Here is a 57,671-nt window from a genome sequence, read left to right on the forward strand (position 1 = left end):
ACTGAAAGACGCCGGTCTGCGTATTCTGGTGTATACCGTGAATTCGCCCCGGCGCGCGCTGGAGCTGCTCGCCTGGGGCGTGGACTGCATCTGTACCGATGCGATTGACGAGATCGGGCCGGATTTTCGCGCTTAAGGCGCGACGCTACCCTGCGTATTCAGCGTGGTGCCGTTCTGGCGCAGCATATCGCCATTCTGGCGCGGCTCAATCATATGCGTCTGCTGGGTGCTGTTCAGCGTCGCGCCGTTGCTGTTGAGCATGTGCTGCGAACTTCCGCTGCTGCGGTTAAGCATGCCGCCATTGGTGTTCGGCAGCACCTGTTCTCTCTGCGGGTTCAGCATTCCCGGCTGGTTCTGCTGAATACGCTCAACGTTATTGTTCATCTGGGTCTGCAACTGCTGCTGTTGCAGGCGGCTCTGCGTCTGGATCTGCTGATTCAGCATCCCCTTCTGCTGAAGCTGCTGGCTTTGCATCTGCGTCTGCAAACGCTGCTGGCTGGGGTTCACATACCCCGGCTGGTTTGGGTTATTGATGACGTTGATCGGTTGGGCAAGCGCCGCCAGCGGAAGCGCTGCGGCAATCAATAAGTAGCGTTTCATGGTGTTTCCCTCCCCTGTGGAAGATCTTTTCAGTTTACCTCCTCTGCGACAGCACGATGATCTTTTAAGAGTTGTGAACCAGACTTATTGCGGGGAGCGTCCCGGATAATAAGCGGAGAACAATAATGATGATGCAGTGGAAAACCGTACGCCAGAGCGTGATAGCGGCGCTGGCGGTCACCTTTTGTTTAACGGCGGGGGCTGCGCCGTCGCCTGTCGCGGCACCAGCGCCTGCGCCGGTCTCTTATGGCGTGGAAGAAGATGTCTTCCATCCGGTGCGTGCCGAACACGGCATGGTCGCCTCGGTGGACGCGGCAGCGACGCAGGTGGGCGTCGATGTGCTAAAGCAGGGCGGTAACGCGGTGGATGCGGCGGTCGCGGTGGGCTTCGCGCTGGCGGTGACGCATCCGCAGGCCGGTAACCTCGGCGGCGGCGGCTTTATGATGCTGCGCACCAAAGACGGCAAAGTGACGGCGATCGATTTCCGCGAAATGGCGCCGGAAAAAGCCACGCGCGATATGTTCCTCGACGCACAGGGCAACGCCGACAGCAAAAAATCGCTCACGTCGCATCTCGCTTCCGGCACGCCGGGCAGCGTGGCGGGTTTCGCGCTGGCGCTGCAAAAATATGGCACGATGCCGCTCGATAAAGTCATTCAGCCCGCCATTGCGCTTGCACGCGACGGCTTTACGGTCAACGACGCGCTCGCCATTGATTTAAAAACTTACGGCGTGGAGACGCTCCCGAACCACCCGGCCAGCAAGGCAATTTTCTGGAAACAGGACGGCAATCCGTACCAGAAGGGCGACAAGCTGGTGCAGGCGAATCTTGCCAGGAGCCTGGAGCTTATCGCTAAAGATGGCCCGGACGCCTTCTATAAAGGCCCGATTGCCGACCAGATAGCCGATGAGATGGCCAAAAACGGCGGGCTTATCACCAAAGCCGATCTGGCGAATTACAAAGCGGTGGAGCGCACGCCTGTGAGCGGCGACTACCGCGGTTATCAGGTCTATTCGATGCCGCCGCCGTCGTCGGGCGGGATCCACATCGTGCAGATCCTCAATATTCTTGAGAATTTCGACCTGCATAAATATGGCTTCGGCAGCGCCGACGCGATGCAGATTATGGCCGAGGCGGAGAAATACGCCTACGCCGACCGCTCGGAGTATCTGGGCGACCCGGATTTCGTGAAGGTGCCGTGGCAGGCGCTGACCAGCAAGGCCTACGCGAAATCGCTGGCGCAGCAGATCGATATCAATAAAGCGCGCCCGTCGAAAGAGATTAAACCGGGCAACCTCGCGCCTTACGAGAGTAACCAGACCACGCATTTTTCGGTCGTCGATAAAGACGGCAATGCGGTGGCGGTGACCTATACGCTTAACACCACGTTCGGCAGCGGCATTGTGGCGGGCGATACCGGGATTCTGATGAATAACCAGATGGACGATTTCTCCGCCAAACCGGGAACGCCGAACGTCTATGGCCTGGTAGGCGGCGACGCCAACGCGGTGGGGCCAAAGAAACGCCCGCTGTCGTCGATGTCGCCGACGATTGTCGTCAAAGACGGCAAGACATGGCTGGTGACCGGCAGCCCGGGCGGTAGCCGTATTATCACCACCGTGTTGCAGATGGTGGTGAACACGATTGATTACGGCATGAACGTGGCGGAAGCCACCAACGCGCCGCGATTCCATCACCAGTGGCTGCCCGATGAGCTGCGGGTGGAGAAGGGCTTTAGCCCGGATACGCTGAAACTGCTGCGTGAGAAAGGGCAGAACGTGGCGGTGAAAGAGGCGATGGGCAGCACCCAGAGCATTATGATTGGCCCGGACGGGGCGCTTTACGGCGCGTCCGACCCGCGCAGCGTCGATGATTTAACGGCGGGGTATTAATGTAGCGCCCGCCGCGTCATGATCAAAAAGGGTCGCGCAAGGTAAATGGTGGGCGCGCTACGCTTACCCACCCTACGAATTGAAACATCCAATTGTTTGTCGTTTGTAGGGCGGGTAAGCCACGCGCACCCGCCGTGTCGCGCAATGTAAATGGTGACCATCCTACGGATTTACCCACCCCATAACGGCGCTGGAACGGTTAACCGGCCTTCATCCGCGCCATAAAATACGCGTCCACATACTCGCCGTTGCGCAGGCCGTAACGCTTACCGGTGCCTTCCGTCTCAAACCCGAATTTACGGTACACCGCCAGCGCAGGCGCATTATCGACAAACACCGTCAGCTCGATTCGCTCGATGCGCAGCCAGTTATCGCACAGGTTAACCATTTCACGCATCAGCGCCGACGCCACGCCGCGGTTGCGACAGCCAGGGTGAACGCTCATCCCGAAGGTCGCCACATGGCTGCGGCGCGGGTTTTGCTCCACCGTTAAGGCCAGATGCCCGACGACCTCGCCATCCATGCACGCCACCAGCTGACGACGCCCCGGCTGCGGCGCGCCAAGCCGTTCACGCCACATCGCGAGCGACGGATGCGGAATTTGCAGCGTGTTGTAAATGACTTCCGACATCATGTGGATCTGCTGCAACGCCTGCGCATCTTCTGCTTCCGCGTGTCTTACGACGATTTCATTCATGACGTGCTCCCTGTGGTCGACGGTTGAAAGGCGAGAACGCGTGGCTTACCCGCCCTATGAAATAATCTTCAACATCAAGGGTTTTTTCCTGCGGGTCAATTCCTAAATTTTTTTCAAAAAAGGCTGGACACATGCGAATGATAATGATTATTATTGTCATGCGTTCAGGGGGAACCCCAACGGATCATCCTGAAAGCACGACATTGCTCACATTGCTTCCAGTATTTCTTAGCCAGCCGGGTGCTGGCTTTTTTTTTGCCTGGTAATCTATGGTTAATGCCATCTGTTACTCGCAAAAAGGACCGGCAATGACGATTAATTGCGCTTTTATTGGTTTTGGCAAAAGCACCACCCGCTACCATCTTCCCTACGTTTTACACCGCAAAGAGACGTTTCACGTCGCGCATATCTTCCGCCGTCACCCTAAACCGGAGCTGGAAAGCCACCCGCGTTATCAGCACATTCACTTTACGAGCGATCTGGATGACATCCTGAACGACGCCTCGGTCAAACTGGTGGTGATTTGCACCCATGCTGACAGCCACTTTGACTATGCGAAACGCGCGCTGGAAGCCGGGAAAAACGTGCTGGTGGAAAAGCCATTCACGACAAGCGTCGCGGACGCGCGTCTGCTGCTGGATCTGGCGAAAAGCAAAGGGCTTGTGGTCACGCCGTATCAGAACCGCCGCTTTGACGCCTGTTTTCTGACCACGCGTAAAGTGATTGAGAGCGGCAAGCTTGGCGAGATTGTCGAAATCGAAAGCCATTTCGACTACTACCGTCCCGAGGCGGAAACCAAACCGGGCCTGCCGGAAGACGGTATGTTCTTCGGGCTCGGCGTACATACGATGGATCAGATTATCTCGCTGTTCGGCCGCCCCGATCACGTCAGCTATGACATCCGCAGCCTGCGCAACAAAGCGAACCCGGACGATACCTTCGAGGCGCAGCTGTTTTATGGCGATCTGAAAGCCATCGTAAAAACCAGCCACTATGTCAAAATCGACTACCCGAAATTTATCGTCCACGGCAAAAAAGGCTCGTTTATCAAATATGGCATCGACCAGCAGGAGACCAGCCTGAAAGCCGGGATTATGCCGGGCGAACCGGGCTTTGCCGCGGATGAGAGCATCGGGCATCTGGAGTATGTCAACGCGCAGGGTGAAACGGTGCGCGAAGAGATTAAACCGGAGGTGGGCGACTATGGCCGCGTCTATGACGCGCTCTACGATACCCTCGTTAACGGCGCGCCAAATTACGTCAGAGAATCTGATGTGCTCACGAACCTTGAGATCCTCGAGCGCGGTTTCGAGCAGGCGTCTCCCGCTACCGTAACCCTTGCAAAATAAGGTTTACCGGCTCCTCTGTTCTTGTTCATAAAATTTGAACAGAGGAGTCAATTTTCACCCTCTATGATCGCGGACGTAACAGGTCCACACTTACCCCATCAAATCGCTAAGGGGGTATACGATGATCTATTTACGCAAAGCACAAGACCGCGGCCACGCCAACCACGGCTGGCTGGATTCCTGGCACACCTTCTCGTTCGCTAACTATTACGACCCGAATTTCATGGGCTTTTCCGCCCTGCGGGTGATTAACGACGACGTGATCGACGCAGGCCAGGGGTTCGGTACTCACCCGCATAAAGACATGGAAATCCTGACCTACGTGCTGGAAGGCGCGGTGGAGCATCAGGACAGCATGGGCAACAAAGAGCAGGTGCCTGCCGGTGAGTTCCAGATAATGAGCGCCGGTACCGGCGTGCGCCACTCGGAGTACAACCCGAGCGCCACCGAGCGTCTGCGCCTGTACCAGATCTGGATTATTCCATCTGAAAACGGCATTGAGCCGCGCTATGAGCAGCGCCGCTTCGACGCCGCCCAGGGCCGCCAGCTGGTACTGTCGCCGGATGCCCGCGACGGCTCGCTGAAAGTGCATCAGGATATGGAACTGTCGCGCTGGGCATTGCTGAATGGCGAAGACGGTGAGTATGCGCCTGCCGCTGGCCGCCGCGTCTGGATCCAGGTTGTGAAGGGCGATGTGACCATCAACGGCACCCGCGCGACCACCAGCGACGGCCTGGCCATCTGGGATGAAGCGACGCTTGCTATCCACGCCGACAGCGACAGCGAAATCCTGCTGTTCGATCTGCCGCCGGTCTGATAAATCCTTAACCTCTCTCGCAACCTTCCTCTAAACAGGGGAAGGTTGTTGCGCGTCCGTGATAAACTGGTTATTACCCATGACCTTATCCCCCCTTCAGGACGATGAAAAAGAGAAGACCGGTACTTCAGGATGTGGCCGATCGCGTCGGCGTGACCAAAATGACCATCAGCCGCTACCTGCGCAACCCCGAGCAAGTCTCGCTGGCGCTGCGCAGTAAAATCGCGGCGGCGCTGGATGAGCTTGGCTACATTCCCAACCGCGCGCCGGATATTCTCTCTAACGCGACCAGCCGCGCCATTGGCGTGCTGCTGCCTTCTCTGACCAACCAGGTGTTCGCCGAAGTCTTACGCGGTATCGAAAGCGTTATTGACGCGCACGGCTACCAGACCATGCTCGCCCACTACGGCTACAAGCCGGAGCTGGAAGAGGAGCGCCTGGAGTCGATGCTCTCCTGGAATATCGACGGCCTGATTTTAACCGAGCGCAACCACACGCCGCGCACTCTCAAGATGATTGAAGTGGCGGGCATTCCGGTGGTGGAGCTGATGGACAGCGTCTCGCCGTGTCTGGATATCGCCGTGGGGTTTGATAACTTCGACGCCGCCCGCCAGATGACGGCGGCCATCATCGCGCGCGGCCACCGCCACGTGGCGTATCTCGGCGCGCGCCTCGACGAGCGCACCATCATGAAACAGAAGGGCTACGAGCAGGCGATGCTTGACGCGGGCCTGACGCCTTATAGCGTGATGGTGGAGCACTCTTCGTCTTTCTCGACCGGCAGCGAACTGCTGCGCCAGGCACGCCGGGAGTATCCGCAGCTCGACAGCATCTTTTGCACCAATGACGATCTGGCGATCGGCGCCGCGTTCGAGTGCCAGCGCCTGGGCCTGCGCATTCCTGAAGATATGGCGATTGCCGGTTTTCACGGCCATGATATCGGCCAGGTGATGGAGCCGCAGCTCGCCAGCGTGCTTACGCCGCGCGAACGCATGGGACGCATCGGCGCGGAGCGATTGCTGGCGCGCATTCGCGGCGAAACGGTCACTCCCCAAATGCTCGATCTCGGTTTTACGCTCTCGCCAGGCGGTTCGATTTAATCCCACAAATTTGAACTGGCTCACACTTATTCATGCTGAGCGCCTGTGGAAATTGCTAATTTTCAGTGTGAGCCAGACAATGTTACCGTTAACAGTTACCCGTAACATTATCCGTAATGCCTTTGCCAGGGGAGTACTGCAATGAGCACGACCAATCATGATCACCATATTTATATCCTGATGGGCGTTTCCGGCAGCGGGAAATCCGTTGTCGCCAGCGAAGTCGCGCATCGTCTGAAAGCCGCGTTTCTCGATGGCGACTTTCTGCATCCGCGCCGCAACATTATGAAAATGGCGGCGGGCGATCCGCTTAACGATGACGACCGCACGCCGTGGTTGCAGGCGCTCAACGACGCCGCTTTCGCCATGCAGCGCACCAATAAAGTGTCGCTCATCGTCTGCTCCGCGCTGAAAAAACGCTATCGCGACATTCTGCGTAGCGGCAATCCGAACCTCTCTTTCATCTGGCTGAAAGGTGATTTCGAAGTGATCGAAAGCCGCCTGCGCGCGCGCAAAGGGCACTTCTTCAAGCCGCAAATGCTGGTCACCCAGTTCGAGGCGCTGGAAGCCCCGCAGGAAGACGAAAAAGATGTGCTGATTGTGGATATCAACCCGTCGCTCGACGACGTTATCGACAGCACGATCGCGCTTATCAACAAAGGCGAGTAAGTCGTGAATACATTAACCCTCGTTTTAACGGCAGTAGGGTCCGTTCTGCTTCTGCTGTTCCTGGTGATGAAGGCGCGCATGCACGCCTTTGTCGCGCTGATGGTGGTTTCCATCGGGGCCGGGCTTTTTTCCGGCATGCCGCTCGATAAAATCGCGTCCACGATGGAAAAAGGCATGGGCGGCACGCTCGGCTTTCTGGCCGTGGTGGTGGCGCTGGGTGCTATGTTTGGCAAAATTCTGCATGAAACCGGCGCGGTCGATCAGATTGCGGTCAAAATGCTGAAATCCTTCGGCCACAGCCGCGCGCATTACGCCATTGGTCTGGCGGGCCTGATTTGCGCGCTGCCGCTGTTTTTCGAAGTGGCAATTGTGCTCTTGATTAGCGTCGCGTTCTCTATGGCGCGCCACACCGGCACCAACCTTGTGAAGCTTGTGATCCCGCTGTTTGCAGGCGTCGCAGCCGCCGCGGCGTTTCTGTTGCCGGGGCCTGCGCCGATGCTGCTCGCCTCGCAGATGCACGCCGATTTTGGCTGGATGATTTTAATCGGCCTGTGCGCGGCTATCCCCGGCATGCTGGTGGCGGGGCCGCTTTTCGGTAATTTCATCAGCCGTTATGTCGAGCTGCACATCCCTGACGACATCAGCGAGCCGCACCTCGGCGAAGGCAAACTGCCGTCCTTCGGCTTCAGCCTTTCGCTGATTCTGCTGCCGCTGGTGCTGGTGGGCCTGAAAACCATCGCTGCGCGTTTTACCGAGCCAGGCTCGACGCTCTATGAATGGCTGCAGTTTATCGGCCATCCGTTTACCGCGATTCTGGTCGCCTGTCTGGTGGCGATTTATGGCCTGGCGCGTCGTCAGGGCATGGAAAAAGAGAAAGTCATGGCGATCTGCGGCCAGGCGCTGCAACCGGCGGGCATTATTCTGCTGGTGATTGGCGCAGGCGGCGTGTTCAAACAGGTGCTGGTGGATTCCGGCGTTGGCCCGGCGCTTGGCGGCGCGCTGACCGGCATGGGCCTGCCGATTGCGCTGACCTGCTTTGTGCTGGCCGCCGCGGTGCGCATTATTCAGGGCTCCGCGACCGTCGCCTGTCTGACGGCGGTAGGCCTGGTGATGCCGGTTATCGAACAACTACACTTCTCCGGCGCGCAGCTTGCCGCGCTGTCGATCTGCATCGCAGGCGGCTCGATTGTGGTAAGCCACGTCAACGACGCCGGCTTCTGGCTGTTCGGTAAGTTCACCGGCGCCACCGAAGCGCAAACGCTAAAAACCTGGACGATGATGGAAACGCTGCTCGGCACCACCGGCGCGATTGTCGGAATGATTGCGTTTACGCTGCTTTCTTAATTTACTGCTGATGCAAAAAACCGCCGGATCGACCCGGCGGTTTTTTTATTGCAGATATCTCTGCCTGCCATGCGTGAATATCTTTATCGCAAAACGTAAATCACAATAGCTAAAGCGGCACAAAAGACAGACAGCGTTTTCCACGTTTTGCTTTTTTCAAAAATGAAGGCAATGACCTGCGTTAACAGTGCAAAAACGAACGCCAGAAAGGACACCACGCCGCGGTCACCAGAACCGTTATCAACCGGGAGCATGTCAGGTGAGAGCGATGGATCCATTTCGCTCATCCATGAGTATTTGTCCACGGTGACGATCAATAACGTGGCGATGCCTGATATATAAAGTACGAGCAATAAAATCCTGTAAAAATATTTCATACTAATCCCATATCAGCCAGTGAAAACGCTGCCAGTTTTTTAGAATAAAATCGCCGTATCTTGTGTTTCTTTTTATCTCATCCAGTGTAGGCACGACGCCTCTATTATACCGTGTACCTACAATTCTTATACCTTCCTTTTTTAAGGTTTGCGTAAATTTATCATAATCAGCTAACTGCCGAAGGTGCCTGGCAACCAGGTTGATATTATAGGCATCTTTTTCAAGGCAGTTTGACAACTGGCGCCACTGTGTCGTGCTCATGGTTGAAGAGTCTATAGCCATTGTTTTCGCCGCAGTACGCAGTTGTATGCTTACGAATCCAAATGAAGTTTTCTCCGGTGGGCTGGTGGTGGTTAGATATCTGTCAAAAATGTCAGGCCCACTCCAGTCAAAGGTTCTTACTTCGAAGGCCACTCTATCTATAAAATTAGGATCTCCGCCTACTTCAATCCAACATACGCCAGCCAGGAACTCCGCAGGCAAATGATACTGCGTTGCAGACATTCTTATAATTATTTTATTATGAATAACCCATGAGTCTTTAAATTTCTGTATGTATCTTATGCCACCACCAAATTTTGCTGGTAATAACTTCCATTTAAAAATGTCTGTCACTCCCCATGAAGGTGATTTGGACATTGAGGCACATGCAGCAAGGTTTCTTTCATCCATTTAATAATCCCTTTAAATGAATATAGTTTTACCGATGCCTATTGCAGTTGCTATAAACCGGCACGTGAAAAATAACAAACAACATGCTTTTAAAAAGAGGCGTAGCTCAGGTTTTGGGTGCTATTAATAGAGGGTTAGTCGAGATTAATACTCGGTAGATGGTCGTCTGGCGTAAGCTGTTAAACGTCAAAAAGGGCTTCCCGTCGGAAGCCCTTATTTCTTATCCCTTCATCCACGCCCGGATGCCGTCGAGGAACATCTGGGTGGCGAGCATCACCAGCACCAGCCCCATCAGGCGCTCCAGCGCGTTGACGCCTTTCTCGCCGAGCAGCCGTAAGAAGAGCGAAGACTGCAACAGGATGACAAACGTGCCGCCCCAGGCGAGCAGCAGCGCGATGACTAAATGCCCCATCTGGTTCGGGTACTGGTGCGACAGCAGCATCAGCGTGGCGAGCAGCGTCGGGCCTGCGACCAGCGGGATCGCCAGCGGCACGATAAACGGCTCTTCACCGGCAGGAAGACCTGTGCTGTTGCCTTCGTGGCTCGGGAATATCATCTTGATGGCGATAAGGAACAGAATAATGCCGCCGGAGATAGAGACGGTTTCGGCGCGCAGATTCAGGAACGCCAGAATCTTCTCGCCCGCGAACAGGAAGATAAGCATCAGCAGCAGCGCGATAAACAGCTCGCGCACCATAATCGCCCGACGGCGTTTCGGCTCGGTATGCTTGAGCACCGACATAAAAATCGGCAGGTTGCCCAGCGGATCCATAATCAGGATCAGCAGGACGGCGGCGGAGAGAATGTCATTCATAAAAGCGTCCTGATAACGGTAAACGTGACGCCTGATTAGCTCTGTTTCTGATGTTCAGGCGATCATTGATTAATTTCACTTGCCACTTTAGCTGCATTTTGTATGGTGAAAGTATCTCCGGGGTTCTCCCGGCACGCACACAAAGCACATCTCGCAGGAACACGGGTTATGAAAAATGTTGGTTTTATCGGCTGGCGCGGTATGGTCGGCTCTGTACTCATGCAACGCATGGTGGAAGAGCGCGATTTTGACGCCATTCGTCCTGTCTTTTTCTCTACTTCCCAGCTTGGCCAGCCCGCGCCCACCTTTGGCGCGCAGGGCGGCGGCACGCTTCAGGATGCTTACAATCTGGAAGCGCTGAAGGCGCTGGACATTATCGTGACCTGCCAGGGCGGCGATTATACCAACGAAATCTATCCAAAGCTCCGTGAAAGCGGCTGGCAGGGCTACTGGATTGACGCAGCCTCTTCGCTGCGCATGAAAGATGACGCCATTATTATCCTCGACCCGGTGAACCAGCATGTGATCACCGACGGGCTGAATAAAGGCGTGAAAACCTTTGTCGGCGGCAACTGCACCGTCAGCCTGATGCTGATGTCGCTGGGCGGCCTGTTTGCGGAAAATCTGGTGGAGTGGGCGTCGGTCGCCACATACCAGGCGGCGTCCGGCGGCGGCGCGCGCCATATGCGCGAACTGCTGACCCAGATGGGCCTGCTGCAACAGCATGTGGCGGCGGAACTCGCCGACCCGGCTTCCGCCATTCTGGATATCGAGCGCAAAGTCACGGCGCTTACCCGCAGCGGCGAGCTGCCGGTAGATAACTTCGGCGTACCGCTGGCGGGCGGGCTTATCCCGTGGATAGACAAACAGCTCGATAACGGCCAGAGCCGTGAAGAGTGGAAAGGCCAGGCGGAGACCAACAAAATCCTCGGCACGTCATCAACCATTCCTGTCGACGGCCTATGCGTGCGTATCGGCGCGCTGCGCTGCCACAGCCAGGCGTTTACGCTGAAGCTGAAAAAAGATGTCTCGATTGCCACCATTGAATCCCTGCTGGCGGGCCATAACGACTGGGTGAAAGTGGTGCCAAACGACCGCGACATCACCGTGCGTGAATTAACGCCAGCGGCGGTCACCGGCACGCTCAGCACGCCGGTCGGACGCCTGCGCAAGCTCAACATGGGGCCGGAGTATCTCTCGGCGTTTACCGTCGGCGACCAGCTTCTCTGGGGCGCTGCCGAGCCGCTGCGGCGTATGCTGCGTCAGCTGGCATAAACAACATTAAAAAAGAGCGCTTCGGCGCTCTTTTTTTACGTCCGTCACTAAAGAAAAGACGAATGTTTCATATTTTCTGAGGGGGAACAGAATCCCCTGGCTATGCTTAGCATAAGACGAGTCTTACTCGTCATACTTCCAGGTGGAACGGCACAGCCGCAGGAATGCTTCAGGCTCTGCCCGTTCAGGTCATTAAGAGTGTCGCTACCGGACGCGAAGGCGTAAGGCTGGAATGGGGCGACACCAAATAAACAGGATGATAACCATGTCTGATCGTGTCTCAAGAGACGTGATTAATGCGCTGATTGCGGGCCATTTTTCGGATCCTTTCTCCGTTCTGGGCATGCACACCACCGACGCCGGGATCGAAGTCCGTGCGCTGCTTCCCGACGCCACTGAAGTCTGGGTCATCGAACCCAAGACCGGGCGTAAAGTGGGTAAGCTTGAGTGTCTGGATTCTCGCGGTTTTTTCAGCGGCGTGATGCCGCGTCGTAAAAATCCTTTTCGCTATCAACTGGCCGTGGTCTGGCACGGACAGCAAAATCTGATTGATGACCCTTATCGCTTCGGGCCGCTGCTTCAGGAGCTGGATGTCTGGCTGCTTTCCGAGGGCACCCACTTGCGGCCTTATGAAACGCTCGGCGCGCACCCGGATACGATGGACGGCGTCACCGGCACGCGCTTTTCCGTCTGGGCGCCGAACGCGCAGCGCGTCTCCGTGGTCGGGCAGTTCAACTACTGGGACGGCCGCCGCCACCCGATGCGTCTGCGTAAAGAGAGCGGCATCTGGGAACTCTTTATCCCCGGCGCGCACAACGGCCAGCTCTACAAATATGAAATGATCGACGCGAACGGCCACCTGCGCATGAAATCCGACCCGTACGCGTTCGAGGCGCAGATGCGCCCGGATACCGCGTCGCTTATCTGCGGGCTGCCGGAAAAAGTCGAGCCGAACACGGCGCGTCAGGACGCTAACCGTTTCGATGCGCCCATCTCGATTTACGAAGTGCATCTCGGTTCATGGCGTCGCCATACGGATAACAACTTCTGGCTGAGCTACCGCGAGCTGGCTGACCAGCTGATCCCGTATGTAAAGTGGATGGGTTTTACACATATCGAACTGCTGCCGGTTAAAGAACACCCGTTCGACGGCAGCTGGGGCTATCAGCCGACCGGGCTGTACGCGCCGACGCGTCGTTTCGGCACGCGCGAGGAGTTTCGCTATTTCATCAACGCCGCGCACGCCGCGGGCCTGAACGTTATTCTCGACTGGGTGCCAGGCCACTTCCCGTCCGATGATTTTGCGCTGGCGAATTTTGACGGCACGGCGCTCTATGAGCACAGCGACCCGCGCGAAGGCTATCACCAGGACTGGAACACGCTTATCTACAATTACGGCCGCCGCGAAGTGAGCAACTTCCTGGTGGGCAACGCGCTCTACTGGACGGAGCGTTTTGGCATCGACGCGCTGCGCGTGGACGCCGTCGCCTCAATGATTTACCGCGACTACAGCCGTAAAGAAGGCGAGTGGATCCCGAACCAGTACGGCGGGCGCGAAAATCTGGAGGCGATGGAGTTTCTGCGCAATACCAACCGTATTATCGGCGAGCAGGTCAACGGCGCGGTGACGATGGCGGAAGAGTCTACCGATTTCCCTGGCGTCTCACGGCCGCCGGAATCGGGCGGGCTTGGCTTCTGGTACAAGTGGAACCTGGGCTGGATGCACGACACGCTCGACTATATGAAGCTCGACCCGGTCTACCGCCAGTACCATCACCACAAAATGACCTTCGGGATGATTTACAACTACACCGAAAACTTCGTTCTGCCGCTGTCGCATGACGAAGTGGTGCATGGCAAAAAATCGATTCTCGACCGTATGCCTGGCGACGCCTGGCAGAAATTCGCCAACCTGCGCGCCTACTACGCGTGGATGTGGGGCTTCCCGGGTAAAAAACTGCTGTTCATGGGCAACGAGTTTGCACAGGGGCGCGAGTGGAACCACGACGCCAGCCTCGACTGGCATCTGCTGGAAGGCGACGACAACTGGCACCACGGCGTGCAAAGACTGGTGCGGGATCTCAATTTCACGTATCGCCACCATAAAGCGCTGCATGAACTTGATTTCGATCCTTATGGCTTCGAATGGTTAGTGGTAGAGGATAACCAGAACTCGGTATTTATCTTCGTGCGCCGCGATTCGCAGGGCAATGAAATCATCGTCGCCAGCAATTTCACGCCGGTGGTGCGCCATAACTACCGCTTTGGCATTAACCAGCCGGGCGAATGGCGCGAAATCCTGAATACGGATTCGCAGCACTATCATGGCAGCAACGCCGGGAACGGCGGCAAGGTGCGCAGCGAGGCGATTGCCAGCCACGGGCGCGACAACTCGCTCTCCCTGACGCTGCCGCCGCTTGCCACTATCTGGCTGGTCAGAGAGGCAGATGATGCAGCTTAACGCAGGCCATTCCGCTCCGCCTGGCGCCTGGTTTGACGGCGCGGGCGTGAATTTCACGCTGTTTTCCGCGCATGCGGAAAAGGTGGAGCTGTGCCTGTTTGATGAAAGCGGCAACGAAACGCGTTACGCGCTGCCCGCCCGTAGCGGCGACGTCTGGCACGGTTATCTGCCGGGCGCGCGGCCTGGCCTGCGCTATGGCTACCGCGTGCATGGCCCGTGGAACCCGGCGCAGGGTCACCGCTTTAACCCGGCGAAACTGCTGCTCGATCCATGCGCTCGCGGCGTGGAGGGCGATGTTATCGACGATCCGCGCCTGTACGGCGGCATCGACACGCCGGACCCGCGCGACAACCGCGACGCGATGCCGAAGTCAGTCGTGATGGACGACCGCTACGACTGGGAAGATGACGCGCCGCCTGGCACCGCCTGGGGCGAGACGGTGATTTACGAGGCGCACGTGCGCGGCTTAACGCGCCTGCATCCGGACATCCCGCCTGAACTGCGCGGCACCTACGCGGCGCTCGGCCACCCGGTAATGATCGCTTATTTTCAGCGGCTCGGCATTACGGCGCTGGAGTTACAACCTGTTGCGAAATTCTGTAGCGAGCCGCGTCTGCAACGTCTCGGCCTCGCTAACTACTGGGGCTACAACCCGCTGGCGCTATGGGCCGTCGAGACGCGTTACGCTTCGCAGTCCGCGCCGCAGGCGGCGCTCAATGAGTTTCGCGACGCCGTCAAAGCGCTGCATAAAGCGGGCATCGAGGTCATTCTCGATGTCGTGCTTAACCACAGCGCCGAACTGGATCTCGAAGGACCGACCTTCTCCCTGCGCGGAATTGATAACCGTAGCTATTATTGGTTACAGGACCACGGCGATTATCACAACTGGACCGGCTGCGGTAACACGCTGAACCTGAGCCATCCGGCGGTGGTGGATTATGCCCTTGGCTGCCTGAAGTTCTGGGTGGAACAGTGCCACGTTGACGGTTTCCGGTTCGATCTGGCGACAGTCATGGGCCGCACGCCGGAATTTCGCCAGGACGCGCCGCTTTTTGAGGCGATGCGCCGCGACCCAACGCTGTCCGCGGTGAAGCTTATCGTTGAGCCGTGGGATATCGGCCCCGGCGGCTATCAGGTGGGCAACTATCCGCCGCTGTTCGCCGAGTGGAACGACCGCTTTCGCGACGATATGCGCCGCTTCTGGCTGCGAAGCGAACTGGAAGTGGGCGAAGTTGCCACGCGCGTCGCCGCGTCTGCGGATGTTTACCGCAAAAATGACCGCGAACCCTGGGCGAGCGTCAATCTGGTGACGGCGCATGACGGTTTTACGCTGCGCGACTGCGTGTCGTTTAACGGCAAGCATAACGAAGCGAACGGCGAAGATAACCGCGACGGCGCGTGGGAAAACCACAGCAATAATCACGGTTATGAGGGCCTGGGCGGCGGGCAGAGCGTTCAGGACGCGCGGCGTGCGAGTACGCATGCGCTGCTGGCGTCGCTGCTGCTGTCGCAGGGCACGCCGATGTTGCTGGCGGGTGATGAACAGGGTCACAGCCAGCATGGCAATAACAACGCGTATTGCCAGGATAACGAACTGACCTGGTTTGACTGGTCGCAGGCGGACGAAGGGCTTATCGCGTATACCGCGGCGCTGATTCGCCTGCGCAGGCAGATCCCGGCGCTCACCGCTTCACGGTGGTGGGAAGAGAACGACGGCAACGTCCGCTGGCTGAACGCCGCAGGCGCGCCGATGCGACCCGAGGAGTGGCACAGCGGCGCACGCCAGCTGCAAATCCTCTTGTCCGATCGCTGGCTTGTTACCCTTAACGGCCGCGATGAAGTAAGCGAGATCGTATTACCTGAAGGGGAATGGCGCGCCGTTCCTCCATTTGCCGGAGAGGATAATCCGGTTGTCATGGCTGTATGGCATGGGCCTGCGCACGGTGTGTGCGTCTTCCGGAAGTCATAAACAGGAGTTCGTCATGGTCAGGCTTGAAAAGAAAGATCCGTTGATGCTGGCAAGGCAGTTGCCGTTGAAATCCGTGGCGCTGATTCTGGCTGGGGGCCGCGGCACGCGGTTGAAAGACTTGACCGCGACCCGCGCCAAGCCCGCCGTCCATTTCGGCGGCAAGTTCCGCATTATCGACTTCGCGCTGTCGAACTGCATTAACTCGGGCATTCGTCGCATCGGGGTTATCACGCAGTATCAGTCGCACACGCTGGTGCAGCACATCCAGCGCGGCTGGTCGTTCTTCAGCGAAGAGATGAATGAGTTTGTCGACCTTCTGCCCGCGCAACAGCGCGTACACGGCGAAACCTGGTATCGCGGCACCGCAGACGCCGTGACCCAGAACCTCGACATCATTCGTCGCTACAAAGCGGAGTATGTGGTCATCCTCGCGGGCGATCATATCTACAAGCAGGACTACTCGCGCATGCTTATCGACCATGTCGAAAAAGGCGCGCGCTGTACCGTGGCCTGCCTGCCGGTGCCGGTGGCTGAAGCTCGTGCATTTGGGGTAATGGCTGTGGATGAAAACAGCAAAGTCATCGACTTCGTGGAAAAACCGGCCAACCCGCCCTCAATGCCAGGCGATGAGACTAAAGCGCTCGCCAGCATGGGCATCTATATTTTTGATGCCGACTATCTTTATGAGTTGCTGGAAGAGGATGACAAAAACGAGTCCTCCAGCCACGACTTCGGGAAAGACATTATCCCGAAAGTAACGTACAGCGGCGAGGCGTACGCGCATCCGTTCCCGCTTTCATGCGTGCAGTCCGACCCGAACGCCGAGCCGTACTGGCGCGACGTGGGGACGCTTGAGGCGTACTGGAAGGCGAATCTCGATCTCGCCTCGGTGACGCCGGAGCTGGATATGTATGACCAGGACTGGCCGATTCGTACGCACATGGAGTCGTTGCCACCTGCCAAGTTCGTGCAGGACCGCTCCGGCAGTCATGGCATGACGCTGAACTCGCTGGTCTCCGGCGGCTGCATTATTTCCGGATCGGTGGTGGTGCAGTCGGTGCTGTTTCCGCGCGTGCGCGTGAACTCGTTTTGCAATATTGATTCTGCGGTGCTGCTGCCTGATGTCTGGGTTGGCCGCTCCTGCCGCCTGCGTCGCTGCATCATCGACCGGGCCTGTGTTATCCCTGAAGGAATGGTGATTGGCGAAAACGCCGAAGAGGATGCTCGCCGTTTCTACCGCTCCGAAGAGGGAATTGTTTTGGTGACCCGCGACATGCTGGCGCGTTTGTCAGCCTGAGTCGCACAAGGATTACGTGCGCACGGACGAGAATTTCCGCGCGCGATGGTTTCGCGTTCGGCGCGCCTGTTGCGCTGTGACTTTCAACGGGAGAGATAATGCAGGTCTTACATGTATGTTCTGAACTTTTTCCGCTACTGAAAACGGGTGGTCTGGCGGATGTCCTTGGCGCGTTGCCTGCTGCGCAGATTGCCGATGGGGTGGATACGCGCGTGCTACTGCCAGGCTTCCCCGATCTCCGTCGCGGAGTCGCGGATGCCAAAGTGATCACGCGCCGCGACACCTTCGCCGGGCGTATCTCTTTGTTATACGGACACTTCAACGGCGTTGGTATCTATCTTATCGACGCGCCGCATCTCTATGACCGTCCGGGCAGCCCTTATCACGACACTAACCTTTACGCCTACGCCGACAACGTTATCCGCTTCGCCCTGCTGGGCTGGGTAGGCAGCGAAATGGCGGCCGGGCTGGACCCGTTCTGGCGGCCTGACATTGTTCACGCGCATGACTGGCATGCGGGCCTGACGCCTGCGTATCTGGCGGCGCGCGGGCGTCCGGCGAAATCCGTGTTTACCGTGCATAACCTCGCTTACAAAGGCATGTTTTATGCGCATCACATGGATGAAATCGGATTGCCATGGTCGATGTTTAATATGAATGGGCTGGAGTTCAACGGCGAGATTTCGTTCCTCAAGGCGGGCCTCTACTATGCCGATCATATTACGGCGGTCAGCCCGACCTACGCGCGCGAAATCACCGAGCCGCAGTTTGCCTATGGTCTGGAAGGGCTGCTGAAACAGCGCCACAGCGAAGGGCGGCTGTCGGGGATTCTGAACGGCGTCGATGAGAACATCTGGAACCCGGCGCACGATCTGCTGCTGGCCTCGCGCTATACCCGCGATACGCTGGAAGAGAAAGCGGAGAACAAGCGGCAGTTGCAGATTGCGATGGGCCTGAAGGTGAATGACAAAGTGCCGCTGTTCGCGGTGGTCAGCCGCCTCACCAGCCAGAAAGGGCTGGATCTGGTGCTGGAGGCGCTGCCGGGCCTGCTGGAGCAGGGCGGTCAACTGGCGCTGCTGGGCGCAGGCGATCCGGTGCTTCAGGAAGGGTTCCTCGCCGCCGCGGCGGAACACCCAGGCCAGGTCGGCGTGCAGATTGGCTATCACGAGGCGTTCTCGCACCGCATTATGGGCGGCGCGGATGTGATTTTAGTGCCGAGCCGCTTTGAGCCGTGTGGGTTAACGCAGCTCTACGGGCTGAAATATGGCACGCTGCCGCTGGTGCGCCGCACCGGTGGGCTTGCGGATACCGTTTCCGACAGCTCGCTGGAGAACCTGGCGGACGGCATCGCCAGCGGTTTTGTCTTTGAAGACAGCAACGCCTGGTCGCTGCTGCGGGCTATCCGGCGCGCTTTCGTATTGTGGTCCCGTCCGTCCCTCTGGCGTTTTGTGCAGCGTCAGGCGATGGGGATGGACTTTAGCTGGCAGGTCGCGGCGAAATCCTACCGCGAACTCTATCAACGCTTGTTGTAAAGGAACACGTCGATGAATGAACCCCTTAGCTATGCGTCGCCAACCCTGAGCGTGGAGGCGTTAAAACACTCTATCGCTTACAAGCTGATGTTCACCATCGGTAAAGATCCGGCCATCGCTAACAAACATGAGTGGCTGAACGCCACGCTGTTTGCGGTGCGCGATCGCATGGTGGAGCGCTGGCTGCGCTCCACTCGCGCCCAACTCTCGCAAGAAGTGCGACAGGTGTATTACCTGTCGATGGAGTTTCTGATTGGCCGCACGCTCTCAAACGCTCTGTTGTCGCTTGGCATCTATGAAGATGTGCGGGACGCGCTGGAGGGGATGGGCCTGAGCCTGGAAGAACTCATCGACGAAGAAAACGACCCCGGTCTTGGCAACGGCGGCCTCGGGCGCCTTGCGGCCTGCTTCCTGGATTCGCTGGCGACGCTCGGCCTGCCGGGCCGCGGTTATGGCATTCGCTACGACTACGGCATGTTTAAGCAAAACATCGTTGACGGTCGCCAGAAAGAATCGCCGGATTACTGGCTGGAATATGGCAACCCGTGGGAGTTCCAGCGCCACAATACGCGTTATAAAGTGCGCTTCGGCGGCCGTATTCAGCAGGAAGGCAAAAAGACCCGCTGGGTGGAAACTGAAGAAATTATTGCGGTCGCCTCTGACCAGATCGTTCCCGGCTACGACACCGACGCCACCAACACGCTGCGGCTCTGGAGCGCGCAGGCCAGTAGCGCGATTAACCTCGGTAAGTTCAACCAGGGCGACTACTTTGCGGCGGTGGAAGATAAAAACCACTCCGAGAACGTGTCGCGCGTCCTTTACCCGGATGACTCCACCTATTCCGGGCGCGAGCTGCGTCTGCGGCAGGAGTATTTCCTGGTCTCGGCGACAGTGCAGGACATTTTAAACCGCCACTACATGCTGCATAAAACCTACGCCAACCTGGCGCAGAAAGTGGCGATTCACCTGAACGACACCCACCCGGTATTGTCGATTCCGGAGCTGATGCGCCTGCTTATCGACGAGCATAAGTTCAGCTGGGACGAGGCGTTTGAAGTGACCTGTCAGGTGTTCTCCTACACCAACCATACGCTGATGAGCGAGGCGCTGGAGACCTGGCCTGTGGATATGCTCGGCAAGATCCTGCCGCGCCATCTGCAAATCATTTTTGAAATTAATGATTACTTCCTGCGTACCATTCAGGAGCAATACCCGAACGATACCGGGCTCTTAAGCCGCGTGTCGATTATCGACGAGTCGGGCGGGCGTCGCGTGCGTATGGCCTGGCTTGCGGTCATTATCAGCCACAAAGTAAATGGCGTGTCTGAACTGCACTCGAACCTGATGGTGCAGTCACTGTTCGCTGATTTCGCGAAGATCTTCCCGATGCGCTTCCTGAACGTCACTAACGGCGTGACGCCGCGCCGCTGGCTGGCGCTGGCGAACCCGGCGCTCTCAGAGGTGCTGGATGAGAATATCGGACGCACCTGGCGTACCGATCTCAGCCAGCTTAGCGAGCTGGAGCAGCACATCGACTACCCGACGGTGAACCAGCAGGTGCGCGAAGCCAAGCTTGAGAATAAAAAGCGTCTGGCGATTTACATCGCGCAGCACCTCAACGTGGTGGTGAATCCGAAAGCGCTGTTTGACGTGCAGATCAAACGTATTCACGAGTACAAGCGCCAGCTGATGAACGTGTTGCACGTCATTACGCGCTATAACCGCATCAAAGCCGATCCGGATCTGGAGTGGGTGCCGCGCGTAAATATTTTCGCCGGTAAAGCCGCTTCGGCGTATTACATGGCGAAGCACATTATTCACCTGATCAACGATGTGGCGAAGGTTATCAACAACGATGCTGAAGTAAAGGATCGCCTGAAAGTGGTGTTTATCCCGAACTACAGCGTCAGCCTTGCGCAGCTCATCATTCCGGCAGCCGATCTTTCGGAGCAGATTTCTCTCGCGGGTACCGAGGCGTCCGGCACCAGTAATATGAAGTTTGCGCTCAACGGCGCGCTGACCATCGGCACGCTCGATGGCGCGAACGTTGAGATGCAGGAGCATGTCGGCGAAGAGAACATTTTCATCTTCGGCAACACGGCGGATGAAGTGGAAGCGCTGCGTCGCGCCGGCTATAACCCGCGCGATTACTACGAGAAGGACGACGAGCTGCGCCAGGTGCTGACCCAAATAGCGACCGGCGTGTTCAGCCCTGAAGAGCCGGGCCGCTATCGCGATCTGGTGGATTCGCTGATTAACTTTGGCGATCACTATCAGGTGCTGGCAGATTACCGCAGCTACGTGGATTGCCAGGAGAAGGTGGACGAGCTTTATCTGCAGCCGGAAGTGTGGACCACGCGCGCGATGCATAACATCGCGAACATGGGCTACTTCTCTTCTGACCGCACGATTCAGGAGTACGCGGAAAATATCTGGCATATCACGCCCGTACGCCTGTAAGATCGACGCGTTATCAACATAACCAGAGTGGCGACGCTCTGGTTTTTTTATGGGTGCGAAAGGCAAGGATGACGAAGAAAACAACATGGGTGGGGGCGCTGCTCGTCTCGCTGGCAGGCGCGCCATTACTGGCTCAGGTATACGGCACGGTGGCGGATTTCGCGCTTTCAGGCGTGATGCGCACATACGCCTCAGCGAACATCGGCATCGCCGTACTGCTGATGCTGCAAGGCGTGTCGCTGGCGCTGCTTGGCAAACACCAGGCCACGCGACGCCCTGACAGCGCGCGCGTGTTCTGGGCGGTGCTTGGCTGGTATCTGCTGTGCGCTGCCGTGTTCAGTACAAAGGCGGCGTTTTTGCCCGAGGCACCCTATGGCGCGCTATTCTTTGTCGGCTGGCTCCCAAGCGCGTACATCTGGCTGCTCGCGAAGGACGTTTTCTTTGTGTGGCCGCTGTGGCTGCCCGCCGCCGCACAGGCATCCTTACTTGCCGGATTTTATTACGGACGCCGCCGCGCCCGTCACGCGTGATAGGGGGCGTCCAGCCGCGTATGGCTCACGCCTGTGGCACCCACCACGCAGTTGCGACCGGCGCGTTTGGCCTGATAAAGCGCCTCGTCGGCCTGGTTTTTCAGCGTCTCGGCGTTGGCGTCGTCACCTGTCATCGTGGCGGTGCCCGCGCTTATCGTCAGTACTTTCTCCACCATCGGCGTCGCCGGATGCGCCAGCCGGGCATCATGAATGGCTCTGAGCGCGCGAATCGCCACCTGTTCAGCGGCATGTGCATTCGCGCCCGGAAGAATAATGGCAAACTCTTCGCCGCCGTAGCGCGCCACTCTGTCGGTATTGTGCAGCGGCAGATGACGCAGAATATCGCCCACCGCTTTCAGGCACTCATCGCCCGCCACGTGACCCAGCGTGTCGTTGTAGCTTTTAAAATAGTCGATATCGCACATCACCAGCGAGACCGGCACGCCTGTGGCATGGGCGCGCGTCATGCACTGTTCAAGATAGATATCGAACTGGCGACGATTAGGCAGCCCGGTTAAGCCATCCAGCAGCGCCAGATCCTGAAGAAGATGGTTAGAGCGCGTCAGATCGTCACGCAGCACAATAAGCTCGCGTTGATAACGCAGACTGGCGCGGATCTGGCGCAAGACCAGCACGCCGAATACCAACACCACACCAAGCAGCACGGTGTTAAGCGCCAGCGTCGGAATATTGTTACGCCACCAGGCGGCGCGAAGCTCGTCGACGTCATAACCGGCTGACACCACCAGCGGATAGCGCGTAAGCGTGGCATAACCGAAAATGCGCGGCACGCCGTCGATCGCCGATTTCCATGCGCCGCCGCCGGTCGGGGCGATTTTCAGCATTCGGGTAAACAGCGGGCTGGAGGAGAGGGTGCGGTTGATGTAGGAGTCTGGAAACGGGCGCACATACAGCACCGTGCTGTCCGTGAACGTGATCCCCAAAGTGTCGCTCGGCCCCATTTCATAATAGCCGTAAAACTGGCGGAAATAGTCCAGTTTCACCGTCGCCAGCAACACGCCGCGAAAGCGTCCTTCGCGATTATTCAGACGTACCGAAACCGGCACCACCAGCTCGCCCGTGGAGCGGCTGCGGATCACATGACCGATGTGTATACCGGTGTCGCTGTGCTGGCTGTGCCAGATGAAATAGTCGCGGTCGGCGTTGTTGGCCTGCACCGGAACCACGCTTGCAGAGGTGGCGAGCCAGTCGCCGCGGGTGTCGTAGACAAACAAGCCATGCAGTTGCGGCAACTGGCGCTGCTGCTGGGCGAGTAGCCCGCGCGGGCCATTCCATTCAGCGGGCTGCAAAAAAATATCATCGGAGCGGCGCACCAGCTCATCCAGCGTTAACTGCACCTGAATAAAGGTATCTTCCGCCTGTCGCGCCAGTGAGATCGACTGGTTACGCGCCTGACGCTCCGTCTCTTCGACGCTGTGCTGCCAGGATTGCCACAGCGAGCCGCCGCTGACCGCCATCACCAGCAGTGAAATCAGCAATAAAAAAGCCAGCATCACGGCATCCGGCGAACGGGATGTTGCCTTGCGCAAGCGGCGCTCTCCTGAGAGGGGGTTAATAACCCATAGTAATACGATCTTATTAAGTGTAGCGACAGAAATAGACGTTAATGCGGGGGTTCGGGAGATAAAAAGACGCGGCCGCGCAGGAGAAGACACGGCCGCGAAAGGGGAAGGGATTACGAGGCCAGCGACAGTTTCACATTGGCTTTTTTGCCGACATTTTCAGTGAGCCACTGTGCCACGCGCGACTGTTCTTCACCGTTGAGCCACATGCCGAGTTTGGTACGACGCCAGATGGCGTCATCCAGGCGGCGCACCCATTCATGCTCGACCAGATAGCGCAGTTCCGCTTCGTAGAACTCGTGGCCAAAGTGTTCGCCGAGCGCGTTGATATCTGCGGCATCGCCCAGAATCAGCTCGCTGTTGCTGCCGTAGGTACGCGCGTAGTGGCGCGCCAGCGTTTCGCTGATAAACGGATAGCGGCGGCGCAACTGCGCAGCGTAGTCGTCGCGCTCGCCCTGGAAAGCGCCACCCGGCAGCACGGCGTTACGGGTCCACGCTGGCCCGATATTGCTGTAATAAGACGACAGTTTTTCCATCGCGTGTTCGGCAAGCTTACGGTACGTCGTGAGTTTGCCGCCGAAGACCGACAGCAGCGGCGCTTTGCCGTTTTCATCGTGAATATCGAGCGTGTAATCACGGGTGATCGCCTGCGGCGAATCGGACTCGTCATCGCACAGCGGACGCACGCCGGAGTAAGTCCAGACGACATCGTCGCGGCCAAGCTGCTTTTTGAAGTGCGCGTTATAGACTTTCAGCAGATAGCTGATTTCGGATTCGTCGATAGCCACTTCTTTCGGATCGCCTTTATATTCGACGTCGGTCGTGCCGATTATCGAGAACTCATCCATCCACGGAATAACAAACACGATACGCTTATCTTCGTTTTGCAGGATGTAAGCCTGTTTCTGGTTATGCACGCGCGGCACGACGATATGGCTGCCTTTGATCAGGCGGATGCCGTAAGGCGATTTCAGTTTCAGACCGTCGTCGAAGAAGTTTTTCACCCACGGGCCGGTGGCGTTCACTAAGCCGCGCGCCTGCCAGGTGTAGGTTTCGCCGGTATCAATATCTTCCGCTTCCACAATCCACATGCCATTTTCGCGGCGCGCGGAGGTAGCACGGGTGCGGGTCAGCACTTCTCCGCCTTTTTTAACGACCATCTGGGCGTTGGCGAGCACCAGACGCGCGTCATCCACCCAGCAGTCGGAATATTCGAAACCGCGCACGATTTCCGGCTTCAGAACGGAATCCGAACCAAAACGCAAACCAGTAGAACCCGGCAGACTGGTGCGCTTGCCGAGGTGGTCGTACATAAACAGACCGGTGCGGATCATCCACGCCGGACGCAGATGCGGGCGGTGCGGCAGACGAAAGCGCATCGGGAAGGCGATATGTGGTGCCATTTTCAGCAGCACTTCACGCTCGGCCAGCGCTTCGCTGACCAGACGGAACTCGTAATGTTCCAGATAGCGCAGCCCGCCGTGGATCAATTTAGAGCTGGCGGAAGAAGTGGCGCACGCCAGATCCTGCGCTTCCAGCATCAGCACAGATAATCCACGCCCTGCGGCGTCTGCCGCGATACCGGCACCGTTGATGCCCCCACCTATCACAATCAGATCTTTGGTTTCCATGCTGCTGCCCTCACGCACTTTCGTTAAAGCTCATAAATGTTCGTTATCGCTCATAATAGCAAACAAACGCGCTTTTGATAACAACAAAAAAACATTTCCGTGTGATGTGAATAACATTATGGCGTTACAGACGGAGGAAGCCTTACACTTACGTTATTATCGCCATAACGCCTCGCGCGGTTGGCCAGCCTTACGCCCCCTTTAAAGATGAAAGAGAGCACCATGGATCAGTTTGAATGTATTAATGTCGAAGAAGCGCACCAGAAACTGCAGCAGGGGAGCGCCGTGCTGGTGGATATTCGCGATCCGCAAAGTTTTGCGATGGGCCACACGCCCGGCGCGTTTCATTTAACTAACGCCACGCTGCCCGCCTTTATGCAGCAGACCGATTTCGACGTGCCGGTGCTGGTGATGTGCTATCACGGCAACAGTAGCAAAGGTGCCGCGCAGTATCTGCTCCACCAGGGCTATGACCAGGTCTACAGCGTGGACGGCGGTTTCGACGCCTGGCATCGCCATTTCCCGGCGGAAGTGGCGCACGGCGAGAGTTAAGCATCCTCTGCGCGTCGTTCGCAGGTATACTGTTTTCCTCGTGTGGAGATACCTTTCTGAAAAGAACGACTTGCTATGTTGATGATTAACTCGTTTGACAACCCGCGTCTCGCGCAGGCGTTTGTTGATTATATGGCCACCCAGGGCGTGATACTGGAAATCCAGCGGCATGACACCTGGGATATCTGGCTTGCCGATGAGGCGCAGGCGGAAAGGGTCAAAGCGGAGCTGAGCTATTTTCTCGCGCACCCGGGCGATCCGCGCTATCTCTCCGCGAGCTGGCAGACGGGGCAGCTGAACGCCGGTTTACAGTATCGCTCTTACCCATTTATGGCGAGCGTACGCGCCCACGCAGGCCCGCTGACGCTCGGCATGATGGCGCTGTGCATCGTCGCGTATCTCGCGATGAGCGTCATTGGTTCTCCGCAAGTGGCCGTCTGGCTTGCATGGCCGTTCGATCCCTCTCTCAAATTTCAACTCTGGCGCTATGTCAGCCCGCTGCTGCTGCACTTTTCCCTGCTGAGCCTGATCTTCAATCTGCTATGGTGGTGGTATCTTGCCGGTCCGCTGGAGCGTAGCGTTGGCAGCGGTAAGCTACTGACATTAACGCTGGTGACAGCGCTGGTGGGCGGCGTTATCCAGTATCAGATTGCCGGCCCGTGGTTCGGCGGTCTCGGCGGCGTAGTCTATGCGCTGGTCGGCTACGTCTGGCTGCGTGGCGAACGCGAGCCGGAAAGCGGGCTTTATCTGCCTCGCGGCATTCTGGTGTTTATGCTGCTGTGGCTCGCCATTGGCGGCCTGGGGCTGTTTGGCAACAAGACGGCGAATGCCGATCTGGTGGCGGGGATGCTGATTGGTCTGGCGATGGCCATGACGGATACCCTGCATGCGCGAAAACGAAAATAATACGGCAACACGTCAGGAGAAGGGTGTGAAGCAAACACAACGTCACGATGCCATTATTGAACTGGTCAAAAAACAGGGCTATGTGAGTACCGAAGAGCTGGTGGAGCAGTTTGCCGTCAGCCCGCAAACCATCCGTCGCGACCTCAACGATCTCGCAGAACAAAATATGATCCTGCGCCACCACGGCGGCGCGGCGTTACCGTCAAGCTCGGTCAATACTTCCTGGCATGACCGCAAGGCAACCCAGACGGCGGAAAAAGAGCGTATCGCCTATAAAGTGGCAAGCCAGATCCCCAACGGCGCGACGCTGTTTATCGATATCGGCACCACGCCGGAAGCGGTGGCGCACGCGCTGTTAAATCATGAGAATCTGCGTATCGTGACCAATAACCTGAACGTGGCGAATACGCTGATGGTGAAGGACGATTTCCGTATCATTCTGGCGGGCGGTGAGCTGCGCAGCCGCGACGGCGGGATTATCGGCGAGGCGACGCTCGATTTTATCTCTCAGTTCCGGCTCGATTTCGGCATTCTGGGCATCAGCGGTATCGACAGTGACGGCTCGCTGCTGGAGTTTGATTATCACGAAGTGCGCACCAAGCGCGCGATTATCGAGAACTCGCGCCACGTGATGCTGGTGGTGGATCACTCCAAGTTTGGCCGCAACGCGATGGTGAATTTAGGCAGTATCAGCCTTGTGGACGCGGTTTATACCGACACCATGCCGCCCGCCGGCGTGATGCAGGTGATTAACGCCAATAAGGTGCAGTTAGAGTTGTGTTGATGCCTTTGCGGTGAGGTGGGGTTTGCGGTGAGGTTGTTGGTGGAATGGCGGGTGCGCTTCGCTTACCCGCCCTACGATTCAGTTCATCGCAATATTATGTAGGGTGGGTAAGCGCAGCGCACCCACCGTGTATCCGCATCAATCGCCCTTATCAATGCCGCTTTTAAACCCCATACCCCATCATCTTCAACAACTGCTGTGCGTGCTGAACGGCGTCCTGACGGTGCGCCACGCCAAGCTTCTGATACAAATTGCGGATATGAGTTTTGATCGTGGTCGCCGCCACATCAAGCTCACCGGCAATCTGATCGTTGCTGTATCCGGAGTAGATAAGCCCCAGCACCTGCCATTCGCGCTGGGTCAGCGGGCTTGTGCGGATCAACTCCGGTACTTCCGGGTGGTTCAGCAGCTTATTGACGAAATTCTCATCAAAATGCGCGAACTTGTGGCGATGATGCTGGTTAATGTCACGCAAAATACGCTGCGCGCGATGCTGTTCGATCTCTGGCAGCGTATTGAGCTGCAACAGCTGACGCAACTGCTGCGCCATCGCTTCGCCTTCAATCACGAAATGGCTAATAAACCCGGTGCGGTTGGCCAGCGTTAACGCTTCCATCAGCACGCGCTGGGCGTCGCTTTTCCGTCCGGCATTCCAGTAAAGCTGGTTCAGCAATAGCAGGTTGCGGTTGATATCGCTCATCAGACGCAGGCTGCGGGCGTTTTCGTTAAGCTCTTCCAGCACCATCTCCGCGGGCTCGTAATCGCCAAGCAGGATCTGAACGCGGGCGATATTGCGCCACTGGCTTTGCAGGAAGTGGTTATTGGCGAAGGCCGGTTTCGGCGTCTGGCGTAGCCAGGCGGCGGCGGCGGCTTTATCGCCCGTCATCTGCCAGTAAATCACCCGCACTTTGTCGGCGTTAGAAACCCAGTCGCTGTGGTAATGGCCGTTACCGAGCAGATTTTCGAGACGGTTGAGGTGACTGCGGGCGTTGTCGAGGTCGCCGCGCGCCAGCGAGCACTGCACCAGCAGCGCCAGACACTGCAACTGCTGCTGCGGCTGGTAGCTCGCCAGAACGGTCATTCCAGTGCGCGCGCAGGCTTCCGCCTCATCAAGCCGCGCCCAGGCCCACAAGAGCTGTGCGCGAATACGCAGCAGGAACTCATGCAGCGGCAGCTGTTCCAGATGCTGCTCCTGAATAAGCGTAAAGGCTTTTTCCTGCGTCTCCCAGGCCGCCTGCAAAAAGCCCTGGGCGAAGAGAATTTCGCTCTGCTGGATAAGGCTCCAGAGCGCGTAGTGCCACACATCGTGACGGCGCGCCATCAGTTCGGTCTGCTGCATCACCGACAGCGATTTCGTTAAATCGCCTTTGCAGTGCAGCACTTCGCCGTGGACGGACGTCGCCACAATGCGACTGTAGAAATTCGCCAGCGGCAGTGTCTCCAGCGCGACCATCGCCAGCCGTTCGGCCTCGTCCGGGTCGCCGTCGTTAATCGCCACCTGGGCGCGCAGAGCGTTGAATTCGCCATGCAGCGTGTCGTCCATTTCTCCCTTCATCTCCTGCTCGGCACGCGCCAGCAGGGTGTTAACTTCGCTATAGCGATGCTGGCTTTGCATCAGCCAGGCCTGCAACAGTACAAGGCGCGGGTTCGCCAGCAGGCTTTCCCAGGGAAGGGCTTTTAAAGACTGTTCCAGCAGAGCGAGTTCACTGTGGTTGAACAGCCCCCAGGCGTGGTTAAGGAGAATATCGCGCAGCATACTGGCGTCGCCCGCCGCGAGCGCGTGGTGAATTGCCTCGCTCGGGAAACCCTGCGCCATCCAGCTCTCCGCCGCGGCGCGGTGGATATCCGGCAGCTCGGTTGACAGCTCCCACTGGCAGCGCTGACGCAGAAAGTTACCGAACAGCGGGTGGTAGCTGAACCATTCGCCGGAATCATCCATTCGCTGTAAAAACAGCCCCTGGCGCTCTATCTCTTCCAGCCGCATCTGACCGTTCTCTTCCCCGGTCACGCGCGCGATCAGCGCGTCGTTCATCGAACGCAGCAGGGCGCTTTTCAGTAAAAACTGACGGGTGTCGTTATCGACGTTATTCAGCACCTCATCGACCAGGTAATCGGAGAGGTGGCTGGCGTTAATGCCCGCCAGTCGGCGCGCCGACTGATGCACCGCGCCGGTATTCTGACGTGCCGAAAGCGCGATGAGCTGCAGCGCGGTAGCCCAGCCTGCGACATCGTCGCAAAGGCGGCTGCTCTGCGCCGGTTCGATGGGCTGGCTCAGTCGGCAGTCGAAAAACTGGCGCGCTTCCTGGTGCGTAAACGCAAGCTGCTGGCTGCCGATTTCGAGCAACTGTTCGCGCACGCGCAGGTTGGCGATACCCAGTTGCGGCAGGTTGCGCGAGAGCACCACCAGCGTCAGATGATCGGGCTGATGGCGCAGGAAGAAGCGCATCGCCTCGTGAATAACCGGATTGGTGATGAGATGGTAATCATCAATCACCAGAAAGAGCGGGCGCGGCCAGTCAGCCAGCTCGATGAAAAGCTGCGCAAACAGGGAGGAGAGGTTCGCGTACTGACGTTTCTGGGCCATCACTTCGCTGCTGGCGCAGTGTCCGCCCGTCGCCTGCTGAATGGCGGCGATAAGATAGCTGGCGAAGCGCTCCGGTTGGTTATCGCCTTCATCAAGCGAATACCAGCCCAGCTCGGTTTTCCCGGCGGCCCACTGGGAAATTAACGTCGTTTTTCCGTAGCCGGCGGGGCTGTTGATAAGCGCCAGCCGGTAGTTGCTAGCGCCGGATAATTTAGCCAGCAGACGTTCACGAACCACAGTGTGTTCAAGACGAACCGGGCGACTTAACTTAGACGGTATCAACATAGGATCACTTCACTGTGCAGGAGGCAAAGAGATGACGATTTTTTTTGAGCTTCGTAATTAATACTAAATTAAGGTCGGACAGAATCCGTCCGAATGCAAGTTATGTCCTTTTTTGGGCACGTTAAAGTTGCACTCTGTCACATTTCCATTTTTTCTGTGAATATTTCGCCCCCGTTCGTCTGCGAAGGCCGTTGGCTCTGGCTTTGCGTTAAGGCGTGGATGATTTTATTTCGCCACTGGCACAGTAAACCTTGCAAACCTGCCATATTTTCAGTGGGTTTTGTGCGCAGAATCACCGTAAAAAGGCGCCAGAAGGGAGCTGAAGCGTTATTTTTAGTGAGAATTCGTTTCCGCTGTAACAGCGCTCCCGCTTTCGCGTGCTCTTAAGGGGAACATGTCGAATGAAGCGGTACGTTTTGCAGATGTTCCCGCAGGTTTTACCGCTTTTTGTAGGGGTTTTAGTGCCATAGATCACAGTTTTTGCTACTACCCGTTTCTCCTCCCTGGCTAATCCTGCGCAGGATGAGGAATTCGCAAAGAGGGCCGGGCAAACTAGCGGAAATTCTCCTTATTTTTTGCTACAGGACCCCGATTTACTATGTCACAGCCCACCTTTAATCCGACCGAATTTGAGGCTGCGCTGACCCGTCAGTGGCAGCGTTTTGGTTTACATAGTGCCAAAGAAATGACGCAGCGCCAGTGGTGGCAGGCGGTCAGCGGCGCGCTCTCAGAAATGCTCGTGGCGATCCCGGCGCATCAGCCGCAGGCGAAACAGCGCCACGTCAACTACATCTCGATGGAATTTCTGATTGGCCGTCTGACCGGCAACAACCTGCTGAATCTCGGCTGGCACGATGAAGTGAGTCGCATTCTGGAAAGCCACAACATTCATCTGGGCGATCTGCTGGAGCAGGAAACCGACCCGGCGCTTGGCAACGGTGGTCTGGGCCGTCTGGCGGCTTGCTTTTTGGATTCGATGGCGACCGTTGGACAATCCGCAACCGGGTATGGCCTGAACTACCAGTACGGCCTGTTCCGCCAGTCTTTCGAAGACGGCAAACAGATGGAAGCGCCGGATGACTGGCACCGCCGCAGCTACCCGTGGTTCACGCATAACGAGGCGCTGGATGTGCAGGTCGGCATCGGCGGTAAAGTCATCAAAGAGGGAAAAGCCGCGCGCTGGGTGCCAGGGTTCATCATTACCGGCGAAGCGTGGGATCTGCCGGTCGTGGGCTACCGTAACAGCGTGGCGCAGCCGCTGCGTCTGTGGCAGGCGACGCACGCGCATCCGTTCGATCTGACCAAATTCAACGATGGCGATTTCCTGCGTGCCGAGCAGCAGGGCATCGACGCGGAAAAACTGACCAAAGTTCTCTACCCGAACGACAACCATCAGGCGGGTAAAAAGCTGCGCCTGATGCAGCAATATTTCCAGTGCGCCTGTTCCGTGGCTGATATTCTGCGCCGCCATCATCTGGCGGGCCGCAAACTGGCTGAACTGCCGGATCACGAAGTCATCCAGCTCAACGACACGCACCCGACCATCGCTATCCCGGAACTGCTGCGCGTACTGATCGACGAGCATCAGCTGAGCTGGGACGACGCCTGGGCGATCACCAGCCGCACCTTCGCCTACACTAACCACACCCTGATGCCGGAAGCGCTAGAGTGCTGGGACGAGCGCCTGATCCGCACGCTGCTGCCGCGTCATATGCAGATTATCAAAGAGATCAACACGCGCTTTAAAAAATTGGTAACCAAAACCTGGCCTGGCGACGAGTCGGTCTGGGCGAAACTTGCCGTGGTACACAACGGCCAGGTGCGCATGGCGAATCTCTGCGTGGTGAGCGGCTTTGCGGTGAACGGCGTAGCGGCGCTGCACTCCGATCTGGTCGTCAAAGATCTGTTCCCGGAATATCACCAGCTCTGGCCGAACAAATTCCACAACGTGACCAACGGCATTACGCCGCGCCGCTGGATCAAACAGTGCAACCCGGCACTGGCGGCGCTTATCGACAAAACGCTGAAAAAAGAGTGGGTAAACGATCTCGATGTGCTGGCCGGCCTTGAGAAATATGCCGACGACGCGGCATTCCGCAAAGCTTACCGCACCATCAAGCAGGAAAATAAACAGCGTCTGGCGGCGTATATCCACGCCCGCACCGGCATTGAAATCAACCCGAACGCGCTGTTTGACGTGCAGATCAAACGCCTGCATGAGTACAAACGCCAGCATCTCAACCTGCTGCATATCCTGGCGCTGTATAAAGAAATTCGTGAAAACCCGAACGCGAACCGCGTGCCGCGCGTCTTCCTGTTCGGCGCAAAAGCCGCGCCGGGTTACTACCTCGCGAAGAATATCATCTACGCTATCAACAAAGTCGCGCAGGCGGTGAATAACGATCCGCAGGTCGGCGATAAGCTGAAAGTGGTCTTCCTGCCGGATTACAACGTCTCGGTCGCCGAGATGATGATCCCGGCGGCGGATATCTCCGAGCAGATCTCGACCGCCGGTAAAGAAGCGTCCGGCACCGGCAACATGAAGCTGGCGCTTAACGGCGCGCTCACCGTCGGCACGCTGGATGGCGCGAACGTCGAGATTGCCGAGCAGGTGGGCGAAGAGAATATCTTTATCTTCGGCCACACGGTTGAAGAAGTAAAAGCGCTGAAAGCCAAAGGGTATGACCCGGTGAAATGGCGCAAGAAAGACAAACTGCTGGATGAAGTGCTCAAAGAGCTGGAAAAAGGCGTCTACGCGGACGGCGACAAACACGCTTTCGATCAGATGCTGCACAGCCTCGGGAAACAGGGCGGCGACCCGTACCTGGTGATGGCGGACTTCGCGGCCTATGTTGAAGCCCAGAAGCAGGTGGATGTGCTCTACCGCGACCAGGAAGCCTGGACCCGCGCGGCAATCCTCAACACCGCGCGCTGCGGCATGTTCAGCTCTGACCGCTCCATCCGGGATTATCAGCAACGTATCTGGCAGGCAAAACGCTAAAGGAGCCGCCATGGAAAGCAAACGCCTTGACTCCTCCGCCCTTGCGGCGGGGATTAGCCCTAACTACATCAATGCGCACGGCAAACCGCAGGCGATTGGCGCTGAGACCAAACGGCGTTTGCTGGAAGCGATGAACCCGGAGGCCGCGCCGAAAGCGGCCGATAAATCGCCGCTGCCGCCGGTAAAAGTGGTGGCGAAAAGCCGTCGTATGCAGTTAACGCCGCAGGGCCGCGGCGATTATCACTGGCTGCTGACCAGCGAAACCGGCGAGCAGTTTAGCGGCAACGCGCGCGGCGGCGAGGCATTGACGCTGCCGGCAAAGCTTGACGAGGGGTATCACACGCTGACGCTCACGCGTGACGATAGCCGCTGGCACTGCCGGCTTATCGTCGCGCCGAAGCGCTGCTATGAGCCGCAGGCGCTGCGTGAAGGTAAAAAACTCTGGGGCGCGTGCGTCCAGCTTTATACGCTGCGCTCGCAAAATAACTGGGGCATCGGGGATTTCGGCGATCTGCAAGCGATGCTGAATGAAGTCGGGTCGCGCGGCGGCGCGTTTATCGGTTTAAACCCGATCCACGCGCTCTATCCGGCAAATCCGGAGAGCGCAAGCCCGTACAGCCCGTCGTCCCGCCGCTGGCTTAACGTGATTTATATCGACGTAAACGCGGTGGAGGATTTCAGGCGCAGCGATGAGGCGCAGGCGTGGTGGAAGCTCAAATCCACGCAGCAGGCGCTGAAAGCGGCCCGGGAGTCGCAGTGGGTCGATTACTCCACCGTGACCATGCTGAAGCTCACCGCGCTGAAAATGGCCTGGGCGCGCTTCTCCACGCGCGGCCCGGATGATGACGATGTGGTGGCGTTTCGCGATTTCGTGGCGCGCGCGGGCGAAAGCCTCTACTGGCAGGCGGCGTTCGACGCCATCCACGCCTGGCAGGCGCAGGAAGATCCGATGCGCTGGGGCTGGCCCGCCTGGCCGAAAGCGTATCAGAACACCAGCAGCCCGGAAGTGCAGGCGTTTTGTAAAAACCGCGCTGATGAGGTCGATTTTTATCTCTGGCTGCAATGGCTCGCCTATGAACAGTTCGCCCGCTGCTGGGAGACCAGTCAGTCGCACGAGATGCCGATCGGGCTGTATCGCGATCTGGCGGTCGGCGTGGCGGAAGGCGGCGCGGAAACCTGGTGCGACCGCGAGCTGTACTGTCTGAAGGCGTCGGTTGGCGCGCCGCCGGATATTCTGGGGCCGCTCGGTCAGAACTGGGGCCTGCCGCCGATGGATCCGCACGTGATGCAGGCGCGCGCTTACGAGCCGTTTATCGAGCTGCTGCGCGCCAATATGACGAACTGCGGCGCGCTGCGCATCGACCATGTGATGTCCCTGCTGCGCCTGTGGTGGATCCCGTATGGCGAAACGGCGGATAAAGGCGCGTATGTGCAGTATCCGGTCGACGATCTTCTGGCGATCCTCGCGCTTGAAAGCCAGCGCCACCGCTGCATGGTGATCGGCGAAGATCTCGGTACGGTTCCGGCGGAAATCGTCGGCAAGCTGCGCGACAGCGGCGTCTATTCGTACAAAGTGCTCTACTTTGAAAACGAAGGCGGCAGTCGCTTCCGCGCGCCGAAGCGCTGGACATCGCAGGCGATGGCGGTGGCAACCACACACGATCTGCCGACGCTGCGCGGCTACTGGGAGAGCGGCGATTTAACGCTTGGGAAAACGCTCGGGCTTTATCCCGACGAAGAGGTGTTAAAAGGGCTTTACGCCGATCGCGAGCGGGCCAAACAGGGTTTGCTGGAGAGCCTGCACCAGCATGGCTGCCTGCCGAAACGCGCAGGGCATCACGCCACGCGCATGAAAATGGGCGCCACGCTGAACCGCGCGCTCCAGCGCTATATCGCCGACAGCAACAGCGCGCTGCTCGGTCTGCAGCCGGAAGACTGGCTGGATATGGCGCAGCCGGTCAATGTGCCGGGCACCAGCGACCAGTATAAAAACTGGCGGCGTAAGCTGACTGTGGGGCTGGAGGCGATGTTTGCCGACGACACCGTGAACCGGTTGATTAAAGATCTGGATAAACGCCGCCGCGCCGCGTCGGCGGGTAAGCCTGCAAAACGTAAGTAACCGCTCGCCCCTGCGCCGCGTAAACCGCGCAGGGGCGACTATTTTTCACGGACGCAATAAAAAGCTTGCGTTGTGTGAGCCATCATGCGTTAATGCACTCCTCGGTTTGCGAGACAGACCCGTCGAAAAGCAGTTTAGTAAAGCAGTTCTCATTTCAAGTGTTATCCCAAGATATCCCTTCTTTTTGAGTCTCCTCCATAAGCGCTAAGTAAATTCTGTTATGCAGGCCACGCAACGCCGTAAGGCTCAATGATTTTTTAAGGTGATAACATGTCTGACAAAATGACTGGTTTAGTAAAATGGTTTAACGCGGAAAAAGGTTTCGGCTTCATCACTCCGGACAACGGCAGCAAGGACGTTTTCGTTCACTTCTCCGCTATCCAGAACAACGGCTTCAAAACCCTGGAAGAAGGCCAGAAGGTCTCTTTCTCCGTTGAAAGCGGCGCGAAAGGCCCGGCAGCTGCGAACGTAACTGCCATCTAATCGCTCGCTCTGCGCGGTTTCCGACAGCGATGATGGGTCAGCCCTGAGCAGTGAAATCGACGCAAAAAAGAACCCGCCTTGTGCGGGTTTTTTATTCCGAGGATACGCGAAAAAAAAGCCCGCTGAAAGCGGGCTTTTTTAATGGCGGGCGATAGCGCTTAGTAGTAAGAGTGCTCGCCGCGCTGGTGTTCGGTGAGATCGCGCACGCCTTTGAGTTCCGGGAACTCGTTCAGCAGTTGCTTCTCAATACCCTCTTTCAGGGTCACGTCCACCATGGAACAGCCGTTGCAGCCGCCGCCAAACTGCAGAATGGCGTAGCCTTCGTCGGTGATTTCCATCAGCGTGACGCGACCGCCGTGGCCTGCCAGCTGCGGGTTGATCTGCGACTGCAGCATATACTCCACGCGCTCCATCAGCGGCGCGTCATCCGCCACTTTACGCATTTTCGCGTTAGGCGCTTTCAGCGTCAGCTGCGAGCCCAACTGGTCGGTGACAAAATCGATTTCCGCATCTTCCAGATACGGCGCGCTCAGCTCGTCGACATAGGCGGTGAGCAGGTCGAATTTCAGTGCGGTATCCGTAGCTTCCACGGCGTCTGGCGGGCAGTAGGACACGCCGCATTCAGCATTCGGGGTGCCTGGATTGATAACGAATACGCGGATCTGCGTCCCTTCTTCCTGGCTTGCCAGTAGCTTGGCAAAGTGTGCCTGGGCGGCATCGGAAATACGGATCATAGCAATGGCCTAATAGTTGACTATTTTAGTTGGTTATAATACGCCCATCATCGAGGCTCTACAAGGTTCGACACAGGCACCATACCTGGACAGTCGCCGCGCCGTTGCGCTTAAGCAGGCGCGCGATTTGGGCAACAGCACTGCCTGTTGTGACGACATCATCCACAATAACGATATGGAGACCCGCCACCGGTAATTCAACCCGAAAGGCGTTTTTCAGGTTGCTGCGCCGCTGCCTGGCGTTAAGCTGCCGTTGGGGTGGGGCGGCTTTAATGCGCACCACCGCATCCGGCGCGTAGCGTATCCCGAGCCAGCGTGACAGCGCCTTAGCGATAAGTGCGCTTTGGTTAAAACCTCGTCGCCAGGCGCGTGAGCGGTGCAGCGGCACGCTAATGATAAGGTCCGCCGCAGGAAGCGCGTCAGCGTGTTTCGCTGCCAGAATTTTTAGCAGCAACAGACGGGCGAGCGCGGGCGCAAGCGCGGTGCGTCCCTGGAATTTCAACTGATGCACCAGCCCGCTTACCGGCGGCGCGTAGTCGCTCGCGGCGAGCAGCCGCTGCCAGACGGGTGGTTTTTGCAGGCAGCGGCCGCACGGCTGCGTCTCAAGCGCGGCAGGCAGGCCGCACTGCGGGCATACCGCCACCTGTCGCCGCCGCTGGCAGCGCGAACAAATTCCCCAGCCCGCCACGCGCAGCGGCATCCGGCATAGCCAACACATCCCCGGTATTGTTAGCATGACGACCTCCTTGTACATCAATCATGAGAAGAGTAACGGATGAATGACATCTGGTGGCAGACCACGGGCGAAGGAAATTGTCATCTTGTGCTGCTGCACGGGTGGGGGCTGAATGCCGAAGTGTGGCGTTGCATTTCGCAGGAATTAAGCTCGCACTTTACGCTGCATCTGGTAGACCTGCCGGGTTACGGGCGCAGCCAGGGCTATGGCGCGCTGACGCTCGACGAGATGGCGCGCCTGGTGGCGAACCGCGCACCCGAACGCGCCATCTGGCTCGGCTGGAGTCTCGGCGGTCTGGTGGCAAGCCAGGTCGCGCTCAATGAACCGTCGCGGGTTGACGCGCTGGTGACGGTTGCCTCATCGCCCTGTTTTCAGGCGGGCGACGACTGGCCCGGCATTAAGCCGGAAGTCTTAAGCGGTTTTCAGCGTCAGCTGAGCGAGGATTTTCAGCGTACGGTCGAGCGTTTTCTCGCGCTGCAAACGCTCGGCACCGAGACGGCGCGCCAGGACGCGCGCGTGTTGAAATCCATCGTGCTGGCGCAGCCGATGCCTGACGCCGCGGTGCTGAACGGCGGACTGGAGATCCTGAAAACCGCCGATCTGCGAGAGGCGCTCACCGCCTGGCAGGGGCCGTTTTTACGCCTCTACGGGCGTCTCGATGGGCTGGTGCCGCGCAAGATCGCCGCGCTGCTTGATGAACGCTTTCCTGACAGCGAATCGCAGATATTTGAGAAAGCCGCCCATGCGCCGTTCATCTCTCATCCGCGTGAATTCTGCGATACGCTGCTGGCGCTGAAGGCTCGCCTGGCAAACCGGTAAAAGCACGCCATACTTTAGATGTCATTGTTATCGGGCGTTTTTATCCCGCCCTTCACATCATCTGAGCAGGGAGTCATTACTATGAAATTACGCACCGGTATGCTGTTGTCTGTGGTTGTGGGTTCGCTCTCTTTTGGCGCGATGGCGGCGGAAGAGTTGCAGAAAGATAAAGTCAAAGAGATGAATCTCACCAAAATCGGCACTATCGTCTCTGACAGAGGCACCGCGCCGATGGATGCGAAAGCCGAACTGGTTAAGAAAGCTGATGAGATGGGTGGCAAATATTATGTCATCACCAGCGGCGAAAAAACCGGCAAAGATATTCACGCCACGGCGGACGTCTATAAATAAGACGTGTAGCACTAAGAAAAAGGGCGGGCATTATGCCCGCCCTGTCTGTTACCGCAATTGCCAGACCTCTTTACGGCACGCCTTGCCCTCCGGGCAGTGGCGGCAGCTGCCGCTCAGGCACGCTGACAGCCACTCTTCCTGACGTTCCGCTTTTCCCATCGCCTCCAGGCGGCTGAGCATCGCGTTGACCAGCGGCAGCGGGGTGGCGAGCTGTTCGCTGATACGCTGCGCGTCCATTCTTCCCGAGAGCGCCAGCAGATCGCGCACGTCGATTAGCGTTGCCATCAGTGACACTCCCCGGCGGGGGTTTCACAACAGCGGGCCTCGCGGCGCGGTGCCAGCAGGCTGACATCGACCCGGCTGCGCGCCCGGCGCAGCGTGGTCAGCAGCGCGATGTTAAACAGGATGACTGCCGCTATCGCCGTAAAGCTATAGAGCGAATGCGTCTGGAAGGTCGCGCCCTGGTAGAACAGCGTCGCCAGCGAATACGCGATATTCAGCCCCCAGAGAATTGAAAAGCCCATCCAGCCGCGGCTCGATTCGCGGGCGATAGCGCCCATCACCGAGATGCAAGGAATGTAGAGCAGCACGAAGATCAGATAACTATAAGCGGCGGCTTCGCTGCCAAATTTCGCGCTCATCACGCCCATCGCGCCGGTCGCCATCTCGCCGTCGCCTTTGCTTGCCTCAATCGGGTTCGCCAGCACGCGCAGGCTGAACGTGTCTTTCAGGCTCTGCCAGGTTTCCGCCAGCGCGCCGGTCAGCTCGTCTTTCAGGCTAAAGCTCGCGGCGTCGAACGGGGCTTCATGGATGTTTTCGGCGGTATAAAGCGTGTTCAGCGTGCCGACCACCACTTCTTTCGCCATCGCGCCGGTGAATAACCCGACGGTGGCCTGCCAGTTATCTTCATGAACACCGATGGGTTTTAACAGCGGCGTCAGTACACGGCTGACGGAGGCCAGTGCGGAGTCGTTAATGTTGTCCACGGTCTTGCCGCTGAACGAAAAGCTGTTCAGCGCGCCAATGAACACACTGACAATGACGATGACTTTCCCGGCGCGCAACACAAAGCCTTTCAGGCGCTGCCAGGTTTGCAGCAGCAGGCTTTTCAGGTGCGGTACGTGATAGACCGGCAGCTCCATCACAAACGGCGTGGCTTCGCCGCGCATGATCGTATATTTCAGCATCAGGCCGGTCAGAATGGCCATCACGATGCCGAGCAGATAGAGCGAAAAGACCACCAGCGCGCCCTGCTGGCCAAAAAAGGCGGCGGCGAATACCGCGAAAATCGCCAGCCGCGCGCCGCAGGACATAAACGGCGCCATCATAATCGTCATCAGCCGTTCGCGCGGCGCATCCAGCGTGCGCGCACCCATCACCGACGGCACGTTGCAGCCAAAGCCGACAATCAGCGGAACGAACGATTTACCCGGCAGGCCCAGCGCCTGCATGAGGCGATCCATTACAAACGCCGCGCGGGCCATATAACCTGAATCTTCAAGAAACGACAGAAACAGGTACATCATGCCGATTTGCGGCACAAGCGGCAGCACGGTGTTAATACCGCCGCCAATCCCCTGGGCCAGGAACAGCGTCAGCCAGGCGGGGAAATGCAACGTATAGCCAACCCATTGCAGACCGTGAATGAAAACTGCCACGGAGCCTGCGTCAAAAATCGGCTGCAACGCGCCGCCGATGTTAATGGCGAGCAGAAACATCAGATACATCACGCCAAGAAAGATGGGCAGGCCCAGAAAACGGTTGAGAATGATGTTATCCAGCGCGGCCGTGAGGCGGTGCGGCTCGGCGGTGAGGCTGTTACTGACGGCGTCGCAAATCGTCGAAATGCTCTGATAGCGGGCGTCAACGATGTGCAGCGCCGGGTCGTCAAGCTGGCTTTCAAGCTGCGCCTGGATTTGCGGGAGCCGTGCGGCGGCGTCGCTCGCAATGCTGCGGCTGTAGATATCGCCTTCGAGCAGTTGCAGCCCGAGCCAGCGGCGCTGCCGGGCGGGGAGGTCGCCGGGCATCGCTGCCGCCAGGGCTTCTGCCGCCTCAAAAAGCGGCGCCGGATAATGGACGTGCTCCATATTTTCGTTACGCTGGTGGCGATCAATGGCGAGTTTCAGACTGCCGATTCCGCGCGCGCGGGTAGACACCAGCGGCACCACCGGGCAGCCAAGGCGGGTCGCCAGCGCGTCAATATCAATGCGGATATTTTGCTTTTCAGCGATATCCAGCATATTGAGCGCGACCACGCATGGGATGCCAAGCTCCAGCAGTTGCAGCGTCAGGTAGAGATTGCGCTCAAGGTTGGAGGCGTCCACCACGTTTATCAGCATGTCCGCCTCACCGCTAAGGATGTAGTGGCAGGCGATCTGTTCATCGAGCGAGGTCTGCGAGGAGATAGTGGTGAGAGAGTAGGTGCCAGGCAAATCGACCAGCGTCACCTGATGATTGGTCGTCGCGAAGCTGCCTTCTTTACGTTCGACCGTTACGCCTGCCCAGTTGCCCACGCGCTGCCGCGCGCCGGTGAGCTGGTTAAACAGCGTGGTTTTGCCGGAGTTGGGATTGCCGATTAAGCCAATGGTTAATTTTTTCATTTGCGTTAACTCAACACAGAATAAGGTCAGCGGGCCGCTTCAACCTGCAAAAGCGCCAGATCTTTTTTTCGCAGCACCAGGCTTACGCGTCGGGTTTCGATATGAATCGGGTCGCCCAGCGGGGCAACGCGTTTTATCTCGAATGACGAGCCAGGCAACATGCCGAGTGATAATAATTTCTGGCGGTAAGCCGGGCTAATTTCCCGGGCAAAACCCGTAATTTTCCAGCTACTGTTAGGTGTGAATTGCATAGGACCTGCTTATTCCGAATGCGCTCAGCGGCGGTGAACCGTGGCGATACAACGGCCGGGAGCCGATTATTGCGCGGGAAGGTAGTGTTTATCTGATTAAGATGGTAATGAGAATGGTTTTTATCTTCAATAGAATATTGCAGCGCAGCGAGACTTTTTGAGGTTTATTTGTTCTGGCGCAAAAAATGCGGCATGAGGTATTTGCAATAAAACTTTTCAATTTATTTATGCTTTATTTTTTATTTAATTACATTTTAAGCCAATGGTGTTTTATTACTGCACGCATTTAGTGTGTTATTTATTTTCGCCTATTGTTATTTAAATGAAAAATGTAACCGCGTACATATTTTCATTTATTTCCGAATGTGAGGTTTTTTAATACGGCGTAGTGGTTTGGCCGTGGATGAAAGATGGGTGCGCTGCGCTTACCCACCTTACTGAACCAAAACGTCTGTCAAAACGTAGGGCGGGTAAGCGAAGCGCACCCGCCAGTGGCTTCATTCAAAAATAATAAAAAAGGCCGGTCTCCCGGCCTTTCTTGTTCCACTGCCACGACGGCGGATTACCGCTTTTTACCGAACGCGGCGGCGAGCGCGTCGCTCATCGCGCTGTTGCCGCCTGCGCCGCTGTCGCGCGCCGGTTTACGGTTATTCTGCGCCGGACGCTTCTGCGCCTCGCGGTTACTACCGCCGCCGCGCCGCGCGTTGCCTTCGCCTGGCTGCTCGTCGAGACGCATGGTCAACGCGATACGCTTACGCGGCAAATCGACTTCCAGCACCTTCACCTTCACGATATCGCCCGCTTTCACCACGGTGTGCGGATCCTCGACGAATTTGTCGGAGAGCGACGAGATATGCACCAGGCCATCCTGATGCACGCCGATATCCACAAACGCGCCGAAATTGGTCACGTTGGTCACCGCGCCTTCCAGCACCATGCCCGGCTGCAGATCGTTCATCGTCTCCACGCCTTCGGCGAACTGAGCGGTTTTGAACTCCGGGCGCGGGTCGCGGCCGGGTTTTTCCAGCTCTTTGATAATGTCGGTCACGGTCGGCACGCCGAAACGTTCGTCGGTAAAATCCACCGCCTTCACGTTACGCAGCGCGCTGCTGTTGCCCATCAGATCGCGCAGCGACTGCTCCGTCGCCGCCAGAATGCGCTCCACCACTGGATAGGCTTCCGGGTGAACCGTTGAGGCGTCGAGCGGGTTATCGCCGTGGTTAATACGCAGGAAGCCCGCGCACTGCTCAAACGCTTTCGGCCCCAGACGGCTGACTTTCAGCAACTGCTGGCGGTTGCGGAACTGACCGTTCTCATCGCGCCAGGCCACAATGTTCTGCGCCATCATGCGCGTCAGGCCCGCCACGCGGGTCAGCAGCGGCACCGACGCGGTGTTGAGATCGACGCCCACGGCGTTCACGCAGTCTTCCACCACCGCGTCCAGTTTACGCGCGAGCTGGCTCTGGCTGACGTCATGCTGATACTGGCCCACGCCAATGGATTTCGGATCGATTTTCACCAGTTCCGCCAGCGGATCCTGCAAACGACGGGCGATAGAGACCGCGCCTCGCAGCGATACATCGAGATCCGGGAACTCCTGCGCCGCCAGCTCAGAGGCGGAATACACCGATGCGCCCGCTTCGCTGACAATGACTTTCTGCGCCGTCACTTTCGGGAACTGCTTCTGCACGTCGAGGAAGAAACGCTCGGTTTCGCGGGAGGCGGTGCCGTTGCCGATAGCGACCAGCTCCACATTGTGCTTCTCGCACAGCGCGGCGATGACGACCGCCGCTTTCGCCGCCTGGCCGGTGTGCGGATAGACGGTATCGGTCGCCACCAGTTTGCCGGTGGCGTCAACCACCGCCACTTTTACGCCGGTACGCAGGCCCGGATCGAGGCCCATCGTGGCACGCAGCCCGGCAGGTGCGGCCATCAGCAGGTCGTGCAGGTTACGGGCGAACACGTTAATCGCCTCGTCTTCGGCGCGCTCGCGCAGCGTGCTCATCAGTTCGGTTTCCAGATGCATCAGCACTTTGATGCGCCAGGTCCAGCTCACGACGCCTTTACCCCAGCTGTCGGCCGGGGCATTATTCAGGCGCAGGCCAAGATGATCGGTAATAATCTGTTCGCAGTAGCTTTCGCGCGGTGGCTCGTCGAATTGCGGGTCGGCGTTCAGCGAGAGCTGCAACACCCCTTCGTTGCGACCGCGGAACATGGCCAGCGCGCGGTGCGACGGCACCGTGGCGATCGGTTCGTGGTGGGCGAAATAGTCGCGGAATTTCGCGCCTTCTTCCTCTTTGCCGGGCACCACGGTGGACACCAGATGCGCGTTTTTCCACAGGTAGTCGCGCACTTTGGCGAGCAGCGCCGCGTCTTCGGCAAAGCGCTCCATCAGGATATAACGCGCGCCGTCGAGCGCGGCTTTGGTGTCGGCCACGCCGTTATCGGCATTAATAAATTTTGCGGCTTCCGCTTCCGGGTCGTGGGACGGCTCGTTCCACAGCAGGTCGGCGAGCGGCTCAAGGCCCGCTTCAATCGCTATCTGTCCGCGGGTGCGGCGCTTCGGCTTGTAAGGCAGGTAAAGGTCTTCAAGCTCGGTTTTGCTCTGGGTGCCGGTAATGGCCGCCTGAAGTTCATCGGTCAGTTTGCCCTGATCGGCAATCGATTTGAGGATAGCCGCACGGCGCTCTTCGAGTTCGCGCAAATAACCCAGACGCGTCTCCAGCTGGCGCAACTGGGTGTCGTCCAGACCGCCGGTGACCTCCTTACGATAGCGTGCGATAAACGGCACGGTGTTCCCTTCATCAAGCAGGCGAATGGCAGCGTCTACCTGTTCAGCCCTGGCCTGAAGCTCACTGGCGATAATACGACTGAGCGAATCATTCATCATGGCAATATCATCTGTTATGTACAAAAAGTCAGGGCACAGTTATACGGACTGAAGGGTAAAAATGCCAGCCGTAGCCGCGCCCGTGGCGGGTTTCGGAGCTATCCGCAAAGGGCTACTTTACATACTCAATGGCGTTTACATACCAGGTGGCTTCGCCGCCCGGCGTCTGGACGGTCGCCACGTCGCCTTCCTCTTTTTTGAGCAGCGCGCGGGCCATAGGGGAATCGATGGAGATGTAATCTTTGCGCCCGAAAATCTCGTCATAGCCGACGATACGAAAACGCTTCACATCGCCGTCGTCGTTTTCCACCTCAACCCAGGCGCCGAAAAAGACTTTGCCTTCCTGCTGCGGTGAATAATCGACGATTTTCAGGTTCTCAAGGCATTTAGTGAGATAGCGCACGCGGCGGTCGATTTCGCGCAGGCGCTTTTTGTTGTACTGGTAATCGGCGTTCTCACTGCGATCGCCGAGGCTTGCCGCCCAGGTCACTTTTTTGGTGACTTCGGGCCGCTCCTCGCGCCACAGATAGTCGAGTTCTTTTTTGAGTTTTTCGTAGCCTTCGCGGGTAATTAACGGCGTTTTCATCGGCTGGCCTTCGCTGAGAATTTTAACGTCCGTACCTTAGCGGGCGCGCTGGCGAATGTGAAGTGCGGCCAGCATACGAAATGCGCCAGTTCGTTTATGATGAAAGCTGAGGTTAGCAGCGTCGTCAGATCGCCTTCTGGCGATACGTCGGTTTTGTGATGAAAAATGAAGATAAGCTGCTGTTAAATATGCTTTGTAACAATTTCGACTACAATATATACCAGATTTAACTCACCGGCTGACGCACACTTTTTTAGAATGGCGTTACAACTGTTTGAGCCTTTGGGAGTAAACACAATGCAGGAAAATTACAAGATTCTGGTGGTGGATGACGATATGCGCCTGCGCGCGCTGCTTGAGCGTTACCTCACCGAGCAGGGCTTCCAGGTGCGCAGCGTGGCAAACGCCGAACAGATGGACCGCCTGCTGACCCGCGAGTCCTTCCACCTGATGGTGCTTGATCTGATGCTTCCTGGTGAAGACGGGCTTTCTATCTGCCGCCGTCTGCGCAGCCAGAGCAACCCGATGCCTATCATCATGGTCACCGCGAAAGGCGAAGAGGTCGATCGTATCGTGGGGCTGGAAATCGGCGCCGATGACTACATTCCTAAACCGTTCAACCCGCGTGAACTGCTGGCCCGCATCCGCGCGGTTCTGCGCCGTCAGGCCAACGAACTGCCGGGCGCGCCGTCGCAGGAAGAAGCTATTATCGCCTTCGGGAAATTTAAGCTTAATCTTGGTACCCGCGAGATGTTCCGTGAAGATGAGCCGATGCCGCTCACCAGCGGTGAATTCGCCGTCCTGAAAGCGCTGGTCAGCCACCCGCGCGAGCCGCTGTCGCGCGATAAGCTGATGAACCTGGCGCGCGGGCGTGAATACTCCGCGATGGAGCGCTCCATCGACGTGCAGATCTCCCGTCTGCGCCGCATGGTGGAAGAAGATCCGGCGCATCCGCGCTATATCCAGACCGTCTGGGGCCTGGGCTACGTCTTTGTGCCGGACGGCGCTAAAGCATGAGGAAGCTGCGCTTCTCGCCCCGCAGTTCTTTTGCCCGCACGCTGCTTCTTATCGTCACCCTGCTGTTCGCAAGCCTGGTGACGACATACCTGGTGGTGCTTAACTTCGCCATCCTGCCGAGCCTCCAGCAGTTTAATAAAGTCCTGGCCTACGAAGTGCGTATGCTGATGACCGATAAACTGCAGCTGGAGGACGGGACGCAGCTGGTGGTGCCGCCGGCGTTTCGTCGGGAGATCTACCGCGAGCTGGGGATTTCGCTCTATGCCAACGAGGCGGCGGAAGAGGCGGGTTTGCGCTGGGCGCAGCATTATGAGTTTTTAAGCCAGCAGATGGCGCAGCAGCTTGGCGGCCCGACGGAAGTGCGCGTCGAGGTCAATAAAAGCTCGCCGGTGGTGTGGCTGAAAACCTGGCTGTCGCCCAACATCTGGGTGCGCGTACCGCTCACTGAAATCCATCAGGGCGATTTCTCGCCGCTGTTCCGCTATACGCTCGCGATCATGCTGCTGGCGATTGGCGGTGCCTGGCTGTTTATCCGTATTCAGAACCGGCCGTTGGTGGAGCTGGAGCACGCCGCGCTGCAGGTGGGTAAAGGCATTATTCCGCCGCCGCTGCGCGAATATGGCGCTTCCGAAGTGCGCTCGGTGACCCGCGCGTTTAACCATATGGCGGCAGGCGTGAAGCAACTGGCGGACGACCGCACGCTGCTGATGGCGGGCGTCAGCCATGACTTACGCACGCCACTGACGCGAATTCGTCTGGCGACGGAGATGATGAGCGAAGGCGACGGCTACCTGGCCGAATCTATCAATAAAGATATTGAAGAGTGCAACGACATCATCGAGCAGTTTATCGACTACCTGCGTACCGGGCAGGAGATGCCGCTGGAAACCGCCGATCTTAACGCGGTGCTGGGCGAGGTGATCGCCTCGGAAAGCGGCTATGAGCGCGAGATAGAAACGGCGCTGCAAAGCGGCGAGATCCCGCTGCGCATTCATCCGCTGTCCATTAAGCGTGCCGTGGCGAATATGGTGGTTAACGCCGCGCGCTACGGCAACGGCTGGATCAAAGTGAGTAGCGGCACGGAACTCAACCGCGCCTGGTTTCAGGTGGAAGATGACGGGCCGGGTATTGAGCCTGCCCAGCTCAAACATCTGCTGCAGCCGTTTGTGCGCGGCGACAGCGCCCGCAGCACCAGCGGCACCGGGCTGGGGCTCGCGATTGTGCAGCGTATTATCGACAATCACCATGGCCTGCTGGATATCGGCAAGAGCGAGCGCGGTGGGTTACGCATTCGCGCCTGGCTGCCGGTGCCGGTGGGTACGGCGGTGGTTAAAAACAGCTAATTTTCTCTCGTCACGCCATAAAAAAACGGCTCCTTTACGGAGCCGTTTTTATTCAACCTGTTAGCGTTGCGGGCCTGCGCTCACCAGCGCGGCGCCGGCAGGCGTGTCGGTGTATTTCTCAAAGTTGCTGATGAAGAGCTGCGCCAGCTGCTGCGCTTTCTCCTGCCACTGTTCCGGCGAGGCGTAGGTGTTGCGCGGGTCGAGAATGCGCTCGTCGACGCCCGGCAGGCTGGTCGGAATCGCCAGATTAAACAGCGGCAGCGTAAAGGTTTCCGCGTCGTCCAGCGAGCCGTTGAGGATGGCGTCTATAATCGCGCGCGTATCCTTAATGGAGATGCGTTTGCCGGTGCCGTTCCAGCCGGTATTGACCAGATACGCCTGCGCGCCCGCCGCCTGCATGCGTGTTACCAGCACTTCGGAGTATTGCGTCGGGTGAAGCATCAGGAAGGCCGCGCCAAAACAGGCGGAGAATGTCGGCGTCGGCTCGGTCACGCCGCGCTCGGTGCCCGCGAGTTTCGCCGTAAAGCCCGAGAGGAAGTGATACTGCGTCTGGCTGGCCGTCAGGCGCGATACCGGCGGCAGAACGCCAAACGCATCGGCGGTCAGGAAGATAACTTTGGTCGCGTGGCCCGCTTTCGACACCGGCTTCACGATGTTGTCGATGTGATAAATCGGGTAGGAGACGCGGGTGTTTTCGGTTTTAGAGGCGTCGTCGAAATCGATGCTGCCGTCGTCACGCACGGTGACGTTTTCCAGCAGCGCGTCGCGGCGAATGGCGTGATAAATATCCGGTTCGGCTTCTTCGGAGAGGCGAATGGTTTTGGCATAGCAGCCGCCTTCGAAGTTAAACACGCCGTCATCGTCCCAGCCGTGCTCGTCATCGCCGATAAGACGGCGTTTCGGATCGGTGGAAAGCGTCGTTTTGCCGGTGCCGGAGAGGCCAAAGAATACCGCCACATCGCCTTTTTCACCGACGTTCGCCGAGCAGTGCATCGAGGCGATGCCTTTCAGCGGCAGCAGGTAGTTCATAATCGAGAACATGCCTTTTTTCATCTCGCCGCCGTACCAGGTGCCGCCAATCAGCTGCATCCGTTCGGTCAGGTTAAAGGCTACAAAGTTCTCAGAATTCAGCCCCTGCGCCTGCCAGTCCGGGTTCGTGCACTTCGCGCCGTTCATCACGATGAAATCCGGCTCGAAGCCTTCCAGTTCATCATCGGACGGGCGAATAAACATGTTTTTAACGAAATGCGCCTGCCAGGCCACTTCGGTAATAAAACGCACCGACAGGCGGCTGTCCGGGTTAGCGCCACAGAAGGCGTCGATGATGAAAAGACGTTTACCGGAGAGCTGCTGCGTCACCAGGCCTTTCAGATGCTGCCAGGTTTCCGGCGTCAGCGGTTTGTTGTCGTTTTTGCCTTTGCCGTTATCGGACCACCACAGCGTATCGCGCGTGGTGTCGTCGCGAACGATGTATTTATCCTTCGGCGAACGGCCGGTAAAAATGCCCGTGTCGACGGCGACCGCACCCAGATTTGTCAGCACCCCGCGCTCGTAACCCTCAAGCGACGGGTCAAGCTCTTCGCGATAAAGGGTGTCGTAATCGGGGTTATAAACCACCTCCTGGACGTCGTTGATACCGTAAGCCTTGAGATCCTGCGGGGTTATGCCTGTAACTCGCATTTCACTGCTCCTTAGCCAATTTATACTATCTGAAAGTGTAGGGTCATTCTGGAGACGTTAACCGCGACAGGCTTCATAGATTTACGTTACTGATGGGTTGCCAGGCGCGCCATAGTGGAAAATTCTGTGAGACCGGTCACGACGGGTTTCAGAGTATGGCAACATTTTATCTGTGTACGCGTTAATTGTTCCGAATATGTTATAAAAGCCACCCGTTAAACCCGCACTTTGTGACTGTAAGCGCTTTCCTGAAGAAAATTATCTTTTCTGTGAAAACCAAAACCGGCGGGGGATCGCACAGGATAAACGGACTTTTGCGGATACGCGTCCGGCTCTGGCCTGCGAAACGCGTCTTTTCCCACTTCACGCTCACTTCACGCAGGCGCGTTATCTTCACCGCGTGAATGCGTTTTTAAAGGATTATCGTCATGTCTGAACTTCATCCTCTGGCACCCGCGACGCGCTGGGGTATTGTGATTATTGCCGCGCTCTGCGGCCTGCTGATGTTTTTAACCGGCCCGCATAGCCTGATAGCGATGAGCCAGGGATCGGCGCTGGTGCTGCACTCGCTGGCCATCACACTCTGCGCGAGTGTGGCGCTGGCGGCGACTCGCCTGCGCGCGCCGCGTTTCTGGTGGATGACGGGCGCGCTGCTGGCGCTGGTGGGCGTGATGTCGGGCTGGATGCGCTGGTCTGTTACGGGCGTCGATGAGCTGGACACGAGTGAGATGATCGCGACCTGGTATTTTCATCTGGCGGCCACGCTCTTTATGGCGCTGCCCTGGGTTCAGCGAGGCACTGCGTCCGGCGAACCCGTTTCACGCCGTCTGGCGCTGTGGAATAACGGCGTCGCGCTGCTGCTGGCGCTGGCGCTCGCCGGTGTGTTCTGGGGCGTGCTGCTGCTGTGGGCGAAACTCTTTAACGCGGTGGATATCCGCTTCTTTGACGTTCTGTTTTTCGACACGCCGCTCTTTGTTTATGTCATGGCGACGGTTTCCGGGGCGGTATGCTTGCTGCTGTGCCGCAGCCAGACGCGCATCACCGAGGCGCTGATTCGCTTTCTGACGCTGGTGGCATCCGGCCTGCTGCCGCTCGCCGCGCTTATCGCGCTGCTGTTTCTCGCGACGCTGCCGTTTGTTGGCCTGATCGGCCTTGCGGCGCGCACCTCCTGTAACGCGCTGCTGAATACGCTGGCGCTGGTCTTGCTCGCGCTTTCCGGGCTGGCCTGCGCGCCGTCACCGCATAAAGCGCTGCGTCTGCTGAACAGCGCCGGGATTATCGTCACACCGCTTTTCTCGGCGCTCGCCGGCTGGTCGCTATGGCTGCGCGTGCAGCAATATGGCTGGACGCCGTGGCGCGTCTACGCGGCGCTTATTACAGCGACGGTGCTGTGCTGGGCGGTGTGCGCCACGCTGCGGGCGATTAGCCGTATGAAGGGCGATGAACCGGCAGGCGATCGCGGTGGTCGTGTTGTCATACTCTTCTCGCTCGCGTTGCTGGTTTTAAGCCATACGCCAGTGCTCGACCCGTGGCGCATCAGCGTTGAGAGCCAGATGGCGCGTTATGAGAGCGGGGCGCAAAAGGCCGACCTGATGAGCCTCTATATGCTGCAACACGCCGGACGCCGCGGCCAGGCGGCACTCAATGAGCTTCGCCATAACCCGGCTTTTATGGCCGATAAAGAGAATCGTCAGGCGCTGCGCGATCTACTGGACAGCGATTCGACCGTGGCTGACGACGACCTGCGCGACGCCATTACGCTTGCCGCAGGCGCGCAGGCTCCTGAGCAGAGCTGGTGGCAGTGGGTGCGCAAAGAAGACACCTACAGCGTGCGCGGCTGTTTATATGAGAAGGGCAGTTGCGTTGTGGCGGCGCTCGATTTGAATCATGACGGGCAAAACGAAGTGCTGCTGTGCAGTAGCGACACCCGAAGCTGTAGCGTCACGATGCGTGAGAACGGCCAGTGGCGGCAGGCAGGCTGGAGCCAGGAGATTCCCGGCAGTCTGACGCGCGAGAAATTCGACAAGGCGCTGCGCGAAAATCAGATCAAAGGAAAAGAGAAAACCTGGCAGGATGTGGAAATCGGTGGGGTAAGAATTCCGATCAACTATCAGTAAGCGTAAAAAAACGCTTCCCGCCAGGCGGCGGGAAGCGTCAGCAGGCTTTAGTGTACCTGCGGATCGGCCGGGGAGGCGTTTTTACGGATCCCGGCGATATCCATCGCGTCGAAAACATAGTGAGTGCCGCAGTAATCGCAGTGCATATCCACTTCGCCATCTTCTTCCAGAATCTGCGCGACTTCTTCATCCGGCAGCGTGCGGAGCGCATCGGCGCAGCGCTCGCGCGAGCAGGTGCATTTGAACTCCACCGCCTGCGGATCGTAAACGGTCACTTCTTCTTCGTGGTAGAGACGCCACAGCACATCGTTGGCGGGCAGCGTAAACAGCTCATCCGCTTTGATGGTTTCGGTCAGCGTCGCCAGATGATTGAAATCATCCGTCTGGGCGTCCTGCGCCGGCAGCACCTGCAACAGCATGCCGCCTGCGGCAGGCTGGCCCTGCGCTTCGCCAGTACGGATAAACAGGCGGGTCGGCAGCTGTTCGGAGCGCATGAAGTAATCTTCCAGACACGCGGCCAGCGTATCGCCTTCCAGACCGACGACACCCTGATAGCGCTCGCCTTCTTCCGGCGTAATGGTAATGACCAGATAGCCGTTGCCGACCAGCGTTTTCAGGTCGGCGTCCGCCGGAACATCGCCCTGCACGCGCGCGACGCCGCGCATCTGCTGGCGGTTGTTGCCGTTAATCACGGCGAGCGTCATCGGGCCGTCGCCCTGCAACTGAACGGTGATATCGCCCGCGAATTTTAGCGTCGCGGTCAGCAGGCTGGTGGCGACCAGCAGCTCGCCGAGCAGGGTTTTAACCGGCATCGGATAGTCATGGTTTTCAAGGATCTGTTTCCAGGTTTCTGAAACCGTCACCAGTTCGCCGCGCACGGCATAATTTTCAAAAAGATAGCGGTGTAGTTGGTCGTGTTGAGCCATTATTCTCTCTCCTGGCGTGACGGTTATTCGCTGTCGCCAAATTTAAATTTGATCAGATCGCGGCGCTCTTTTTTATCCGGGCGGCGATCCGGATGCGGCATGGAAAGGGCGTTGAGTTTACGCGCCAGCGCGAGTTTTTCGCGCTTTTCGATACTTTCTGCCGTCTCTTCGTACAGCAGTACCGCCTCGCTTGCCGGTCGTCGCTGATCGGTAATGCCTTTTACCACCAGCGTGCGTTCATCGTTTCCCTGGCGCAGCGTTAACACCGCGTTCGGTTCGATAATTTTACTCGGTCTGGTCCGTTGCCCGTTGTAGTGCACCTTGCCGCCTTCGATCATCTCGCGGGCCAGCGTGCGGGTTTTATAGAAGCGCGCCGCCCAGAGCCATTTGTCCAGGCGAACCCCTTCGGTGGATTTCTCTTTCATCACGACTCCTCGGTTTGCAGCGAGGGGATCAGACGCCGGTAATCGCCAAGCGCCGGGTGGCGCTGATAGCTTTTATCCGCAACGCCTGAATCGGGATTGGTGACGCCAAGACAGTAGCGAATACCAAACCGCGCGGCGGCATCGAGAATCGGCTCGCTGTCGTCGATAAACAGCGTGCGCGACTTATCAAGGCCGGTGTGCCGGGCAACGGCCTGCCATAACCGCTGATCCTCTTTTGGATAACCAAATGTGTGGGTGGAAAGTAATAAATCAAGGTGCTGAGCAAGCCCGGTATGCTCAAGCTTGACCGCCAGATTATGCGGATGCGCGTTAGTCAGCAAAATACGCCGCTTGCCGCAGGCCTTCAGCGCGTCGAGAAACGGCACGGTATCTTCACGTATCAGCGCGCGCGGCCCTTGCTCTGTCGTCATGGCGCAGATATCGAGCCCCAGGCGCTCGCTCCAGTAATCCAGACAGTACCAGTTTAGCGTATGCTGCACGGCGTGATATTCGGCGCGGATATGATTGTGGGCGTCATCCAGCGAGATGCCGCGTTGCTGGCTTAACGTTTCAGGCACCAGCTTCTGCCAGAAAAAGGTGTCGAACGCCAGGTCCAGCAGCGTGCCGTCCATGTCCAGCAGAACGGTATCAACCTCCTGCCAGGCGATATCAATAGTCATGGGAACTCCCGCCTGAGGAAAAAGGGGCGACAGATTACCATAAACCTGTCGCCGCCGGATTATCAGAACAGGGGGCGAATGTCCGCAGAAGGGACCAGTTGCGGGTTGAAGCAGTTTTCGTAGTAGCGCTGGATTTCTTCGATACGGGTGCGGCTGCGCTGCCAGCGGCGCAGCGCGACGACGCCGTTATAGAGCGCGCAGATAAGCATCACCAGCATCAGGAGTGTGGTGCCGAAATAGCGCCACAACCCGGCGCTGTCCGGGATGCTGCTGAGCGTCACATGCTGCGTGCCGTTGGCGTCGGTGCGCAGGCTGGTGACGACGCCTTCCGCGTGGAACGGCGTCTGCATCAGCATACCCGCCAGCCGCTGAAACTCTTTCCACTGCTCCTGCGGCGGCAAATCATACAGCGATGTCGGCGGCAGCGGCTGATTTACCATATCTTTGCCTTCGTCGCTGATAATCATAAAGCCGCCCGGCGGCGGGCTGTTCAGCGACTGCGCGGCGCGGCTGGTTTCACGCACAAAGAACGGCGCGGTGGAGGCAACCACCAGATTATCGAGCGACTCGGCGCTGACCGGGCGCAGCAGGACGTTAATGCCGTCGAGCTTGCCTTCGCTGGCGCGTTTCACGAGCGACGGCCAGTCTTTCGTGTTGCCAAGGTTCACCAGCGCGTTTTTGAGCCTGACGCACTCTTCTTCGCCGGTACACAGCGCTTCGGTTTTCAGCACGATCTCCGCGAAATCATCCAGCAGCACCATGCCCGATTTCTGAATCGCCGACGCCAGTTGCGGGTTGATTTTGGTGTCGCCTTCCTGCGGATGCAGCTGGCGGTTAACCGCATCTGCCAGCGCCGTCGCTTTAGTCACCGTGTCGGATTCCGGCAGCGGCAGCGGGCTTGCGTTATTCCAGAGAATTTGCGAGCAGTCGAACGGCATAAACGGGTAGTTCTGGCGGGTGGTATAGCGCCCCGGCAGATGGATATTACACATGCCTGTGCCGTTAATCCGTAGCGTGTCGCCAACGCGCAGGCCAGCTTCTTCAAGCTGCGCGACGCTTGTCGCTTCGACCGTTTGCGCGCCTTTGAGCCAGGAAAGCGTCAGCTTAAACGGCATATCGAGCGGCACCCAGATGGTCAGGAGCAGCAGCACCAGCAGCGCGCCCGCGCCGATCACCGCGCTGCGCAGCCAGTGCTGGAGCGGAAAATGTTTTACTTCGTCATGCAGCGACAGAAAACGGCCCTGGCGCACGACATGCCTGTCCATGTAGATATCGATATCCGTTTTCTGGCCTAAATCATGCGCGATAAACGGCTGCCAGTGCGGCGGATAGATAAGGTCGATAATGCCGAGCGAAATATTATTGAGCTGTTCCTGATTGGTTTCGCCAAACAGGCCCCAGCGTTTGGGCGTGCCGCGCAGACAGTGAATTTCGCGCAGCGCCGTTTTCGCCGGCGGCGCATACAGCCCCCACAGGCCCGCGCCCAGCAGCAGAATCGCGCCGCCAGCCAGCCAGGGCAGCATCATTGGCGGTGTGACGAGGCAGAGGAAAAAGAGCACAAACGCGGCGCAAATCAGCAGCGCCTCGCGCAGCCCGTCCGGGCGTCCGAGCGCGTGCTCTTCCTGCGTCTCCTGACGAATATTCAGCAGTTCAATCTGTTCGCTCTCTTCGCCACGAATAGACGCCAGGCCGGACGCCGGGCCTTCCAGCACGTAGCCGCGGGCTTCATGCACATGTTCCTGAATGGAATGACCATTCAGCGAGATAACCAGTGGCAATGTCGCGGTGCGGATAAGCTCGACGCTATTGTCGTCAGTGATGTATTGCTCACAGAAGGGCGGCAGATGTACTTCTACCGAATCCAGGTAGTAGCGCCATTTGTTCGGATCGTCCGATGAGAGGCCGTAGCGGGTGATCGCCCGGCGTATGCAGTAGACGGTGCCGCTTTGCGGCGTCAGCGTTAACCGGACTGGCGGCTTAATCGCGCCGGTCGGCGTCGGTGAATCCTGAAAACGCGAGAGCGTTTCCAGATAGCTTTCGATGGCGCTACGCTCTTCACTGCTGAGTTTACGGGTGGTGGCGCCAGCAAAGACCTGGGCGGGTAAACGAGGATGACGGGGGCGAATTTTGCGCTTTATCCACCAGCCTGCAATGACGATGCAGGCCAGCATAGCAGCGACTAAAATCAACAAGGTGCTCATGCTTTCCCCATCAAATCACGGTACTCGATGCAAATGTAAACAAGTATTGCCTGTGCAACATTAAGGCAGAACAATGAACAAAAATCGACAGGTATGAGTTCAATTTGAGTGAAATTATTTGAGGCATACCAGCGGTAAATCAATGTTAGCAAAGCGGGAAGCGTGGAAATATCAGCAAATTCTTATTTTAAATTCAACCTCTTGACATAAATGGGTATTTAGGTTTTACGTGCGCGTGAAGTTGCATAAATGTAAATAAAAAACGATTCACATTGCCCGAACCGTGCGGTGTGTCGCACAATGAGCAAAGATATGGTTACCCGGTGGCCGGTTAATATGAATAAACCTCTGCAAAAACCCACTATTTTAAATATTGAAACGGTCGCCCGTTCGCGTCTTTTCAGCGTTGAGCAGGTGAGCCTCGCCTTCAGCAATGGCGAGCAGCGCGTCTATGAGCGTATGCGTCCTTCGGAGCGCGAGGCGGTGATGATCGTGCCCATTATTGACGATCATCTGATCTTAATCCGTGAATATGCTGTCGGCACCGAATCCTACGAGCTGGGCTTTTCCAAAGGGCTTATCGATCCGGGTGAAAATATTTACGAAGCGGCCAACCGCGAATTAAAAGAGGAAGTCGGCTTTGGCGCGAATCAACTGACGTTCCTGAAAAAACTCACCATGGCGCCGTCCTATTTCTCCAGCAGAATGAATATTCTGGTAGCGGAAGATCTCTACCCGGAAACGTTGCAGGGCGACGAGCCGGAGCCGCTGATTCAGGAGCGCTGGCCGCTCGCGCATATGATGGATCTGCTGGAAGATCCTGATTTCAGCGAAGCCCGCAACGTCAGCGCGCTGTTCCTGGTGCGCGAATGGCTGAAGATGCACGGCAGGCTGTAATCGCCTCACAAAAAACGCCCGGCAAAGGGCGTTTTCATCAGCGTGATACGTAAAAAAACGCCCCATGACGGGGCGTTTGTTGTTTTATCAGAACAGCTCGTGGGTTTCCCCGTTATCGATAATCGTCGTGCCGACTTCATGCACCGCCTGCTGGGTCGGCTGCGTGCCTTCGATAAAGTACTCTTCACGGCTGTTGCCGCCATTCGCCAGCTGGCCAGTGCTGCGGTCGATATTAACCGTCACGATGCCCGGCGGCGGCGTTAACGGCTCTTCCGGCACGCCTTCCAGCGCGGCCTTCATATACGCATCCCACGCAGGCTGCGCGCTTTTCGCGCCACCCTCATAGCCAGAGATCTGGTCTTTAATCGCACCCGAGGCCGTGGTGCGGCCGAGATCGCGGCGGTGATCGTCAAAGCCAATCCACACAGACGTCACCACGCCCGGACCATAACCGGAGAACCAGGCGTCTTTTGAGCTGTTGGTCGTACCGGTTTTACCGCCGATATCGCGACGTTTGAGATCGCGTCCGGCGCGCCAGCCTGTTCCCTGCCAGCCCGGTTCGCCGAAGATATTGCTGTTCAGCGCGCTTTTAATCAAAAACGACAGCGGCGTGCTGATGACGTGCGGCGCATACTGCGGCGCCGGGCTTTGCGCCACCAGATCGCGGTTCGCCTGCTCAAGCTGCGGCATCGGCACCGGCGCGTTCTGCTGTTCGGCAGAGGTGGCGACGTTTTCCACGTCTTTGTTTTCCAGCACGTTTGATTTCGGCGTTTCCCCGTAAATCACCGGGATATCGCAATCCGGGCAGGCGATTTTCGGCTTCGCCTCAAACAGCGGTTCGCCCTGAACGTTGGTAATTTTGCTGATAAACCACGGATCTACCAAAAAGCCGCCGTTCGCCATCACCGCATAGCCGCGCGCAACCTGCAGCGGCGTGAAGGACGCGGAGCCGAGCGCCAGCGATTCGGTATGCACGATATTCTGCGCCGGGAAGCCGAAACGCTGGAGATATTCCGCCGCGTAATCGACGCCCATCGCGCGCATGGCGCGAACCATCACCACGTTTTTCGACTGGCCCAGGCCCTGGCGCAGACGAATTGGCCCGGCATATTCCGGCGGAGAGTTCTTCGGACGCCAGTCAGAGCCTGCACCCGCATCCCAGCGGGAGATCGGCACGTCGTTCAGAATGCTCGCGAGCGTCAGGCCCTTGTCCATCGCCGCCGTATACAGGAACGGCTTAATGTTCGAGCCGACCTGGCGCAGCGCCTGGGTCGCGCGGTTGAATTTGCTCTGGTTGAAATCAAAGCCGCCCACCAGCGCCAGTATCGAACCATCTTTCGGGTTAATGGAGACCAGCGCTGAGTTGACATCCGGCACCTGCGCGAGCCACCAGCTGTCATCGACCTTACGCACCCAAATCTGCTGGCCCGCCTGCAACACGTCGGTGACGCGGCGCGGCGTCGGGCCCTGCGCGGTATCAGAGCGGTAAGGACGCGCCCAGCGCACGCCGTCCATCTTCAGCGACACCGAGGAGTTGTCGGCAAGCAGCGCCGTCGCTTCGTCAGGATTCGCCGAGGTGACCACCGCAGGCAGCAGCGGCCCGTAAGTCGGCAGATTTTTCAGCGAGTCGGTGA

At 57.9% G+C, this 57,671-nt stretch carries 47 protein-coding genes (2 of these 47 cut by a window edge); 26 read left to right on the forward strand and 21 right to left on the reverse strand.

The window, feature by feature from the left end:
• Nucleotides 1-136: the final stretch of a glycerophosphodiester phosphodiesterase gene (ugpQ, locus tag AFK66_RS00500; protein ID WP_007778896.1), read on the forward strand. It extends 605 nt beyond the left edge of the window; only the last 136 of its 741 coding nucleotides appear in the window; its start codon lies beyond the left edge, outside the window; its stop codon occupies nucleotides 134-136.
• Here ugpQ and AFK66_RS00505 read toward each other — a convergent pair.
• Nucleotides 133-600: a DUF2756 family protein gene (locus AFK66_RS00505; protein ID WP_007778893.1), complete on the reverse strand. Its 468-nt coding sequence runs from the start codon at nucleotides 598-600 to the stop codon at nucleotides 133-135. The two genes, ugpQ and AFK66_RS00505, sit on opposite strands and share 4 nt — an antisense overlap.
• A 125-nt stretch (nucleotides 601-725) precedes the next feature.
• Between AFK66_RS00505 and ggt the strand changes: the two genes are divergently transcribed.
• Nucleotides 726-2,492 carry a gamma-glutamyltransferase gene (ggt, locus tag AFK66_RS00510; RefSeq protein ID WP_007778890.1) on the forward strand — a complete coding sequence of 589 codons (1,767 nt, stop codon included), beginning with the start codon at nucleotides 726-728 and terminating at the stop codon, nucleotides 2,490-2,492.
• Nucleotides 2,493-2,691: 199 nt separating this feature from the next.
• Here the strand turns inward: ggt and yhhY are convergent, their stop codons facing one another.
• A complete protein-coding gene (gene yhhY / locus AFK66_RS00515; protein ID WP_007778888.1) occupies nucleotides 2,692-3,189 on the reverse strand; it encodes an N-acetyltransferase in 498 nt (165 codons plus the stop codon).
• Nucleotides 3,190-3,497: 308 nt separating this feature from the next.
• Here yhhY and AFK66_RS00520 point away from each other — a divergent pair, with 308 nt between their 5' ends.
• From AFK66_RS00520 to gntU, 5 genes are all read left to right on the forward strand, one after another.
• The gene (locus tag AFK66_RS00520) at nucleotides 3,498-4,538 is read left to right on the forward strand and encodes an oxidoreductase (RefSeq protein ID WP_023897837.1); all 1,041 of its coding nucleotides are present in this window, start codon (nucleotides 3,498-3,500) and stop codon (nucleotides 4,536-4,538) included.
• Between the two features lie 121 nt (nucleotides 4,539-4,659).
• A complete protein-coding gene (locus AFK66_RS00525) occupies nucleotides 4,660-5,355 on the forward strand; it encodes a pirin family protein (RefSeq protein ID WP_004388011.1) in 696 nt (231 codons plus the stop codon).
• A 104-nt stretch (nucleotides 5,356-5,459) separates the two neighbouring features.
• The gene (gntR, locus tag AFK66_RS00530) at nucleotides 5,460-6,455 is read left to right on the forward strand and encodes a gluconate operon transcriptional repressor GntR (protein ID WP_004388012.1); all 996 of its coding nucleotides are present in this window, start codon (nucleotides 5,460-5,462) and stop codon (nucleotides 6,453-6,455) included.
• A 141-nt stretch (nucleotides 6,456-6,596) separates the two neighbouring features.
• Entirely contained in the window at nucleotides 6,597-7,124 is a 528-nt protein-coding gene (gene gntK / locus AFK66_RS00535; protein ID WP_004388013.1) for a gluconokinase, read from the forward strand.
• 3 nt (nucleotides 7,125-7,127) lie between these two features.
• The gene (gene gntU / locus AFK66_RS00540) at nucleotides 7,128-8,468 is read left to right on the forward strand and encodes a gluconate transporter (RefSeq protein ID WP_007778863.1); all 1,341 of its coding nucleotides are present in this window, start codon (nucleotides 7,128-7,130) and stop codon (nucleotides 8,466-8,468) included.
• Nucleotides 8,469-8,551: 83 nt separating this feature from the next.
• On the opposite strand, the gene AFK66_RS00545 is transcribed toward gntU, so the two are convergent.
• From AFK66_RS00545 to AFK66_RS00555, 3 genes are all read right to left on the reverse strand, one after another.
• A complete protein-coding gene (locus AFK66_RS00545) occupies nucleotides 8,552-8,845 on the reverse strand; it encodes a hypothetical protein (protein WP_007778859.1) in 294 nt (97 codons plus the stop codon).
• Nucleotide 8,846: 1 nt separating this feature from the next.
• The gene (locus AFK66_RS00550; RefSeq protein ID WP_230582683.1) at nucleotides 8,847-9,518 is read right to left on the reverse strand and encodes a hypothetical protein; all 672 of its coding nucleotides are present in this window, start codon (nucleotides 9,516-9,518) and stop codon (nucleotides 8,847-8,849) included.
• 220 nt (nucleotides 9,519-9,738) lie between these two features.
• Nucleotides 9,739-10,332, reverse strand: a complete 594-nt coding sequence (locus AFK66_RS00555) for a YhgN family NAAT transporter (protein WP_004388017.1) — start codon at nucleotides 10,330-10,332, stop codon at nucleotides 9,739-9,741.
• A gap of 168 nt (nucleotides 10,333-10,500) precedes the next feature.
• Here AFK66_RS00555 and asd point away from each other — a divergent pair, with 168 nt between their 5' ends.
• The 7 genes from asd to AFK66_RS00590 all read left to right on the forward strand — a co-directional run bounded on the left by asd (nucleotide 10,501) and on the right by AFK66_RS00590 (nucleotide 21,856).
• A complete protein-coding gene (asd, locus tag AFK66_RS00560; RefSeq protein ID WP_007778857.1) occupies nucleotides 10,501-11,607 on the forward strand; it encodes an aspartate-semialdehyde dehydrogenase in 1,107 nt (368 codons plus the stop codon).
• Nucleotides 11,608-11,872: 265 nt separating this feature from the next.
• On the forward strand, nucleotides 11,873-14,068 hold the full coding sequence (gene glgB, locus AFK66_RS00565) for a 1,4-alpha-glucan branching enzyme (RefSeq protein WP_007778855.1): 2,196 nt from the start codon (nucleotides 11,873-11,875) through the stop codon (nucleotides 14,066-14,068).
• Entirely contained in the window at nucleotides 14,055-16,037 is a 1,983-nt protein-coding gene (glgX, locus tag AFK66_RS00570) for a glycogen debranching protein GlgX (protein WP_032983111.1), read from the forward strand. Before glgB ends, glgX begins: the two co-directional genes overlap by 14 nt.
• 13 nt (nucleotides 16,038-16,050) lie before the next feature.
• A complete protein-coding gene (gene glgC / locus AFK66_RS00575) occupies nucleotides 16,051-17,334 on the forward strand; it encodes a glucose-1-phosphate adenylyltransferase (protein ID WP_007778851.1) in 1,284 nt (427 codons plus the stop codon).
• A gap of 98 nt (nucleotides 17,335-17,432) precedes the next feature.
• Entirely contained in the window at nucleotides 17,433-18,866 is a 1,434-nt protein-coding gene (glgA, locus tag AFK66_RS00580) for a glycogen synthase GlgA (RefSeq protein ID WP_007778849.1), read from the forward strand.
• Nucleotides 18,867-18,878: 12 nt separating this feature from the next.
• A complete protein-coding gene (gene glgP / locus AFK66_RS00585; RefSeq protein WP_007778846.1) occupies nucleotides 18,879-21,326 on the forward strand; it encodes a glycogen phosphorylase in 2,448 nt (815 codons plus the stop codon).
• Nucleotides 21,327-21,394: 68 nt separating this feature from the next.
• Nucleotides 21,395-21,856: a hypothetical protein gene (locus tag AFK66_RS00590; protein ID WP_007778843.1), complete on the forward strand. Its 462-nt coding sequence runs from the start codon at nucleotides 21,395-21,397 to the stop codon at nucleotides 21,854-21,856.
• On the opposite strand, the gene AFK66_RS00595 is transcribed toward AFK66_RS00590, so the two are convergent.
• Both AFK66_RS00595 and glpD read right to left on the reverse strand, forming a co-directional pair.
• Nucleotides 21,847-23,406 carry a sensor domain-containing diguanylate cyclase gene (locus AFK66_RS00595; RefSeq protein ID WP_007778841.1) on the reverse strand — a complete coding sequence of 520 codons (1,560 nt, stop codon included), beginning with the start codon at nucleotides 23,404-23,406 and terminating at the stop codon, nucleotides 21,847-21,849. The genes AFK66_RS00590 and AFK66_RS00595 overlap by 10 nt on opposite strands.
• Before the next feature lie 146 nt (nucleotides 23,407-23,552).
• On the reverse strand, nucleotides 23,553-25,070 hold the full coding sequence (gene glpD, locus AFK66_RS00600; RefSeq protein WP_007778839.1) for a glycerol-3-phosphate dehydrogenase: 1,518 nt from the start codon (nucleotides 25,068-25,070) through the stop codon (nucleotides 23,553-23,555).
• 222 nt (nucleotides 25,071-25,292) lie between these two features.
• Between glpD and glpE the strand changes: the two genes are divergently transcribed.
• The 3 genes from glpE (at nucleotide 25,293) to AFK66_RS00615 (ending at nucleotide 27,312) form a co-directional block, all read left to right on the forward strand.
• Nucleotides 25,293-25,622, forward strand: coding sequence for a thiosulfate sulfurtransferase GlpE (gene glpE, locus AFK66_RS00605; protein WP_032968455.1), 330 nt, complete (start codon nucleotides 25,293-25,295; stop codon nucleotides 25,620-25,622).
• Nucleotides 25,623-25,697: 75 nt separating this feature from the next.
• Nucleotides 25,698-26,528, forward strand: a complete 831-nt coding sequence (gene glpG / locus AFK66_RS00610; protein ID WP_007778833.1) for a rhomboid family intramembrane serine protease GlpG — start codon at nucleotides 25,698-25,700, stop codon at nucleotides 26,526-26,528.
• A gap of 25 nt (nucleotides 26,529-26,553) precedes the next feature.
• The gene (locus AFK66_RS00615) at nucleotides 26,554-27,312 is read left to right on the forward strand and encodes a DeoR/GlpR family transcriptional regulator (RefSeq protein WP_007702726.1); all 759 of its coding nucleotides are present in this window, start codon (nucleotides 26,554-26,556) and stop codon (nucleotides 27,310-27,312) included.
• Between the two features lie 163 nt (nucleotides 27,313-27,475).
• Here the strand turns inward: AFK66_RS00615 and malT are convergent, their stop codons facing one another.
• Entirely contained in the window at nucleotides 27,476-30,181 is a 2,706-nt protein-coding gene (gene malT / locus AFK66_RS00620) for an HTH-type transcriptional regulator MalT (protein ID WP_032983113.1), read from the reverse strand.
• A gap of 598 nt (nucleotides 30,182-30,779) precedes the next feature.
• On the opposite strand from malT, the gene malP reads away from it, so the two are divergent.
• The 3 genes from malP (at nucleotide 30,780) to cspE (ending at nucleotide 35,784) form a co-directional block, all read left to right on the forward strand.
• Entirely contained in the window at nucleotides 30,780-33,182 is a 2,403-nt protein-coding gene (gene malP, locus AFK66_RS00625; RefSeq protein ID WP_007778823.1) for a maltodextrin phosphorylase, read from the forward strand.
• Nucleotides 33,183-33,192: 10 nt separating this feature from the next.
• Nucleotides 33,193-35,301, forward strand: coding sequence for a 4-alpha-glucanotransferase (gene malQ / locus AFK66_RS00630; RefSeq protein WP_007778820.1), 2,109 nt, complete (start codon nucleotides 33,193-33,195; stop codon nucleotides 35,299-35,301).
• A gap of 270 nt (nucleotides 35,302-35,571) precedes the next feature.
• A complete protein-coding gene (gene cspE / locus AFK66_RS00635) occupies nucleotides 35,572-35,784 on the forward strand; it encodes a transcription antiterminator/RNA stability regulator CspE (protein WP_004386389.1) in 213 nt (70 codons plus the stop codon).
• Between the two features lie 158 nt (nucleotides 35,785-35,942).
• Here the strand turns inward: cspE and nfuA are convergent, their stop codons facing one another.
• Nucleotides 35,943-36,518, reverse strand: a complete 576-nt coding sequence (nfuA, locus tag AFK66_RS00640) for a Fe-S biogenesis protein NfuA (protein ID WP_004386390.1) — start codon at nucleotides 36,516-36,518, stop codon at nucleotides 35,943-35,945.
• 58 nt (nucleotides 36,519-36,576) lie between these two features.
• Entirely contained in the window at nucleotides 36,577-37,254 is a 678-nt protein-coding gene (gntX, locus tag AFK66_RS00645) for a DNA utilization protein GntX (protein ID WP_007778816.1), read from the reverse strand.
• Between the two features lie 39 nt (nucleotides 37,255-37,293).
• Here gntX and bioH point away from each other — a divergent pair, with 39 nt between their 5' ends.
• Nucleotides 37,294-38,073: a pimeloyl-ACP methyl ester esterase BioH gene (gene bioH, locus AFK66_RS00650; RefSeq protein ID WP_007778812.1), complete on the forward strand. Its 780-nt coding sequence runs from the start codon at nucleotides 37,294-37,296 to the stop codon at nucleotides 38,071-38,073.
• 81 nt (nucleotides 38,074-38,154) lie between these two features.
• Entirely contained in the window at nucleotides 38,155-38,424 is a 270-nt protein-coding gene (locus AFK66_RS00655; protein ID WP_007778809.1) for a YdgH/BhsA/McbA-like domain containing protein, read from the forward strand.
• Between the two features lie 48 nt (nucleotides 38,425-38,472).
• Here AFK66_RS00655 and feoC read toward each other — a convergent pair whose 3' ends face one another.
• The 5 genes from feoC to greB form a co-directional block, all read right to left on the reverse strand.
• The gene (feoC, locus tag AFK66_RS00660) at nucleotides 38,473-38,709 is read right to left on the reverse strand and encodes a [Fe-S]-dependent transcriptional repressor FeoC (RefSeq protein WP_032971975.1); all 237 of its coding nucleotides are present in this window, start codon (nucleotides 38,707-38,709) and stop codon (nucleotides 38,473-38,475) included.
• Complete coding sequence (feoB, locus tag AFK66_RS00665) at nucleotides 38,709-41,024, reverse strand: Fe(2+) transporter permease subunit FeoB (RefSeq protein WP_023897849.1); 2,316 nt, start codon at nucleotides 41,022-41,024, stop codon at nucleotides 38,709-38,711. Before feoB ends, feoC begins: the two co-directional genes overlap by 1 nt.
• Before the next feature lie 26 nt (nucleotides 41,025-41,050).
• A complete protein-coding gene (feoA, locus tag AFK66_RS00670) occupies nucleotides 41,051-41,275 on the reverse strand; it encodes a ferrous iron transporter A (protein WP_007778801.1) in 225 nt (74 codons plus the stop codon).
• A 562-nt stretch (nucleotides 41,276-41,837) separates the two neighbouring features.
• Entirely contained in the window at nucleotides 41,838-44,165 is a 2,328-nt protein-coding gene (locus AFK66_RS00675; RefSeq protein ID WP_023897850.1) for a Tex family protein, read from the reverse strand.
• 112 nt (nucleotides 44,166-44,277) lie between these two features.
• Nucleotides 44,278-44,751 (reverse strand): transcription elongation factor GreB, encoded by a 474-nt coding sequence (gene greB / locus AFK66_RS00680; protein ID WP_004385524.1) that lies wholly within the window; start codon nucleotides 44,749-44,751, stop codon nucleotides 44,278-44,280.
• Nucleotides 44,752-45,048: 297 nt separating this feature from the next.
• Here greB and ompR point away from each other — a divergent pair, with 297 nt between their 5' ends.
• Together ompR and envZ are read left to right on the forward strand one after the other, a co-directional pair.
• Nucleotides 45,049-45,768 (forward strand): osmolarity response regulator transcription factor OmpR, encoded by a 720-nt coding sequence (ompR, locus tag AFK66_RS00685; RefSeq protein WP_004385525.1) that lies wholly within the window; start codon nucleotides 45,049-45,051, stop codon nucleotides 45,766-45,768.
• A complete protein-coding gene (envZ, locus tag AFK66_RS00690; RefSeq protein ID WP_007778787.1) occupies nucleotides 45,765-47,111 on the forward strand; it encodes a two-component system sensor histidine kinase EnvZ in 1,347 nt (448 codons plus the stop codon). Before ompR ends, envZ begins: the two co-directional genes overlap by 4 nt.
• A 60-nt stretch (nucleotides 47,112-47,171) precedes the next feature.
• Here envZ and pckA read toward each other — a convergent pair whose 3' ends face one another.
• Nucleotides 47,172-48,791: a phosphoenolpyruvate carboxykinase (ATP) gene (gene pckA, locus AFK66_RS00695; protein WP_007778784.1), complete on the reverse strand. Its 1,620-nt coding sequence runs from the start codon at nucleotides 48,789-48,791 to the stop codon at nucleotides 47,172-47,174.
• A 428-nt stretch (nucleotides 48,792-49,219) separates the two neighbouring features.
• Here pckA and AFK66_RS00700 point away from each other — a divergent pair, with 428 nt between their 5' ends.
• Nucleotides 49,220-50,908 carry a DUF4153 domain-containing protein gene (locus AFK66_RS00700; RefSeq protein ID WP_007778779.1) on the forward strand — a complete coding sequence of 563 codons (1,689 nt, stop codon included), beginning with the start codon at nucleotides 49,220-49,222 and terminating at the stop codon, nucleotides 50,906-50,908.
• 47 nt (nucleotides 50,909-50,955) lie between these two features.
• On the opposite strand, the gene hslO is transcribed toward AFK66_RS00700, so the two are convergent.
• The 4 genes from hslO to AFK66_RS00720 form a co-directional block, all read right to left on the reverse strand.
• The gene (gene hslO, locus AFK66_RS00705) at nucleotides 50,956-51,834 is read right to left on the reverse strand and encodes an Hsp33 family molecular chaperone HslO (RefSeq protein ID WP_007778775.1); all 879 of its coding nucleotides are present in this window, start codon (nucleotides 51,832-51,834) and stop codon (nucleotides 50,956-50,958) included.
• Between the two features lie 23 nt (nucleotides 51,835-51,857).
• Complete coding sequence (gene hslR / locus AFK66_RS00710) at nucleotides 51,858-52,259, reverse strand: ribosome-associated heat shock protein Hsp15 (RefSeq protein ID WP_004385531.1); 402 nt, start codon at nucleotides 52,257-52,259, stop codon at nucleotides 51,858-51,860.
• Nucleotides 52,259-52,939, reverse strand: coding sequence for a GMP/IMP nucleotidase (gene yrfG, locus AFK66_RS00715; RefSeq protein ID WP_007702677.1), 681 nt, complete (start codon nucleotides 52,937-52,939; stop codon nucleotides 52,259-52,261). Before yrfG ends, hslR begins: the two co-directional genes overlap by 1 nt.
• Nucleotides 52,940-53,001: 62 nt before the next feature.
• Nucleotides 53,002-55,140 (reverse strand): intracellular growth attenuator family protein, encoded by a 2,139-nt coding sequence (locus AFK66_RS00720; protein WP_007778770.1) that lies wholly within the window; start codon nucleotides 55,138-55,140, stop codon nucleotides 53,002-53,004.
• A gap of 336 nt (nucleotides 55,141-55,476) precedes the next feature.
• Here AFK66_RS00720 and nudE point away from each other — a divergent pair, with 336 nt between their 5' ends.
• Complete coding sequence (gene nudE, locus AFK66_RS00725; RefSeq protein WP_032969048.1) at nucleotides 55,477-56,037, forward strand: ADP compounds hydrolase NudE; 561 nt, start codon at nucleotides 55,477-55,479, stop codon at nucleotides 56,035-56,037.
• An 87-nt stretch (nucleotides 56,038-56,124) separates the two neighbouring features.
• Here the strand turns inward: nudE and mrcA are convergent, their stop codons facing one another.
• Nucleotides 56,125-57,671: the 3' portion of a peptidoglycan glycosyltransferase/peptidoglycan DD-transpeptidase MrcA gene (mrcA, locus tag AFK66_RS00730; protein ID WP_007797065.1), read on the reverse strand. The gene runs 1,006 nt beyond the window's last position; the window shows 1,547 of its 2,553 coding nt (coding positions 1,007-2,553); its start codon lies beyond the right edge, outside the window; its stop codon occupies nucleotides 56,125-56,127.

The organism is Cronobacter malonaticus LMG 23826 (assembly GCF_001277215.2).
In the GTDB taxonomy this organism is placed as follows: Bacteria; Pseudomonadota; Gammaproteobacteria; order Enterobacterales; family Enterobacteriaceae; genus Cronobacter; species Cronobacter malonaticus.

What these genes read in the sequence shown, in the direction of transcription:
- AFK66_RS00505 (WP_007778893.1), bottom strand. Translation starts at nt 600, where the DNA reads ATGAAACGCTACTTATTGATTGCCGCAGCGCTTCCGCTGGCGGCGCTT.
- ggt (WP_007778890.1), top strand. Translation starts at nt 726, where the DNA reads ATGATGATGCAGTGGAAAACCGTACGCCAGAGCGTGATAGCGGCGCTG.
- yhhY (WP_007778888.1), bottom strand. Translation starts at nt 3,189, where the DNA reads ATGAATGAAATCGTCGTAAGACACGCGGAAGCAGAAGATGCGCAGGCG.
- AFK66_RS00520 (WP_023897837.1), top strand. Translation starts at nt 3,498, where the DNA reads ATGACGATTAATTGCGCTTTTATTGGTTTTGGCAAAAGCACCACCCGC.
- AFK66_RS00525 (WP_004388011.1), top strand. Translation starts at nt 4,660, where the DNA reads ATGATCTATTTACGCAAAGCACAAGACCGCGGCCACGCCAACCACGGC.
- gntR (WP_004388012.1), top strand. Translation starts at nt 5,460, where the DNA reads ATGAAAAAGAGAAGACCGGTACTTCAGGATGTGGCCGATCGCGTCGGC.
- gntK (WP_004388013.1), top strand. Translation starts at nt 6,597, where the DNA reads ATGAGCACGACCAATCATGATCACCATATTTATATCCTGATGGGCGTT.
- AFK66_RS00545 (WP_007778859.1), bottom strand. Translation starts at nt 8,845, where the DNA reads ATGAAATATTTTTACAGGATTTTATTGCTCGTACTTTATATATCAGGC.
- AFK66_RS00550 (WP_230582683.1), bottom strand. Translation starts at nt 9,518, where the DNA reads ATGGATGAAAGAAACCTTGCTGCATGTGCCTCAATGTCCAAATCACCT.
- AFK66_RS00555 (WP_004388017.1), bottom strand. Translation starts at nt 10,332, where the DNA reads ATGAATGACATTCTCTCCGCCGCCGTCCTGCTGATCCTGATTATGGAT.
- asd (WP_007778857.1), top strand. Translation starts at nt 10,501, where the DNA reads ATGAAAAATGTTGGTTTTATCGGCTGGCGCGGTATGGTCGGCTCTGTA.
- glgB (WP_007778855.1), top strand. Translation starts at nt 11,873, where the DNA reads ATGTCTGATCGTGTCTCAAGAGACGTGATTAATGCGCTGATTGCGGGC.
- glgX (WP_032983111.1), top strand. Translation starts at nt 14,055, where the DNA reads ATGATGCAGCTTAACGCAGGCCATTCCGCTCCGCCTGGCGCCTGGTTT.
- glgC (WP_007778851.1), top strand. Translation starts at nt 16,051, where the DNA reads ATGGTCAGGCTTGAAAAGAAAGATCCGTTGATGCTGGCAAGGCAGTTG.
- glgA (WP_007778849.1), top strand. Translation starts at nt 17,433, where the DNA reads ATGCAGGTCTTACATGTATGTTCTGAACTTTTTCCGCTACTGAAAACG.
- glgP (WP_007778846.1), top strand. Translation starts at nt 18,879, where the DNA reads ATGAATGAACCCCTTAGCTATGCGTCGCCAACCCTGAGCGTGGAGGCG.
- AFK66_RS00590 (WP_007778843.1), top strand. Translation starts at nt 21,395, where the DNA reads ATGACGAAGAAAACAACATGGGTGGGGGCGCTGCTCGTCTCGCTGGCA.
- glpD (WP_007778839.1), bottom strand. Translation starts at nt 25,070, where the DNA reads ATGGAAACCAAAGATCTGATTGTGATAGGTGGGGGCATCAACGGTGCC.
- glpE (WP_032968455.1), top strand. Translation starts at nt 25,293, where the DNA reads ATGGATCAGTTTGAATGTATTAATGTCGAAGAAGCGCACCAGAAACTG.
- glpG (WP_007778833.1), top strand. Translation starts at nt 25,698, where the DNA reads ATGTTGATGATTAACTCGTTTGACAACCCGCGTCTCGCGCAGGCGTTT.
- malT (WP_032983113.1), bottom strand. Translation starts at nt 30,181, where the DNA reads ATGTTGATACCGTCTAAGTTAAGTCGCCCGGTTCGTCTTGAACACACT.
- malP (WP_007778823.1), top strand. Translation starts at nt 30,780, where the DNA reads ATGTCACAGCCCACCTTTAATCCGACCGAATTTGAGGCTGCGCTGACC.
- malQ (WP_007778820.1), top strand. Translation starts at nt 33,193, where the DNA reads ATGGAAAGCAAACGCCTTGACTCCTCCGCCCTTGCGGCGGGGATTAGC.
- cspE (WP_004386389.1), top strand. Translation starts at nt 35,572, where the DNA reads ATGTCTGACAAAATGACTGGTTTAGTAAAATGGTTTAACGCGGAAAAA.
- nfuA (WP_004386390.1), bottom strand. Translation starts at nt 36,518, where the DNA reads ATGATCCGTATTTCCGATGCCGCCCAGGCACACTTTGCCAAGCTACTG.
- gntX (WP_007778816.1), bottom strand. Translation starts at nt 37,254, where the DNA reads ATGCTAACAATACCGGGGATGTGTTGGCTATGCCGGATGCCGCTGCGC.
- bioH (WP_007778812.1), top strand. Translation starts at nt 37,294, where the DNA reads ATGAATGACATCTGGTGGCAGACCACGGGCGAAGGAAATTGTCATCTT.
- AFK66_RS00655 (WP_007778809.1), top strand. Translation starts at nt 38,155, where the DNA reads ATGAAATTACGCACCGGTATGCTGTTGTCTGTGGTTGTGGGTTCGCTC.
- feoC (WP_032971975.1), bottom strand. Translation starts at nt 38,709, where the DNA reads ATGGCAACGCTAATCGACGTGCGCGATCTGCTGGCGCTCTCGGGAAGA.
- feoB (WP_023897849.1), bottom strand. Translation starts at nt 41,024, where the DNA reads ATGAAAAAATTAACCATTGGCTTAATCGGCAATCCCAACTCCGGCAAA.
- feoA (WP_007778801.1), bottom strand. Translation starts at nt 41,275, where the DNA reads ATGCAATTCACACCTAACAGTAGCTGGAAAATTACGGGTTTTGCCCGG.
- AFK66_RS00675 (WP_023897850.1), bottom strand. Translation starts at nt 44,165, where the DNA reads ATGATGAATGATTCGCTCAGTCGTATTATCGCCAGTGAGCTTCAGGCC.
- greB (WP_004385524.1), bottom strand. Translation starts at nt 44,751, where the DNA reads ATGAAAACGCCGTTAATTACCCGCGAAGGCTACGAAAAACTCAAAAAA.
- ompR (WP_004385525.1), top strand. Translation starts at nt 45,049, where the DNA reads ATGCAGGAAAATTACAAGATTCTGGTGGTGGATGACGATATGCGCCTG.
- envZ (WP_007778787.1), top strand. Translation starts at nt 45,765, where the DNA reads ATGAGGAAGCTGCGCTTCTCGCCCCGCAGTTCTTTTGCCCGCACGCTG.
- pckA (WP_007778784.1), bottom strand. Translation starts at nt 48,791, where the DNA reads ATGCGAGTTACAGGCATAACCCCGCAGGATCTCAAGGCTTACGGTATC.
- AFK66_RS00700 (WP_007778779.1), top strand. Translation starts at nt 49,220, where the DNA reads ATGTCTGAACTTCATCCTCTGGCACCCGCGACGCGCTGGGGTATTGTG.
- hslO (WP_007778775.1), bottom strand. Translation starts at nt 51,834, where the DNA reads ATGGCTCAACACGACCAACTACACCGCTATCTTTTTGAAAATTATGCC.
- hslR (WP_004385531.1), bottom strand. Translation starts at nt 52,259, where the DNA reads ATGAAAGAGAAATCCACCGAAGGGGTTCGCCTGGACAAATGGCTCTGG.
- yrfG (WP_007702677.1), bottom strand. Translation starts at nt 52,939, where the DNA reads ATGACTATTGATATCGCCTGGCAGGAGGTTGATACCGTTCTGCTGGAC.
- AFK66_RS00720 (WP_007778770.1), bottom strand. Translation starts at nt 55,140, where the DNA reads ATGAGCACCTTGTTGATTTTAGTCGCTGCTATGCTGGCCTGCATCGTC.
- nudE (WP_032969048.1), top strand. Translation starts at nt 55,477, where the DNA reads ATGAATAAACCTCTGCAAAAACCCACTATTTTAAATATTGAAACGGTC.